This window comes from Streptomyces sp. NBC_00287 (assembly GCF_036173105.1).
Lineage (GTDB): Bacteria > Actinomycetota > Actinomycetes > Streptomycetales > Streptomycetaceae > Streptomyces.
Map to the genome: position 1 here is coordinate 5584009 of NZ_CP108053.1, position 55453 is coordinate 5639461.

The window sequence follows — 55453 nt, forward strand, 5'->3', positions numbered from 1 at the left end:
CACAGCACCGCGCGGTACGAGCCGAGGATGCGGTCGGCGAGCCAGCCGCCCGCGACCGAGACGAGGTAGACCAGGGTGCCGTAGGCGGCGGAGACGGAGGCTGCCGTTCCGGACGACATGCCCATGCCCCCGTGGGCCACCGTGTCGGCGAAGTACAGCACCAGGATGGCCTGCATGCCGAGGAACGAGAAGCGCTCCCAGACCTCCAGGCCGGAGAGCGTGAGCAGGCCCCTGGGCTGACCGAAGAACGCTGTGTCGTCCTTGGGCGGCGGCCCGCTGCCGGGCGGGACATCGACTTCGGTTCGAGACACGCTCCACTACTTCCACGTAAGTCGATAGATATCCGTTCTTATCAGGTGATCAAAAACATAACCGGCGTGATCCCATACCGCCCGTCGTGGACGGGCGGGCGGCAGCGGTGATCGAAACGTGACCGGATACGCTGACTTGAGTGAAGGCAGCGACCTATCGACAAACCGCGTAATCGCCAGTAGACACCAGCAGACAGGAGACCCCTCGTGACCGTCGTCGGGCCGTTCGGGCTGAGCGTGCGGGACCAGGCTCTGGAAGCCGATGTCCAGGCCGGATTGGCGGCTGTCGAGGAGGGATTGCTCGAGGCCACCAAGAGCGAGGTCCCCTTCATCACGGAGGCAGCCCAGCATCTCGTGCGCGCGGGCGGGAAGCGGTTCAGGCCGCTGCTCGTGATGCTCACCGCGCAGTTCGGGGACCCGTACACGCCGGGGGTCGTGCCGTCGGCCGTGGTGGTCGAGTTGACCCATCTGGCGACGCTGTACCACGACGACGTGATGGACGAGGCCGAGGTCCGGCGCGGGGTGCCCAGCGCGAACACCCGCTGGGGGAACTCGGTCGCGGTCCTCACGGGTGACTTCCTCTTCGCCCGCGCCTCGCACATCCTCGCCGACCTCGGTCCCGAGGCCGTCCGGGTGCAGGCCGAGGCGTTCGAGCGGCTCGTCACCGGGCAGATCCTGGAGACGGCGGGGCCGCAGGACGGGCGCGACCCGGTCGAGCACTACCTCGATGTGCTGGCCGGGAAGACGGGATCGCTGGTGGCGGTGTCGTGCCGCTTCGGAGCGATGATGTCCGGTGCCGACGAGACGGTCGTGGACGTGCTCACGCAGTACGGCGAGCGGCTCGGGGTCGCCTTCCAGCTCGCGGACGACGTGCTGGACATCGCGTCCGACTCCCACGAGTCGGGGAAGACGCCGGGTACGGATCTGCGCGAGGGGATTGCGACGCTGCCGGTGCTGCGGCTGCGGGAGCGGGCGGAGCGGCTGGGGCTTGCCGAGGACATTGCGCTCTGCGAGCTGCTCGATTCCGACCTGACTGATGATGTGCGGCACGCGGAGGCGTTGGCGGCGCTTCGGGCGCATCCGGCCCTCGAGCAGGCTCGGCGGGATACCGTGCGGTACGCGCAGGATGCGCGGGCTTCTTTGGCGCCGCTGCCCGAGTGTGATGCGAAGGCTTCGCTCATGGAGCTGTGCGACGCGGTGGTGCATCGGGCGGGATAGGTTCTGCCGCTTGCTGTCCGGTTTCCGTCTGCGGGTGCGTTGTGGCTGGTCGCGCAGTTCCCCGCGCCCCTTACCTGCGTCCCCGGTGGCGCGCGTCACATTGCTGAGCTGAGTCCAAGGTCGGATCAACCCCGTATTCACGCGCAGAAGCCTGCGCAGCTGACCAACGGGGAGACAACTTCATGCGTACGAGTCTGATCGTGGCCGCCGTTGCCGTGGCCGCCGCTGTTGTGCCCACCTCTGCCTCTGCCACCGCCCATGACAGTGGTGGCGTCGTCCTCGCCACCAGCCTCCGCGGCGCCAATGAGGTGTCTGTCGGTGACAAGGACGGTGTCGCACTCCAGTTCGTGAAGGTCCACGGCGACCAGGTCTCCGTCGCCGTCAAATGGCGCGGTGTCGACAAGCCGACCGCCCTTCACATCCATCAGGGCGCCAAGGGCACCAACGGCGGCGTCAAGGTCGACTTCACCGAGCTGCTCGCGAAAAGCAAGGGCAAGTCGGTCACCGGAACCATCAAGGTCACCGACCCGGCCCTGCTCAACTCGCTGACGTCCGACCCCGGTTCCTTCTACGCCAACCTGCACACCGCCCAGTTCCCCGGCGGCGCCGTCCGTGGCCGGCTCCACAAGGTGACCACCGACTTCGACTTCCGTGACGCGCTCGACAACTTCCAGGCGTCCGTCATCAAGGGCCAGCAGATCTACGAGTGCAAGCCGGCCGAGGGCGGCGGCCACGCCTTCGCCCAGCGGGACGTCAGCGCCGTACTCGCCGGACCGATCGCGCACTCCTTCGTCAAGCCCAACTCCGGTACCCCGCAGTGGATCGCGCCCGACCGCAGTGCGGTCACCGGGTCGGTCCTCAGCAGGACGCCCAATGGGGACGGCAACATCCCCGAGCTGGACCTGAAGGCCACTCAGTCCGGAAAGCACCGCGGGCTGCTCGCGGGCACCGCGGAGATCCTCCGGCTGAACACGGTCGGCGGTGTCGCCCCGGCCGGTTCCTGCACGCCGGGGACGATCGTCGGCGTGCCGTACCAGGCGGACTACGTGTTCATCCAGGGCTGATCGAGAAACGCACCGGAGCGACCGACCGAGCAGCAACCGGCGGCGTCTTCCCCACCCAACCCCTACGGGTCGGGGGAGGCGCCGCCCTCTCATGTCATACCGCAGGTGTACACGGAGTTGAGCCCGCGGTCTGACGCTTCCCGGCGGCCGATTTGGTCAGATGGTGACAACGGAAAACACCACTCCTCACCGATTCGGGTGAGAATGGCGGCTACGGGCTGGACGCACGGGAGTTGGCAGGCCGCCGCCGACGACGGAGGTAAGGCACACATGGCACCGTACGAATCCGACGACAGCACGACCCCGGACGAGATCGACGACCTGCGCTCGGGGCGGCGCAAGGCCGCGCGGTACGTCGTCCCGGTCGCGGTGGTGGGCGTGGCGGCGGCGACCATCGGTCTCGTCCCCGCCATCGCCGACTCCGGCGACCCCGATCTGCCGAAGATCAGCGCACAGCAACTCATCGAGAAGATCGCCGAGTCCGACGTACAGCAGCTGTCCGGGACGGTGAAGATCAGCACTGATCTGGGGCTGCCCGACCTCGGCGGTCTGGAGAGCTCGCTGGCGTCCGGGGCGATGGAGTCCGGGGACGGTTCGTCCGCCGACCCGTCGGCCAAGCTGACCGAGCTGGTGACCGGCACGCACACCCTGCGGGTCGCCACCGACGGCCCGGACCGGCAGAAGCTCTCGCTGCTGGAGAACGCCGCCGAGTACAGCCTCATCCACAACGGCAAGGACATCTGGGGCTACGACAGTGCCTCCAACGAGGTCTTCCACGGCACCGCCGCCGAGAGCGCCGAGCGGGAGAAGGAGGTCCCGGCCACGCCCAAGGACCTCACCGAGGAGGCCTTGAAGTCGGTCGACGACACCACGTCCGTCACCGTCGACGGCACCGCGCAGGTCGCGGGCCGGGACGCCTACCGGCTGCTCATCAAGCCCAAGCAGTCCGGCACCACGGTCGGCGCCATCACGGTCGCCGTGGACGCCAAGACCGGCATGCCGCTGAAGTTCACGCTGACCCCGTCGAGCGGCGGCGCCGCCGTGGTGGACGCGGGCTTCACGAAGATCAGCTTCGCCAAGCCGGACGCGTCGACCTTCGACTTCACCCCGCCGAAGGGCGCGAAGGTCACCGAAGAGGGCGAGGTCGAGGCTCCGGCCGAGGAGCACTCCAAGGTTCCGGAGGCAGCCGAAGACGGCGCCCCCGAGGTCATCGGCGAGGGCTGGAACTCCATCGCCGTCCTCGACACCGGCGGCGAGGGCATGCCCTCCGGCTCCGAGGTCGGCGGCGACATCGGCGGCTTCATGGACTCCCTCGGCGACAAGGTGAAGGGCGAGTTCGGCGAGGGGACGGTCTTCAAGACCCGCCTGGTCAACGCCCTGATGACGGACGACGGCAAGGTCTACGTCGGCGCGGTCACCAAGGAAGCCCTGGTGAAGGCGGCGAACGCCGGGTAAGAAGGCACCCATGACTGACACGTCCGCCGCGGAGCCGGAACCGGAGCAGGCTGACAGCGTGATCGTCACCCGCGCGCTCACCAAGCGCTACCGCGGCGGACAACTCGCCGTGGACGGTCTCGACCTGACCGTCCCGGCGGGCAGCGTCTTCGGCTTCCTCGGCCCCAACGGCTCCGGCAAGACCACCACCATCCGGATGCTGATGGGCCTCATCGAACCCACCTCCGGCACGGCCCGGGTGCTCGGCCGCCCCATGCCCCGCGCCACCCGGACCGTCCTCCCGCACGTCGGCGCCCTCATCGAGGGCCCCGCCCTGTACGGCTTCCTCTCCGGCCGGGACAACCTCCTGCGCTACGACGCCGCGGACCCGACCGCCGACCCGCGCACCCGGCGCGACCGCGTCGCCGCGGCACTGGACCGGGTGGGCCTGACGGCCGCCGCGGGCAAGAAGGCCAGGGCGTACTCGCTGGGTATGAAGCAGCGGCTGGGCCTCGCGGCCGCGCTGCTCCAGCCGCGCCGGCTCCTGGTGCTGGACGAGCCGACCAACGGCCTCGACCCGCAGGGCATGCGCGAAATCCGCTCCCTGATACGGGAGCTGGCCTCCGACGGCACGACCGTCTTCCTCTCCTCGCACCTCCTCGACGAGATCGAGCAGGTGTGCACGCATGCGGCCGTGATGGCCCAGGGCCGGCTCATCACCCAGGGCGCGGTCGACGACCTCGCGGCCGGGATGCGCGGGCGGCTCGTGGTCACCACGCCGGACACCGCGGACGCAGCGCGGGTGCTGAAGGAACAGGGCGCCGGGGATGTCGTAGTCGCCGAGGACAAGGTGACAGCGGAACCGCCCGATCGCGATCTCGCGGACCTCAACGCCGCTCTGGTGACCGCGGGCGTCCGGGTCCGCGGCTTCGGCGTCGAACGGGCCTCCCTTGAGGACGCGTTCGTGGCACTGACGGGGGAGGGCTTCGATGTCGCAGGCTGAACTTACGCGCCCGGCGAGTGTGTTGTGGACCTTCGGGCTCCTGCGCAACGAGCTGCGTACGACGCTCCGCCGCTGGCGCACCCTCGCCCTGCTCGGCGTACTGGCCGCCGTGCCGGTCCTGGTCGGGGTCGCCGTGAAGATCGAGACGGGCGGCGGCGGGTCGGTCGACGGCGGTGGTGGCGAGGGACCCGCGTTCATCTCGCAGATCACCAACAACGGCCTGTTCCTGGTGTTCACCGCGCTCGCCGCGACGCTGCCGTTCTTCCTGCCGATGGCCATCGGCGTCGTCGCGGGCGACGCCATCGCGGGCGAGGCGAACGCCGGCACCCTGCGCTACCTCTTGGTCGCCCCGGCAGGCCGCACCCGGCTGCTGCTCACCAAGTACGCGACCACGATGGCCTTCTGTCTGCTGGCCACGCTCGTCGTCGCGGTCTCCGCGCTGACGGTCGGCGCGCTGCTCTTCCCACTGGGGGACCTGACCACTATCTCCGGCACACAGATCAGCTTCACCGAGGGCCTCGGCCGAGCCCTGCTGATCGCGCTGGTCGTCGCCGCGTCCCTGACCGGGGTCGCGGCGCTCGGCCTGTTCGTCTCCACGCTGACCAACAGCGGCATCGCGGCCATGGCGACGACCGTGGGCCTGCTGATCACGATCCAGATCCTCGACCAGATCCCCCAACTGGACGTACTCCAGCCGTACTTCTTCTCGCACTACTGGCTGTCCTTCGCCGACCTGATGCGCGACCCGATCTACTGGGACGACCTGGTGAAGAACCTGGGGCTGCAAGCCCTGTACGCCGGGGTGTTCGGCACGGCGGCCTGGGCGCGGTTCGCGGCGAAGGACATCACGGCGTAGCTGTCGTAAGGGAATTACCTCTCGTGCGGGAATCAGCTCTCGTACGGGAACTTCGCGAGCGGTGCCTCGCGTTGGAAGAACGTCTTCGCGTTCTTCAGGGCCTCGCCGTCGTTCAGTACGTCACCGGGCTTGCTGCCGTTGCCCAGCAGCACGCCACCGAAGCGCATCCCCATGTACGCGGCCGAGTTGTTGAGGGCGCCGACCAGCGGATCGGCGACCACCTGCTCGTACTCGGAGAGCACGGTCACGCCCCACAGGGTGCGCCCGGCCATCGTCGCCTTGAAGTCGATGCCGGGGGTGCGCAGCCAGCCGGACCAGTAGTCGAGGTAGCGCTTGGCGTGCGCGGACACGGTGTACCAGTACAGCGGCGAGACGATGACGATGTCCGTCGCCGCGAGGGTGGCGTCGAGGAGCAGCGCGACATTGCCCTCGGTCGGGCGGGCGTGGTCGCTGTCGTGGCGCAGATCCTCGAAATCCGGCAGCGGATGCGCGGCAAGATCGATCCACTGCTGCTCGACGCCCTCGGGCAACTGCTCGGCGGCCCGGCGGGCGAGCGTCTCGGTGTTGCCGTCCTCGCGGCTGCTGCCGAGGACGAACAGGAAACGGCGGGTCATGGATCCCCCAGGATGCGAATGGTCGGCGTACGCGAACAAACTGCATCTGCATTATATGCGTACGCAAGAATCTGTCGAGGGGGATTATCCGGAGCCCGCGCGCTACCGTCGCCCGCTTCCTGTGAGGTGGGCCAGTGCCTCGGTCTCCCGAGGCGGGCGCCCGTCGGTCTCCCCGAGCCGCCAGGCCTGGACCCAGGGCACCCGGTATACGTCGATGACCTCCTCGATCGCCTTCACCCGCTGGGCGAGTGGACGCGGCAGCCGGCCCGGCGCATCGGCGACGAGCACGACCGCGTCGAGGTCGAGGCCGGGCGGCACCTGTCCGTATCGGAAGGCCTCCAAGGCCAGCAGCACGGCGTCGAGTCCGGCGGCGTGCGTACGGCCGACGAGCAGCACGGACTGCGGATCAGCGGGCCCCGGCCAGTCGCGCCCGCAGTCGTGGCCGCCGTAGACGGAGGCCAGGGTGGTGACGCCGGCGCCGCCGTGGGTGGCGACCCAGGAGTAGCGCCGGGGGGTGACACCGGCAGGCGGCGCGGGTGGCCGTGGCTCTTCCGGTACGGCCACCGGCCCGCGGATCCAGATCTCCGGTCCTTGCTGCACGTCAGTCCGCATGCCCGCGTTCCTCCCTTGTCACGCCCATGATCTTCGGGGCGGCCGGGGTGCCCGTGTGTCAGGGTGTGAGTTCCTGGAACGAGGCTGTGACGCCCCGGTGACGTGTGCACCGGGGACCTGCGGAGAGACTCGACGGTAGGTGCTGCCAGGGAGTGAGGAACCGATGTCTCGACTCAGCCGCGCGAAGAAGCGGGAACAGGGGGAGGAGCGGGCTGTGGATCCGGCAGCTTCTACGGCGGCGCCTATTGAGGTCCGTGTTCCGGGGACGTGCGCGGAAGGCGCGGTCGGCGCGTCGGTCGGCGGTGTCCCGGTCACGGCCGCCCCGGGCGAGGAGATCCAGCAGACCGTCCTGAACCACCTCCACCGCATCGCCCTCGCGACGGGACACCCCGTCCGGGCGACGATCCAGGACGACCGGATCGGGTACGCGGTGCCGCTTCAGGTGAACCTGGACGGGTCGAGCGCGCTGGCGGGGGAGCCGGTGGAGACGGCGCCGCGAGCGGAGACCGTCGTACCGCTTCCGGAGGAGCCGCCGCGGCCTGCCCGGGACAGGCCCACCCACCTTCTGCGTCCGGTCGCCGACCCCGCCCCGACGTTCCCCCTGCGCGCCGTACGGGACGCCGTACCCGGCACGGTCGCGCCGCCGACGGGGGAGTTCGGACCGCCGCCGGTGATGGATGCACCGGTGAAGGACGCGCCGGTGATGGACGCGCCGGTGAAGGACGCCCCGGTGGAGGACGTACCGGCCACGGACGAACCAGCCTTCGACCCGGCCCTGGACCTCACCCCCAAACCCCCGACCCCACCCCGAGGCTTCGACGCCGTGGCGGAAGCCGTGCTCGGCGACGAGCCGCCCACCGCCGCCCTCCTCGCGGAACCGGTGACCAGGATCAACGAGGCCGTAAGGGCCGGGCGGACGCAGGAGGCGGCGGAGCTGGCGCAGCGGACCGTCGCGCAGGCGTCGCAGTCGCTGGGCCCCGAGCACCCCGAGGTGCTGCAGCTCCGCGAACTCACCGCATACATCGCCTACTTGGCAGGCGCCCCGACGTACGCCTTCGCCCTCTCCCTCGACCTCGCCCGGATTCACCACCGCGCCCAGGACGCCGAGGCCGCCTACGGCAACGTCCTGAGCGCGGCGACCGCCTGGCGTGCCGTGCGCGATCCCGAGCAGGGCCTGCGCCTCGGCCACGAGCTGATCGCCCTGTGGGCCGCCCTCACGGCGGAGGACGGCCCGGCCGCCGAGGACGTCGAGAAGCTGGAGTCGGCCCGGGCCCGCATGGGCCGACTCACCGAGCGCGTCCGCCGGCAGTCCTAGGGGGCCATTCCTAGGACGACAGCGGTCCTAGGACGACAGCCGTCCTAGGAGGACAGCTCCCACACCGCGTACGCGATCGCGTCGCTGTTCCGGTTCAGCGCCGTGTCGTTGATGTTGGACGTCGTGTCGCAGGACGAGTGGTAGCAGCGGTCGAAGGCCTGCCCCGCCGTGCCGCCCCACTTGGCCGCCTGCGCCGAGGACTTGGCACGGCTGGCGCCGGTGAAGAGCCCGCCGACCGGTACGCCCGCGCTCTTGAAGGGCGCGTGGTCGGAACGTCCGTCGCCCTCGGTCTCGATCTCCGTCGGGACGCCGAGACCGGTGAAGTAGTCCTTGAAGGTCTTCTCGATCGCCGGATCGTCGTCGTAGACGAAGTACCCGGCGTTCGGCGAGCCGATCATGTCGAAGTTCAGATAGCCGCTGATCTTCGCGCGGTTCGCCGACGACAGGTTGTTGACGTAGTAGCGGGAGCCGACGAGCCCCAGCTCCTCGGCGCCCCACCAGGCGAACCGCAGATGCTTGGTGGGCTGGAGGTTCGCGCGGGACACGGCGAGCGCGGTCTCCAGTACGGCCGCCGAGCCGGAGCCGTTGTCGTTGATGCCGGCGCCGGAGCTCACGCTGTCGAGGTGCGAGCCGGCCATGAGGATCTGGTTGGGGTCGCCGCCGGGCCAGTCGGCGATCAGGTTGTAGCCGGTGCGGCCCGAGGCGGTGAACTGCTGGACGGTGGTGGTGAATCCGGCGGCGTCGAGCTTGGCCTTCACGAAGTCGAGGGAGGCCTTGTAACCGGCGCGGCCGTGCGCGCGGTTGCCGCCGTTGGCGGTGGCGATGGACTGCAGTTGGGTCAGATGGGCCTTGACGTTGGCCACGGGGATGTCGGGCGCGGCGGCCACCGCGGGCTGCGGGGCGGGGGCCGCCCCGGCTATGGATCCGCCGATCAGGAGAGTGACGGACGCGACGACGGCGGTGGCCGTGAGGCGCCCTGGAACCGAGAGCTTCATGGTGGGGGGCTCCGAATTCCTTGGGAATCACAGGGATTCCACAGCGAATGAGGTGCCCAGATGGTGAAGCTGTGACTAACTCTCCGTCAAGAGCGGTATCAGGACAGCGCTGTTCGCATAGCGGGCGGTCACTCGGCAGGTCACTGCACGCAGAACTCGTTCCCCTCCGGATCCTGCATCACGACCCACTGCCCGGAGGGCTCCTTCACCTCCCGCTGCACACTCGCCCCGAGCTTTCTGAGCCGCTCGACCTCCGCCTCCCGCTGCCCCTCGGGCGCATGCAGATCGAGATGGAGCCGGTTCTTGACGGTCTTCTCCTCCGGCACCCGCTGGAACAGCAGCCGCCGCCCAAGACCGGTCCCACTGTCCTGGTCGTACGGGTCCTCGGGATGCCGTACGGCGACCAGGTCCCGGAAGGCGAGCCGGGCGTGGAACTCGACGGTGGCCTCGCGCGGGAGCGCGCCGAGTTCCAGGAGCCGCTCGATGAGGGCGTTGTTGTCCTCGACCTCGTAGTGCAGCGCGGCGGCCCAGAAGTCGGCCTGCGACTGCGGGTGGGCGCAGTCGATGACGAGCTTCCAGTGCAGCGGCGCGGGTGCTGATGCGGATTCAGATGTCTGCGTCATGAGGTCACTTATAGCGGCTGCCACTGACAAAAGCCGCTGACCTGGATCAACGCGCCTGGACCGACTCCCGGTTGTCGTACGCCTCTCGCGCCTGAGCGATCTCCCGCTGGTGCTCCTCGGTCCAGGTCACCAGCGACTGGATCGTCGCGTGCAGGGTCCCGCCCAGCGGCGTCAGTTCGTACTCCACCCTCGGCGGCACCACCGGATGGACGGTCCGCTTCACCAGCCCGTCCCGCTCCAGCTGCCGCAGCGTCACGGTCAGCATGCGCTGGCTGACCCCGTCGATCTCGCGCCGCAGTTCGGTGAAGCGCAGCCGCCGGTGTTCCAGCAGGGCGATGACGAGGAGCGACCACTTGTCGGCGACGCGGTCCAGGATCTGCCGTACCTGGCAGTCCTCGCGGGTATCCCACTGGAAGGGGTCGGCGTCGCCGTAGTCCACGGTGCTCGCGCAGTTACTCGGTGACTTCGAAGTGCCTTCTTCCATGTCTGTCGATGCTGCCGCAGGCTGGGGGCGGTTACAAGAGGGAACCGACCCTCGATTTGGTAACCGCCCCCTACTCTTGGAGTGTGGTCATGGGCACCCGTGCCTGGGCGCTGCTGTTCGTCCTCTGCGGAACGATTTTCCTGGAGGGCATCGACGTCGCCATGATGGCTGTCGCGATCCCGTCGATCAGAGCCGATCTGGGCCTGACGACGGGCACCGCGGCCTGGGTCATGAGCGCCTACGTCCTCGGATACGCCGGATTCACCCTGCTCGGCGGCCGGGCCGCCGATCTGCTGGGCCGGCGCCGGATGTTCCTGCTCTGGCTGACCGTGTTCCTGTGCTTCTCCGGCCTCGGCGGTTTCGCCACCGAGGGCTGGATGCTGATCCTCGCCCGCTTTGTCACCGGCGTCGCCTCCGCCTTCATGACCCCGGCCGCCCTGTCGCTGATCACCACGTCGTACGAGGAGGGCCCGCGGCGCAACAAGGCCCTGCTGATCTTCGCCGGTACGGCCGCCGGCGGATTCTCCTTCGGTCTGGTGGCCGGCGGACTGCTCACCGAGATCGGCTGGCGCTGGGTCTTCTTCGCTCCGGTCCTGCTGACCGCCGCGCTGCTGCTGGCGGCCGTGCGTCTGGTGCCCCGGCAGGACGGTCCGCGCGAGCGCGGACGGGGCTTCGACCTGCCCGGCGCGATCATCGCGGCCGCCGCCATGCTGCTGGCCGCCTACACCGTCGTACGCCTGGAACACGGTCTGGACGACTGGCCGCTCACCGCTGCCGCGGCTCTTGCGGCGGTGCTGCTCGCCGTCGCGTTCGTGGCCGTCGAGCGCCGGGCCGCCGATCCGCTGGTCCGGCTGGGCATTCTGCGGGTGGGGCCGGTGGTCAGGGCCGACCTCGGGGCGCTGCTGTTCGTGGGCGCCTTCTTCGGCTTCCAGTTCGTCGTGACGCTCTATCTGCAGGAACTGCGCGGCTGGTCCTCGCTCCAGACCGCGCTCGCCCTCGTGATCATGGGCTGCGACACCATCCTGGCCCCGACGCTCACCCCGAGGCTGGTCGCCCGCTTCGGCAACACCCGCGTGATCGTCGCCGGCTTCGCGCTGGCCGTCGTCGCCTACGGGCTGTTCCTGCCGGTCGGCATGGACTGGCCGTATCTCGTCATGCTGCCGGCGCTGTTCGTCTCGGGCACCGCGTTCGCGCTGGCCTACGGGCCGCTGACGATCGCGGCGACGGACGGGGTCGCCGAGGAGGAGCAGGGTCTGGCGAGCGGGCTGCTGACCACCGCAACCCAGTTCGGCTCGGCGATCGGGATCTCCGCGGTCACGGCCGTCTACGGCCTGGCGTCCACCGGATCGGGACCCGAGGACACGCTGTCCGCGTTCCGTACGGCGCTGGTGGTGCCGGTCGTGATGGTGGTGCTGGGCCTGCTGGTCTCGGCCCTCAGCGCACGGGCCGACCGGCGCGCGGAGCGCCAGGCGTCGGCGGTCAGCAGCGTCAGTGCCAGCCAGACCAGCGCGAACCCGGCCCAGCGCTCGGCGGGCATCGCCTCGCGGAAGTAGAGGATGCCGAGCAGGAACTGGAAGACGGGCGCCAGGTACTGCAGCAGCCCCAGTGTGGACAGCGGCACCCGGATGGCCGCAGCCCCGAAGCAGACCAGCGGCAGCGCGGTGACGAGGCCGAGCGTGGCGAGGAGCACCGCGTGTCCCGGGCCCTCGGTGGTGAAGGTGGAGCCGCCGTCGGCCGACAGCCACAGCAGATAGGCCAGCGCCGGCAGGAACTGGATGGCGGTCTCGGCGGCCAGCGATTCGAGGCCGCCGAGGCCCACCTTCTTCTTCACCAGGCCGTAGGTGGCGAAGGAGAAGGCGAGGACGAGCGAGATCCACGGCGGCCGGCCGTAGCCGATGGCGAGGACCAGGACGGCGGCGAAGCCGACCCCGACCGCCGCCCACTGCACGGGCCGCAGCCGCTCCTTGAGCAGCAGCACGCCCATCGCGATGGTGACCAGCGGGTTGATGAAGTAGCCGAGCGAGGCCTCGACGACCCGGTCGTTGTTCACGGCCCAGATGTAGACGCCCCAGTTGACGGCGATGACGGCCGAGGCGACCGCGATCAGCGCGAGCCGGCGCGGCTGCCGCAGCAGCTCACCGGCCCACTTCCAGCGCCGTATGACCAGCAGGGCCGCGGCGACCACGACGAGGGACCACACCATCCGGTGGGCCAGCACCTCGAAGGGCTCGGCGGGCTTCAGCAGCGGGAAGAACAGGGGGAACAGCCCCCACATCCCGTAAGCCGCGAAGCCGTTCAGCAAACCTATGTGCCGCTCGCCCTTCGGCTTCCCGCTCACGGGCCCTCCTTCTGGTCGTACTCGCCTGGAAGAAGGTAGCGCCGATCAACCCGGCCTGTCATGCCCGTATCGCCATACGGTCATGACAGCGCCGGGGTGAGGGTTCAGCCCTTGAGCGCGGCGGCGATGGCCTCGGAGAACGGCGTGGTCGGACGGCCCGCGAGACGGGACAGATCGCCGGAGGAGACCGCCAGCTCGCCCTTGGCTATGGAGGCGTCGACGCCGACGAGGATGTCGACGAACGGCGCCGGCATCCCGGTGCCGCCGAGGATGCCCTTCATTGCCTCCGCGGAGACGGCGTTGTAGGCGATCTCCTTGCCGGTCTGCCGGCTCAGCTCGGCCGCGTACTCGGCGAAGCTCCACGCCTCGTCGCCACCCAGCTCGTACGTCTGGTTCTCGTGCCCCTCACCGGTCAGTACGGCGACGGCGGCAGCGGCGTAGTCGGCGCGCGAGGCGGAGGAGACCCGGCCCTCACCGGCGGCGGCCACGACGGCGCTGTGCTCCAGGGTGGGGGCGAGGTTCTCGGTGTAGTTCTCGTGGTACCAGCCGTTGCGCAGCAGGACGTAGGGCACGCCGGAGGTGGTGAGCGCAGCCTCGGTGCCGCGGTGGTCGTCGGCGAGCGCGGCGGTCAGGCTGCCGGGGGCGCTGGTGTAGGCGAGCAGGGCGACACCGGCGGCCTTCGCGGCCTCGATGACGACCGTGTGCTGGCCGACGCGGCCCTTGTCGAACTCGTTGCCGGAGACCAGCAGCACCTTGTCTCCGGCCGCGAACAGGCCGTCGAAGGTCTCGGGCGTGTTGTAGTCGGCGACCGCGATCTTCACGCCGCGTTCGGCGAAGTCGGCCGCCTTCTCCGGGGTGCGGACGACGGCGGTGATCCGGTCGGCGGGAACCTTCTCCAGCAGCTGCTCCACGACGTGGCGGCCGAGGTGTCCGGTGGCTCCGGTGACGACGATGCTCATGATTCGGGACTCCTTGTGGGGTGATCTGCCATAGACCCTAGAAGGAGCGCTAACTATTAGAAAGTACCCACTTTGAAGTAAGGTACTGGCATGACGGTAAGTACGGATGCCTTGGTGACAGAGAAGGAATGGCGGCCCGACGGCGAGACGATGTGCCCCTACCGCCTGGTGCTGGAGCATGTGACGAGCCGCTGGGGCGTTCTCGTCCTGATCCAGCTCCTGGAGTGCCCCCACCGCTTCAGCGAGCTGCGTCGCGCGATCAGCGGCGTCCGCCCGGTCAGCGAGAAGATGCTGACCCAGACCCTCCAGACCCTGGAGCGCGACGGCATGGTCCACCGTGATGCCAAGCCGGTGATCCCCCCGCGCGTCGACTACTCCCTGACCGACCTCGGCCGCGAGGCGGCGGAGCAGGTGCGGGGGCTCGCCGAGTGGACGGCGAAGCGGATGGGGCAGGTCAGCGAGGCTCGGGAGCGGTACGACGCGGAAAAGGCCCGGGCCTGAACCAAAGGCCCGGGCACCCTACTGTGCGGTCGACGGTCAGCCGACGACCGTCCAGGTGTCGCCGCCTGCCAGCAGCGCGGCCAGGTCGCCCTTGCCGTTCTGCTCGATGGCCGTGTCCAGTTGGTCGGCCATCTGCGTGTCGTAGACGGGCCGTTCGACGCTGCGGAAGACGCCGATCGGGGTGTGGTGGAGCGTGTCCGGGTCGGCGAGGCGGGAGAGGGCGAAGGCCGTGGTCGGCGATGCGCTGTGGGCGTCGTGCACCAGGACCTCGGCTTCGTTCTCCGGCGTCACCGTCACGACCTTCAGATCACCCGTCGCCCGGTCCCGGACCACGCCCCGCGCACCGTCGGTGCCGAAGCGGATCGGCTCGCCGTGTTCCAGGCGGATGACCGCCTCCTGGGCCTGCTGCTTGTCCTTCAGGACGTCGAAGGCGCCGTCGTTGAAGATGTTGCAGTTCTGGTAGATCTCCACCAGCGCGGTGCCGGGGTGGGCGGCCGCCTGGCGCAGTACCTCGGTGAGGTGCTTGCGGTCGGAGTCGACAGCCCGTGCGACGAAGGACGCCTCCGCGCCGATCGCCAGCGACACCGGGTTGAAGGGCGCGTCCAGCGAGCCCATCGGCGTCGACTTCGTGATCTTCCCGACCTCGCTCGTCGGGCTGTACTGGCCCTTGGTCAGGCCGTAGATCCGGTTGTTGAACAGCAGGATCTTGAGGTTCACATTGCGGCGCAGGGCGTGGATCAGGTGGTTGCCGCCGATGGAGAGCGCGTCGCCGTCGCCGGTCACCACCCACACGGACAGGTCGCGGCGGGATGCTGCCAGGCCGGTCGCAATCGCGGGCGCGCGGCCGTGGATGGAGTGCATCCCGTACGTGTTCATGTAGTACGGGAAGCGGGACGAGCAGCCGATACCGGAGACGAAGACGATGTTCTCCCGCGCCAGGCCGAGTTCGGGCATGAAGCCCTGCACCGCGGCCAGGATCGCGTAGTCACCGCACCCCGGGCACCAGCGCACCTCCTGATCGGACTTGAAGTCCTTCATGGATTGCCTGGCCTCGGCCTTGGGAACGAGCGAAAGTGCCTCGATCGTGCCCGTGCCTTCCCTGGACGTCTCAGCCATCGATGGCCTCCTTGAGAGCCGTTGCGAGCTGTTCGGCCTTGAACGGCATGCCGTTGACCTGGTTGTACGAGTGGGCGTCCACCAGGTACTTCGCCCGGATCAGCGTGGCGAGCTGACCGAGGTTCATCTCGGGGACGACGACGCGGTCGTACCGCCCCAGGACGTCACCGAGGTTCTTCGGGAAGGGGTTGAGGTGCCGCAGATGCGCCTGCGCGATCTCAAGTCCGGCGGTGCGCAGCCGACGCACAGCCGCGGTGATCGGGCCGTACGTCGAACCCCAGCCCAGGACCAGGGTCTTGGCATCGTGCGGATCGTCGACTTCCAGTTCCGGTACGTCGATGCCGTCGGTCTTCGCCTGCCGGGTGCGGACCATGAAGTCATGGTTGGCGGGGGCGTAGGAGATATTGCCCGTGCCGTCTTCCTTCTCGATCCCGCCGATGCGGTGCTCAAGACCCGGGGTGCCGGGCACGGCCCAGGGGCGGGCGAGGGTCTGCGGGTCCCTCTTGTACGGCCAGAAGACTTCCGAGCCGTCCTCCAGGGTGTGGTTCGGACCCTGGGCGAACTGCACCTGCAGATCCGGGAGTTCGTCCAGCTCCGGAATCCGCCACGGCTCGCTGCCGTTGGCCAGATAGCCGTCGGAGAGCAGGAACACCGGAGTCCGGTACGTCAGCGCGATCCGGGCCGCCTCCAGCGCCGCGTCGAAACAGTCGGCCGGCGTGCAGGGGGCGACGATCGGTACCGGCGCCTCGCCGTTGCGGCCGAACATCGCCTGCAACAGATCCGCCTGCTCGGTCTTGGTCGGCAGACCGGTCGACGGACCACCGCGCTGGATGTCCACCACCAGCAGCGGCAGCTCCAGCGAGACGGCAAGCCCGATGGTCTCGCTCTTCAGCGCCACCCCGGGCCCGGAGGTCGTGGTCACCGCGAGCGAACCGCCGAACGCCGCCCCCAGCGCCGCCCCGATCCCCGCGATCTCGTCCTCCGCCTGGAAGGTCCGCACACCGAAGTTCTTGTGCTTGCTGAGCTCATGCAGGATGTCGGAGGCCGGAGTGATCGGGTACGAGCCCAGGAACAGCGGCAGATCCGCCTGCCGGGAGGCCGCGACCAGGCCGTACGACAGGGCCAGGTTCCCGGAGATGTTCCGGTAGGTGCCGACGGGGAAGGCCTTGGCGGCCGGGGCGACCTCGTAGGAGACCGCGAAATCCTCGGTGGTCTCACCGAAGTTCCAACCCGCCCGGAACGCCGCGATGTTCGCCGCTGCGATCTGCGGCTTCTTCGCGAACTTCGACTTCAGGAACTTCTCCGTGCCCTCGGTGGGCCGGTGGTACATCCACGACAAGAGGCCGAGCGCGAACATGTTCTTGCTGCGCTCGGCCTCTTTGCGGCTGAGGTCGAATTCCTTGAGGGCTTCCACCGTCAGCGTCGTCAGCGGCACCGGATGCAGGTGGTAGCCGTCCAGCGAGCCGTCCTCCAGGGGAGAGCTGTCGTAGCCCACCTTCTGCATGGCCCGTTTGGTGAACTCGTCCGTGTTCACGATGATCTCCGCGCCGCGCGGCAGATCCTGCACGTTCGCCTTCAGCGCCGCCGGATTCATCGCGACCAGCACATTCGGCGCGTCGCCCGGCGTGAGGATGTCATGGTCGGCGAAGTGCAGCTGGAAGGAGGAGACGCCGGGCAGAGTGCCGGCGGGAGCGCGAATTTCGGCAGGGAAGTTCGGCAGCGTCGACAGGTCGTTGCCGAAGGACGCCGTTTCCGAGGTGAAGCGGTCACCGGTGAGCTGCATACCGTCACCCGAGTCCCCCGCGAACCGAATGATCACCCGGTCCAGCCGGCGGACGTCCTTCGCCGTCGCCGGTTTGCGCTGCTCTCCCAGTACTGCTTCGTCGGCCTGCTCCGCTGGGCTACTGACCTGGCTGGTCACTGAACTGGACCTCCTTCGAGGCGGCTGTCGGGGACAGGCCTTCCCGCAGGCCCTCCCACAGGATCAACCCTACGTCCGTAAAGGTCGCCTTCCCCGGGCCATTCGCATGATGGACACGGTTTTGAGACGCTTCGCCACCCTGACTTGTCATGATTTACACGCCCCCCGGCGCTTCCTGTGAAGACGCTCCCCGCTCGTTGTGTGGTTCTCCCGCCCGGCGACGGCCGCCGGGTTTGGCTGACACGGTGTCAGCTCGTCATGAGTTCAGATAGGTCAGGACCGCGAGAACACGCCGGTGATCCCCGTCACTCTGGGACAGCCCGAGCTTCAGGAAGATATTGCTGACGTGCTTCTCCACGGCCCCGTCGCTCACCACCAGCTGCCGGGCGACGGCGGAGTTGGTCCGCCCCTCGGCCATCAGCCCCAGGACCTCCCGCTCGCGCGGGGTGAGCCCCGCGAGCACGTCCTGTTTACGGCTGCGCCCGAGCAGCTGCGCCACCACCTCCGGATCGAGGGCCGTGCCCCCCTCGGCCACCCGCACCACCGCGTCCACGAACTCCCGCACCTCGGCCACCCGGTCCTTGAGCAGGTACCCGACCCCGCGACTGGAACCGGCCAGCAGTTCGGTGGCGTAGCGCTCCTCCACATACTGTGACAACACGAGCACACCGAGTCCCGGATGCGCCTTGCGCAGCTGTACGGCGGCCCGCACGCCCTCGTCGGTATGGGTCGGCGGCATCCGTACGTCCGCGACGACCACGTCCGGCAGCGCTCCCTGTGCGTCGAGCTCCGTAATGGTCTTGATCAGTGCTTCTCCGTCGCCGACGCCGGCGACGACCTCGTGCCCACGGTCGGTCAGCAACCGGGTCAGGCCCTCCCTGAGCAGCACTGAATCCTCGGCGATGACCACCCGCACCCTGTCCTCCACGACGTCCGGCCCCCGAGCCTGTTGCGTCCGGCCGGCTGTCTCCGGCCTGGTCCCACGGCTCCTCAGTATCCCGCGATCGGCCGGTCCTCACCGGGCCTGTGGATAACCCGGCCTGCTGTTTTCCGATCCCGCGGCCGGGAGGGGCTGGTTTCCGGCCGCGTGCACATGCAGACGCGTCCGCCTCCGGGGGCCGGAGGCGGACGTCGGGGCTTCTTTCTGTACGGCCCTAAGTGCGGCCCGCTCCTATACGGCCCGCCAGGGCAGCTCGGCCGTGATCCGGGTGGGCCCGCCCACCGGCGAGTCCACGACCAGGATCCCGTCCACCGCGTCCAGGCGTTCGGCGAGCCCCGCGAGACCCGACCCGGCGGAGGTGTCCGCACCGCCGATGCCGTTGTCGACGACCTGGAGCATCAGCCGGTTCTCCACCCGCCAGACGTCCACGCCCGCCCAGGTGGCCCGCGCGTGCTTGCTGATGTTCTGCAGCAGCTCCGAGACGGTGAAGTAGGCGATGCCCTCGATCGCGGGCACCGGCCGCTGAGTCAGATCGACCTGCACCTCGACCGGGACGGTGCAGCGGGAGGCGACCGAGGAGAGCGCGGCGTCCAGGCCCCGGTCGGTCAGTACGGCCGGGTGGATGCCGCGGGCCAGGTCGCGCAGCTCCTGCAGCGCCGTCTTCACCTCGCCGTGCGCCTCGTCCACCATGCGGGCCGCGGCCTGCGGGTCCTCCGTCAGCTTCTCCTTCGCCAGCCCCAGATCCATGGCCAGCGCCACCAGGCGGGCCTGCGCCCCGTCGTGCAGATCGCGCTCGATGCGCCGCAGATCGGCGGCGGCCGTGTCGACCACGACCCCGCGGTCCGACTCCAGCTCCACCACGCGCGTGGCTAGCCGCGACGGCCCGAGCAGCCCGTGCACCAGCAGCCGGTCCACCATCGTCAGCGCCCGCACGATCCAGGGCGTCGCCAGCGTGAAGAGCAGTCCCACCAGCGCCGTCACGGTGATCTCGAACGGGTTGTCGAGGTAGATACGGTGCGTCTCGTCGCCGTAGAGCTGGATGCCGCCCTGGCCGCCGTACAGCGGGAAGAGCCAGAACCACAGGGGGTACGTCAGCAGGGTCCAGCCGATGGCCCAGAAGTTCACCGCGACGACGAAGGAGAAGACCGCCCACGGCAGGTGCAGCACCGCGTACAGCAGGGAGCGCCAGGAGGTGCCGCTCTTCAGGACGGCGCCCATCCAAGCCAGGAAGCCCTGCTTGCGCATCCGCAGCGGCTCCGGGTCCGCGACCTCCAGATCCAGCAGACCACGCGCGCGTGCCCGCTCCAGCGCCCCGAACCCCCGGCAGCCGGCCAGGCCCGCCGCCAGCACCGGAATCCCCAGGAACGTCACCAGCAGTCCCGCCCCCAGCGACACCATGGTGACCGCGTACACGAAGAGCACAATGCTGATCGGCAGGCTCAGCAGCAGATAGCCGAGCTCGCGCCAGTGGCGTCCCTCGAACGGTGCCCGCAGCCCGGCGGGCAGTCGGTGTTCGCGCTCACTCTCGGGGAAACCGAGCCCGTAACCCTGTCCGTACTCCGTGGCCATCGGCGTCGTCCGTTTCTGCTCGTGCGGCTGCGTGTCTGCGATACCTCCACCCTCCTGGGCCGCAGGTCGGCGGGCCATGGAGTCCGTCGGCGTCTTGGACGGGGGGTTTTCCCTACCCCTTCTCCGGCACCCGGTCGCGCCACGGCAGCTCGGCCGTCACCGTGGTCGGGCCGCCCTGCGGGGAGTCGATGACGAACAGCCCGTCCACGGCCCCGAGCCGGTCCGCGAGCCCGCGCATCCCCGTACCGCCGTCCAGCCGCGCGCCCCCGCGCCCGTCGTCCCATACCTGGAGCAGCAGCCGGTCGTCCGACCGCCACACCTCGATCGAGGCGGTGCGGGCCGCGCTGTGCTTGCTGATGTTCTGCAGCAGCTCCGAGACGGTGAAGTAGGCGATGCCCTCGATGGCCGCGGCCGGCCGCGCGCCCAGATCGACGGTCACCTTCACCGGAACCGTGCACCGCGAGGCGACCGACGACAGCGCGGCATCCAGCCCCCGGTCGGTGAGCACCGCCGGATGGATCCCGCGCGCGAGATCCCGCAACTCCTGCAGCGCGAGCTTCACCTCACCGTGCGCCTCCGCGATCATCGAGGCGGCGTAGTCCGGGTCCTCCAGAAGCTTCTCCTTGGCCAGGCCGAGCCCCATGGCCAGCGCCACCAGGCGGGCCTGCGCCCCGTCGTGCAGATCGCGCTCGATGCGCCGCAGATCGGCGGCGGCCGTATCGACCACCACCCCCCGGTCGGACTCCAGCTCGGCGATACGACGCTCCAGCTCGTCCGAGGGCGACAGCAGCCCCCGTACCATCGCCCGGTCCGCGTTCGTCAGACCCCGCGCAATGAACGGCAGCACCGGCCACAGCACGAACAGCGAGGTCAGCGTGATGGTGAAGGTGAGAATCCCCCAGGGCAGCCGGATGAAGTCGTACAGCACCGTCCGCCAGCCCACCGGGTCCTTCAACATCAGCCAGAGCTGCGCGAAGAAGCCGTTCCGGCTGCCGCGCAGCCTGAGCGGGCTCGGCTCGTCCACCCGCACCCCGAGCAGCGCCCGGGCGCGCGCCCGCTCCAGCTTGCCCAGCTGCCGCGCGCCCATCAGCCCCGCCGCCAGCAGCGGGAAGCCGACCACCGTGACCGTCAGTCCGGCCCCGGTGAACAGCATCGTCGCGACATAGACGAAGCCGAACAGCGCCATCGGGAGGTTCGCCAGAAGGTGCGCGATCTCCTTCCAGGTGTGCCGGTCATAGGCGAAACGAGCCGGCGGCAGCCGGTCGCTGTCGGCTGCGTCGGCCCTGTGGGCGCGGTTCGGTGACGGGTGGCGTTCGGTCATATGGGCTAGCGTGCCGGTCGAGAGGCGCTCGCGCCATGAGGCGGACCGCCGCCCTCCCCTGGGGAAAACCCCACCTGCGCCCCACAAGCCATGACAGGCCGCTTACGCTCGCTTTAGCAGGGCCTAGACTCCCGTGCGTAGAGATCGTCGAATAGATCGTCGAACTTTGGATCGTCGAACGGCTGTGTTCACTGAGGTCAGGGAGCGAGGGACGGACGTGCCGGAAACGACCGTCGTCGTCGCGGCGGACAAGGGTGTCGTCGTCTCGGCGGAGTACTTCCAGTCCTACTCGGTCGTGGGACTGCTCGCCTTGGTCGGCGTGCTGTTCGTCGCGGTCGCCTTCGGGGCTGGGCGCCTGCTGCGGCCCGTGGTGCCGACGCCCGAGAAACTGCTGACGTACGAGTGCGGAGTCGACCCCGTCGGCGAGGGCTGGGCCCACACCCAGGTCCGCTATTACGTCTATGCCTTTCTGTACGTGATCTTCGCTGTCGACTCGATCTTCCTGTTCCCCTGGGCGACGGTCTTCGCCGCGCCCGGCTACGGCGCCACCACCCTCGTCGAGATGTTCATCTTCCTCGGCTTCCTGGCCGTGGGTCTGCTGTACGCATACAAGAAGGGCGTCCTGTCATGGACGTGACCCCCTCCTCTTCCGAGCCCGTGCTGCTGCCGGAGCCGAAGCGGCTGGGCGCGCTCGCTCGCCTTGCGCCCGAGCCGATGAAGGTCGTCCTGAACTGGGGCCGCCGCTACTCGCTCTGGGTCTTCAACTTCGGCCTCGCCTGCTGCGCGATCGAATTCATCGCGGCGTCGATGGCCCGCCACGACTTCATCCGCCTCGGCGTGATCCCCTTCGCGCCGGGCCCCCGCCAGGCCGACCTGATGATCGTCTCCGGCACGGTCACCGACAAGATGGCACCCGCGGTGAAGCGCCTGTACGAGCAGATGCCCGAGCCGAAATACGTCATTTCCTTCGGCGCTTGCAGCAACTGCGGCGGTCCGTACTGGGACTCGTACGCGGTGACCAAGGGCGTCGACCAGATCATCCCGGTGGACGTCTACGTACCCGGCTGCCCGCCACGCCCCGAGGCGCTGCTCCAGGGGATCCTGAAACTCCAGGAGAAGATCGCCCGGGAGTCGCTGGGGGAGCGGTACGGGGTGGCACGCCCTTCGGCGGCGGCTTTGCAGAGTGGGTTGGTGGAGGGGCCGCGGTCGGAGTCGGGGCCGGGGGCCGGGTCGGGCGCGGGTTCGACTGTGGCTTCGGCTTCGGGTTCCGCTACGGGTTCGGCTTCGAGTTCCGGTATGGCTTCGGCTGCGGCGAATGGGTCGGCGGCGGCTGGGTCTGAAGCGGCTCCTTCTGATTCGGTCAACGGATCGGCTGCGGGGTCTGGTTCCCGATCGGCGGCGGGTCCTGGATCGGGTTCGGAGTCCGGGTCGGGTTCGGGCTCCGGGTCTGCGGCTGGCTCTGATTCGGTCAACGGATCGGCTGGGGGCTCTGGTTCCCGGTCGGCGGCGGATTCTGGTTCGGGTGATGGATCGGCTTCCGGCTCCGGCTCGGCCAACGGATCGACTGACGACTCCGGTTCGGCTGTCGGCTCGACCAACGGGTCGGCTTCCGGCTCGGGTTCGACCAGCAGCTCCGGCTCGGGTTCGACTACCGGTTCCGGCTCCGGTTCGGCTGCCGGTTCAGGCTCCGGCTCCGGTTCGGGCGAGGCTTCCGACACGGGGGAGGAGAGATGAGCACGGTCGGCTGGCTGCCCGCCCCCGTCGAGGAACTCTTCGGCGCGGAGGCCACCGCCGAGGAGTCCTACGAGGTCCTGACCGTCGACGTCCCGCCGGCGTCCTGGACCGCGGCGCTCCGTACGGCACGTGACGAGCTGGGCTGCACGTACTTCGACTGGCTGAGCGCTGTCGACGAACCCGGCACGGGCTTCCGGGTCGCCGCCCACGTGGCCGCCCTGGCCCCGGTACGCCGACTGCTGCTGCGCACGACGGTGCCGCACGAGGCTCCGGTACTGGAGTCCGCGGTCACGGTCTACGCAGGCGCGGCCTGGCACGAACGCGAGACGCACGAGATGTTCGGCGTCACCTTCGAAGGCCACCCGGCCCTGGACCACCTCCTCCTCCCGGAGACTTTCGAGGGCCACCCCCTGCGCAAGGACTTCGTCCTGGCAGCCCGGGTCACCAAGGCCTGGCCCGGCGCGAAGGAACCGGGCGAGTCCGAACACGGCGGCCCCAAGCGCCGCCAGATGCTTCCCCCCGGCGTCCCCGACCCGAACGAGTGGGGCCCGCTGAAGGGCCAACTCCCGCCTGCCCCGGCCCGCCCGGCGCGGGGTGCGGGTCGCGCCGCGGGCGAACGTCCGACGCGAGCTGCGGGTGCGGCTGCCGGGGAGCGTCCGGTACGCCGTGCCCGGTCGGCTTCGGAAGGCTCCGCAAGCCAGGCCGCGGCGGCCGGTACGGCGGCACCTTCGGCGGAGGGCGCCCCCGCGGCGACTCCCCCGCGTCGAACGCGCAGCGCGAGCGAGGGCTCGGCGAGTCAGCAGGCGGGTACGGCGGCGGCCGGGACTACCGGTCCGGGGACCGGCGCCGCGGCCCCACGCCGGTCCCGCAGCGCGAGCGAGGGCTCCGCTTCCCAGCACACCCAGCCCTCGGCGGCCGAGGACACGCCCGCTGAGCCGCCCAGGACCCCCCGCAGCACGGACGCCCCCTGGCACGACGCCCGCCCGGCCTTCGAGGAACCGGCCGCGAAGGAGCCGACGCCGACGGATGAGCAGGCGCCTGAGGATGCCGGGGCGCCGACGGGCGAGCCGACACCGGCGGCCGAGAGCACGCCCGCCGAGCCGACGCCCCGCGAAGCCTCGACGCCCCCCGAAAGCTCGACGCCCACCAGCGCCCCGGCACCCTCCGAGGAACCGTCTCAGGCGGCGCCCCAGCCGGAACCGACGCCCGCCACCGAGGAGACCCCAGCGGCGCCCGAGCACGCCCGCGAGGACACCGCCGTACCCTCCGAGGCCCCCGAAGACTCCACCGAAGTCCACGACGCCCCGTCCGAAGCCCCCGAAGGCCCCTCCCAAGCCCCCGAAGACCCGAAGAACCCCGCTGGAGGCCCGCAGTGAACGACGCGCTTGACGTCACCCTGCGACTCCTCGTCGTGTTCGTCGTCTTCCTCACCTTCCCTCTGCTCATCGGCCAGACCGAGCACAAGGTGATGGCCCACATGCAGGGCCGCCTCGGCCCCATGTACGCCGGCGGCTTCCACGGCTGGGCCCAACTCGTCGCCGACGGTGTGAAGTTCGCGCAGAAGGAGGACGTGGTCCCGGCGGGCGCGGACCGCCGTATCTTCCAGCTCGCCCCCGCCGTAGCCCTGCTGCCGTACCTCCTCGTCCTCCTCGCCATCCCGATCGGCCCCGGTGAGGGTGCCGTCGGCGAGGTCATCGACGCGGGTGTCTTCTTCGTCCTGGCCGTGATGGGCGTGGGCGTCCTCGGCGCGCTGATGGCCGGCTGGGCCTCCGCCAACAAGTTCTCCCTCCTCGGCGGTCTGCGCACCGCCGCCCAGCTCCTCGCCTACGAACTCCCGATGCTCCTCGCCGCCGCCTCCGTCGCCATGGCGGCCGGCACGGTCTCCCTGCCCGGCATCCTCGACGCCTTCGAGTGGTGGTGGCTGCCCTGGCAGATCGTCGGCGCGATCGTCTTCTTCGTCGCGGGCCTCGCCGAACTCCAGCGCCCGCCTTTCGATATGCCGGTCGCCGACTCGGAGATCATCTTCGGCGCGTACACCGAGTACACGGGTCTGCGTTTCGCCCTGTTCCTCCTTGCCGAGTACGCCGGAATCGTCGTCCTGTGCGGCCTGACCACCGTCCTCTTCCTGGGCGGCTGGCACGGCCCCTGGGGTGCCGACGGTCTCGGCTGGGTCTGGACCTTGCTGAAGACCGCCCTCCTCGCCTTCGTCGTGATCTGGCTGCGCGTCACCTACCCCCGGCTGCGCGAGGACCAGCTCCAGAAGCTCTCCTGGACCCTCCTCGTCCCCCTCGCCCTCGCCCAGATCGCTCTCACCGGCATCGTCAAGGTGGTGATCGAGTAATGGCCCCCATCCCCGGCTCCGGCCTCGCCAAGGGCCTGGCCGTCACCCTTCGCACGATGACGAAGAAGTCCGTCACCGCGCAGTACCCGGACGCCCAGCCCCACCTCCCGCCCCGCACCCGCGGAGTGATCGGCCTGTTCGAGGAGAACTGCACGGTCTGCATGCTGTGCGCCCGTGAGTGCCCCGACTGGTGCATCTACATCGACTCCCACAAGGAGACGATCCCGGCCGCGGCCCCCGGCGGCCGCGAGCGCAGCCGCAATGTCCTCGACCGCTTCGCCATCGACTTCTCGCTCTGCATGTACTGCGGTATCTGCATCGAGGTCTGTCCTTTCGACGCGCTGTTCTGGTCCCCGGAGTTCGAGTACGCCGAGACCGACATCCTCGAGCTCACCCACGAGCGCGACAAGCTCCGCGAGTGGATGTGGACCGTGCCGGCCCCGCCCGCCCTCGACCCCGCCGCGGAGGAGCCCAAGGAGATCGTTGCGGCCCGCAAGACCGCGGAGAAACTCGCCGCCGCCCAGTCCGAGCCCGAGGAGGGACAGGCGTGATGCTCGCCGCGGACACCCACGGCTTCCTCTCCCCGACCGGCGTCGAGATCGCCTTCCTCCTCGTCGGCCTGGCCACTTTCGGCGCGGCCCTGGTCACCGTCACCACCCGGCAGTTGGTGCACGCCGCCCTGTGGCTCGTGGTCACCCTCGGCGGCCTTGCCGTCGAGTACCTCCTGCTCACCGCCGAGTTCATCGCCTGGGTGCAGGTCCTCATCTACGTCGGTTCCGTCGTCGTCCTCCTTCTGTTCGGTCTGATGCTCACCCGCGCCCCCATCGGCCGCTCCCCGGACGCCGACTCCGGCAACCGCTGGGCCGCCCTCACGGTGGCCGTCACCGCCGCGGCGGCCCTGATCTGGGTGGTCGTCGACGCCTTCCGCACCACCTGGATCGACCTCGACGGCGCCCCCGCCGGCTCCACCGAGGTCACCGGCAAGGCCCTCTTCCAGAACTGGGTCCTCCCCTTCGAGGCCCTCTCCGTCCTCCTCCTCGCCGCCCTGGTCGGCGCGATCGTCCTGTCCCGCAAGGCGAAGGCGGAGTCGAGCTCTCCCCCCGTGAACTCCCGGGCCTCCGCCGGTGGTTCCCCACCCGCCCCGGATCACCCGGTCGAGGGACATCCCCCCACCGAGCAGGAAGGCGGCCGCTGATGCACCTCGCCTACCCCGCCGTGCTCTCCGCCCTCCTCTTCTGCACGGGCCTCTACGGCGTCCTCGCCCGCCGCAACGCGATCCTGGTCCTGATGTCCGTCGAGCTCATGCTCAACGCCGTCAACCTCAACCTGGTCGCCTTCGACGTCTGGCTCAGCCGGACCGCCGAGGAGACCCTGCACTCCGGCCAGGCCCTGACCCTGTTCACCATCGCCATCGCCGCCGCCGAGATCGGCATCGGCCTGGCGATCGTCCTCGCCGTCTACCGCAACCGCGGCACCTCGGACATCGACAAGCTCCGCGACACCGCCGAGGGCCACGAGAGCGAGGCCCCCGCCGGCGAAGCGCCCGTCGACGAGCAGGCTGACGAGAAGGCTGAGGCCACCGCGTGACCACGACCACCCTCGCCGTCCTCGTCCCCCTCCTTCCGTTCCTCGGCGCCGCTGCCGGCCTGCTCCTGGGCCGCACGGCGCCCGGCTTCGTCCGCCCGCTCGCCGTCCTGCCGACGCTCACCTCCCTCGTCCTCGCCGTACTGGTCGCCGTCGACCAAGGCGGCGACCAGGCCGTGAACGCCGCCACCGAGCTCACGCCCACCGGCTCGGTCCCGATCGAACTCGCCCTGCACATCGACGGCTTCGCCGCCCTAGTGGCCGTCCTGGTCGGCCTCGTCGCCTCCTGCGTGCAGATCTACTCGACCGGCTACCTGCGCGACGACCCGCGCTATCCGTCGTACGCCGCTCTCGTCTCCCTGTTCACCTCCGCGATGCTGCTCGTCGTCTACTCCGGCGACCTGATGGTGCTGCTGGTCGGCTGGGAGATCATGGGCATCTGCTCGTACTTCCTGGTCGGCCACTACTGGGAGACCCCGGAGGCCCGCGCCGCCTCCCTCAAGGCCTTCCTGGTGACCAAGCTCGGTGACGTCCCCTTTCTCATCGGCCTGTTCGCGCTGGCCACCGACGCCGGGTCCTTCCGCATCACGAAGATCCTCGGCACCGTCGCGAGCGGCGGCCTCGACCACCCCACGCTGATCGCCCTGCTGCTCCTCGCGGGCGTGGCCGGCAAGTCCGCACAGTTCCCGCTGCACACCTGGCTCCCCGACGCGATGGCGGGCCCGACCCCCGTCTCCGCGCTGATCCACGCCGCGACGATGGTCGCCGCCGGTGTCTACTTCGTCGCCCGTCTCCTTCCGGTCTTCGAGGCCTCCCAGGCCGCGATGGTCGTCCTGGCCGTCATGGCCGCCGTCACGATGGCCGGCTCGGCACTCGCCGCGCTCGCCCAGGACGACATCAAGCGCGTCCTCGCCTACTCGACGATCGGCCAGCTCGGCTATATGACTGGCGCCCTCGCCGTCGCCGACCGCGGTGCCGCCGTCTTCCACCTCCTGTCCCACGGCGCCTTCAAGGCGCTGCTGTTCCTCGCGGCCGGCGTGATCATCCATGCCGCCGGCACCAACTCCCTGGCCGCCATGTCCCGCATGAAGGACCTGCGCGCCCGGGTCCCCGACGCCTACTGGACGATGACCGTGGCGCTCCTCGCGCTCGCCGCGATCCCGCCGTTCAGCGGTTTCTTCTCCAAGGAGTCCGTCCTCGGCGCCGCCGAGCACGTCTCCACCGGCCACACCGAGCACGCGCCCGGCGCCGCGGGCTGGGTGGTCCTGGTCGCCGCCCTGTTCACGGCCATGCTCACCGCGGCGTACGCGATGCGCCTGTGGCTGCTGGCCTTCCGGGGCCACGGAGCCGAGGCCCCGGACCACGGACGGCAGCCGCTGACCATGACAGTCGTGCTGTGGGTGCTGGCCGTGCCCTCGCTCGCCTTCGGCGGGTTCGCCTACGGAACGCTGCCCGACTGGTTCGACGGCCGTGACCTCGCCCCGACCCTGACCACCTCGGTCCTCGGCACCGGCCTGGCCCTGGTCGGCGGCATCGTCACCTACGCGGCCTGGCGGCACACCACCGCGCTCGCCGCCCGCGTCCCGCTGGGTGCGGTCGCGGCCCACCCCGCGGGCGACGCCGCACTGGTCGAGGCCGAGGCCATCGCCAGCCACGCGCCCGCGTACGGAGATGTGGCCTCGGCGCCCGATCCGGCGGACCCGGGCCGCCTCCTGCTCGGCCCGCTGCACCGCCACGCGGCCGTCGGCTTCCACCTGGATGCCGTGTACACGGCTCTCTTCGTCCGCCCGGTCCAGGCCGGCGCGAGTCTCGTCCGGTTCCTCGACCGCGAGGTCGTCGACACCTACGTACGCGGCGCGGGCGCTCTACCTCGCTGGCTCGGCATCGCCGTACGGCGTGCCCAGACCGGCAATGTGCAGACCTATGTGAGCGCGCTGCTCGCCGGAACCGTCGTCCTGGCGGTCGCCGCCGTCCTCGTCGCCACGGGAGCGTGAGCAGGCGTGATCGATATCAACGAGTCCGTGATGCAGTTCCTTCTGGCGTTCGTCGTCGTCGGCCCGCTCCTCGGCGCCGCCGCCGCTCTCCTGCCCGCCCCGCCCGGGCTGAAGGGGAAGTCGCCCGAGCAGGCGGTGCTGCGGCACGGGGTGACCGTCACCGGGGCGGTCCTCATCGCCGCGATCGTCCTCGCGCTCGGCTTCGACCATGACCAGCCGTCGAAGATGCAGGCCACGACCGACATCAGCTGGATCCCCGCACTCGACGTGCGCATCCACCTCGGCACTGACGGCATCTCCCTCCCCCTTCTGGTCCTGACCGCGCTGCTGACCTTCCTGTGCGCGCTCTACTCGTACTTCAAGATGCCCGCGGGCCCGACCCCGAAGGCGTTCGTCGCACTGCTGCTCGTCCTGGAGTCCGGCACCCTCGCCACCTTCGCCGTCCTCGACCTGCTGCTGTTCTTCCTCGCTTTCGAGATGGTCCTGATCCCGATGTACTTCCTCATCGCCCGCTGGGGCGGCGAGGGGCGGACCCAGGCCGCCTGGAAGTTCATCCTCTACACGCTGCTCGGTTCGGTCGTCATGCTGCTCGGCCTGCTCCTGATCGGGATCAAGGCGGGCACATTCGACATGGTGGCACTCGCCACTGACAACGGCCGGTCGCTGACCACATCCGTGCAGGTCATCGCCGTTTTGGCGATCGGTCTCGGGCTTGCGGTCAAGACGCCGATGTGGCCGCTGCACAGCTGGCTGCCGGACGCGCACACCGCCGCTCCGACGGTCGGCTCGGTCCTGCTGGCGGGTGTCCTGCTGAAGATGGGTACGTACGGGTTCGTCCGGATTCTCCTGCCGATCACGCCCGACGGCTTCGCCGACTTCGCTCCCTACCTCGCCGCCTTCGCCGTCGTCGGCATCATCTACGGATCCCTGGCCTGCCTGGCCCTCGCCAAGCAGGGCGCGAAGGGCGATCTCAAGCGCCTCATCGCCTACTCCTCCGTCGGCCACATGGGCTTCGTCCTGCTCGGCATCGCGACGATGACCCCGACCGGCGTGAACGGCGCCCTGTTCGCCAACATCGCCCACGGCCTCATCACCGGCCTGCTCTTCTTCCTGGTCGGCGCGCTGAAGGACCGCACCGGCAGCACCGACCTCGACACCCTCGCCCAGGAGACGGGAGCGGCGCTGTACGGCAAGGCCCCCCGTTTCGGCGGCCTGCTCGCCTTCGCCGCAGTCGCCTCCCTCGGACTGCCGGGCCTCGCCGGATTCTGGGGCGAGATGCTCGCCCTGTTCGGCGCCTTCGAACCCGCCGACGGCCTCAGCCGCCCGGCGTTCCTCACCTTCATGGCGATCGGCGCCTTCGGCACCCTGCTCACCGCCGCCTACCTGCTGGTCGTGGTCCGCCGGGTCTGCATGGGCGCCGTACCGCAACAGGCCCCGAAGCTCGCCGACGTACAGATGTACGAGTTCGCGGCCTGGACCCCGCTCGTCGCCCTCACCGTCGTCGCCGGCCTGTGGCCGAAGACCCTCCTCGGCCTGACCGACCCGGCCGTGCAGCAGCTTCTCGCAGGAGGCCCCCGATGAGCTCCCTGGCCCAGCCGCCGGCCGCGTCCCTCGTCCAGGACGTCGACTGGCTCGCCATCGCGCCGCCCACCATCGCGGCGGTCGTCGGACTCGTCGTCCTCGTCGCCGACCTCTTCGTCGGCAAGGACCGGAAGGCGCTGCTCGGCTGGGCGTCGGTCGCGGGCCTCGCCGCCTCGACACTGATGCTGCTGCCCCTCCTGGACGGCGACCGTTCCACCTTCTGCCTGACCGGCGCCCTCGACACCTGCAGCTACACCGCCGACCGCTTCACGCTCGTCCTGCAGCTCCTGGTCCTCGGCGGCGCCCTCCTGGCCGCCCTGCTGTCCGTCACCGCGCTCAAGGACGACGCCAAGCAACTCCCCGAAGGGGAGTTCTGGTTCCTGCTGCTCTCCTCCGCCGCGGGCGCCGCCCTCCTGCCCGCCTCCCGCGACCTCGCGACGCTCATCGTCGCCCTGGAAGTCGCCTCCCTGCCCGCGTTCGCCCTCGTCGGCCTCCGCCACGGCGACCGCAAGTCCTCCGAGGCGGCCCTGAAGTTCTTCCTGTCCTCGGTCACGGCGACCGCGGTCAGCCTGATGGGCATCAGCTTCGTGTACGCCTCGACGGGCACCCTGTACCTCACCCAGATCGCCGACCGGATCCAGAACGTCGACGGACAGCTCCACACCCTCACCCAGACCGGCGTCGTCCTCACCCTCGTCGGCTTCGCCTTCAAGACGGCCGCTGTCCCCTTCCACTTCTGGGTCCCCGACACCTACGTGGGAGCCCCCCTCCCCGTCGCCGCCTATCTCTCGGTCGTCGGCAAGGCCGTCGGCTTCTCCGGCCTGATCCTGATCACGGTCATCGCGCTTCCCTCGTACGCGGACGTCTGGGGCCCGGCCCTCGCCGCCCTGGCCGCCCTCACCATGACCGTCGGCAACGTCGGCGCCCTGCGCCAGCAGGCCACGCGCGCGTACAGCGCCGTACGCCTGCTCGCCTGGTCGTCCGTCGGCCAGGCCGGCTATCTCCTCGTACCGATCGCCGCCGCCGCGTACTCCGACGACGCCGAGCGCTCCATCGGCTCCACGCTCGCCTACGCCCTCATGTACGGCGCCGTGAACCTCGGCGCCTTCGCCGTGGCCGCCCTGGTGGGCCGTACGCGATCCCTCAACCGACTCACCGACTACCGCGGCCTGTACGCGCGCAACCCGATCTCCGCCCTCGTCCTGGCCTTCTTCCTGCTATGCCTCGCCGGACTGCCGCCGGGCATCATCGGCCTCTTCGCGAAGGTGACCGTCTTCTCGGCGGCCGTCGACGCGGGCCTGGGCTGGCTGGCCGTGGTCATGGCCGTCAACGTCGTGATCGCGCTGTTCTACTACCTCCAGTGGACGGCTCTGCTGTTCCGCGCCCCCGAGGGCGAGCCCGTCCGCCATGTCGGCCCCGTCCCCGTCACGGCGGCCATCTCCGTCACCGCCGTCCTGGCCGTCGCCCTGTCCGGCGCCCCGCAGCTGGTCCTGCGCTTCGCCGACACCGGCCTCTTCTAGGCAGCGGCGGCATCACCCGTACGGCCCATCGGCGGGGCCGTGCGGACCAGGGAACCCCAGACCCTCGCCTGGCGTTGACCAGTACGGGAGGGTCCACTGGACGTGTCACCACGGCACCAGTGGCATCGGAGATTCGACCAGCAAAGGGTTCCCCTGCCGCACCACTTGGAGGGCGTACCGTGCACCGCCGGCACAACGGGCTCAGGACCGCAGTACTCCTCGGGGGACTGTCCGCACTCATCATCGTCATCGGCGGCTTCTTCGGCCGTATGGGGCTCGTCATCGCTGTCGTCATCGCGCTGGGCACGAACGCGTACGCGTACTGGAACAGCGACAAACTCGCGCTACGCGCGATGCGCGCCCGCCCGGTGAGCGAGTTCGAGGCTCCGGCGCTGTACCGCATGGTCCGCGAGCTCTCCACCCAGGCCCGCCAGCCCATGCCACGCCTGTACATCTCCCCGACGGAGGCGCCGAACGCCTTCGCGACCGGCCGCAACCCGCGCAACGCCGCCGTGTGCTGCACCGAGGGCATCCTGCGCCTACTCGACGAACGCGAACTGCGCGGAGTCATCGGCCACGAGCTCAGCCATGTCTACAACCGCGACATATTGATCTCGTCGGTCGCCGGCGCCCTCGCCTCCGTGATCATGTTCCTGGTCAACTTCGCCTGGCTGATCCCGATCGGCCGCTCGGACGACGACGACGGCCCCGGCCTGTTCGGCATGCTGCTGATCATGATCCTGGGGCCGCTCGCCGCCGGCCTCATCCAACTCGCCATCAGCCGCTCCAGGGAGTACGAGGCGGACGCCTCCGGATCACAGCTCACCGGCGACCCGCTCGCCCTCGCGAGCGCCCTGCGCAAACTGGAAACGGGCACCAAGCAGCTTCCGCTGCCCCCGGAGCCGCGAATCGAGACGGCAAGCCACATGATGATTGCGAACCCCTTCCGGCCGGGACAGGGGCTGTCCAAGATGTTCTCCACCCACCCGCCGATGGCCGAGCGGATCGCGCGGCTCGAAAAGATGGCAGGACCCCGCCAGTGAAGACAATCCTGAACGTCATCTGGCTCGTCCTCAGCGGCTTCTGGCTCTTCCTCGCCTACCTGGTCGCGGGCGTGCTTCTCTGCATCACCATCATCGGCATCCCGTTCGGCATCGCCGCCTTCCGCATCGGCGTCTACGCCCTGTGGCCCTTCGGGTACACCACGGTCGAACGCCGTGACGCGGGCGCGCCGTCCTGCATCGGCAATGTCCTGTGGCTGATCCTGGCGGGCTGGTGGCTGGCGCTCGGCCATATCGTCACCGGCCTCCTCCTGTGCGTCACGATCATCGGCATCCCGCTCGGCATCGCCAACTTCAAGCTGCTCCCGGTGTCGTTGCTGCCGCTGGGACGCGAAATCGTGCGGACGGACCAGGCGTTCGCGTCGACGGGCTGGTAGCCGGCCGAGGTTTTCCACAGCCCGGCGGTTGTCCACAGGCCGACTGGATTGTCAGTGCCGGCTTGCATCATGAACGCATGACCGAGATCGAGCAGTTGCTGGCACGGGTGGCGGCCAAGGCGCGCAACACCCACCCGTGGGGCTGGACTTCCCTCCCCGAGCCCGTGGACGCAGCCGCCCCGGCCCGCGCCGAGGCCGCACTGGGCTTCCCCCTGCCGCCGCTGCTCGCCGAGCTCTACCTGCGCATAGGAGACGGCGGATTCGGCCCGGAGTACGGCCTGTTGCCCCTGCTCGACAGCCCTCCGTCCGGCGAGCCCGCGGCCGTCGTGCAGTACCTCGCCAACCGAGAAAGCGGCCGCAAGGACCCCGACTGGCCCTGGCCCGAGGGAGTCCTGCCGATATCCCACTGGGGCTGCGCGATGTACGCGTGCGTGGACTGCCACGCCCCCGAGGCCCCGGTCCTGCTCTTCGAGCCGAACGCCGACACCAGCGACCACGCCTGGTACGTGGACGCGCCCAGCCTCGAACAGTGGTTGCGCACCTGGGTCGAGGGAACCGGCTGGTACGAGGAGACGAACGACGACATGGACATGGCCCCGTGGACCGACTTCCGCATACGGACAGCGCGGGCTTCGTAAAACACCGGGAGCCGGAGCAGCGTGCCGCAGGGCCTACCGCGCCGCCGTCCACCGCCGTACGCCGTACGCGACGACCCCCACCACCAGCACCGCGGCACCGACGACCACCGAAACCCAGGGCAGCGCGAACGCCAGGACCACGCACCCGAGAAGACCCACCGCCGGCACCGCCCGCGCCGACACTCCCGACCCGAGCGTCCAGGCCGAGGCGTTGGCCACCGCGTAGTACGCCAGCACACCGAAGGAGGAGAACCCGATGGCGCCACGCACATCCACCGTGGCGGCCAGCACCGCGACCACCCCGCCCACCGCGAGCTCTGCCCGGTGCGGCACCTGGAAACGCGGGTGCACGGCCGCCAGAGCGCCGGGCAGATGCCGGTCACGCGCCATGGCAAGCGTCGTCCGGGAGACACCCAGGATCAGGGCGAGCAGCGAGCCCAGCGCGGCCACGGCGGCACCGACCCGTACGACCGGCACCAGCCCCGGCACCCCGGCGGCCCGTACCGCGTCGGCCAGCGGCGCGTCCGCGTTCCCGAGACCGCCGGCGCCCAGTACGGACAGGACGGCCACCGCCACGCACGCGTACACCGCGAGCGCGATACCGAGGGCGATCCAGATCGCCCGGGGGATGGTGCGGGCAGGGTCCCGCACCTCCTCGGCGAGGGTCGCGATGCGCGCGTACCCGGCGAACGCGAAGAACAGCAGACCGGCCGCCTGAAGCACCCCGCCCAGACCACCGGAGGTCCCGATGTCCAGCCGCCCGGCATCGGCCTGACCGGACGACAGGCACACGACCACGACGGAAGCGAGGACAGCCAGCACCACCGCCACGATCGCCCGCGTCAGCCAGGCGGACTTCTGGACGCCGCCGTAGTTCACCGCGGTCAGCGCCACCACGGCGGCGACCGCCACCGCGTGCGCCTGGTCCGGCCAGACGTACGCACCCACGGTGAGCGCCATCGCCGCACAGGAGGCCGTCTTCCCGACCACGAACGCCCAGCCCGCGAGATAGCCCCAGAACTCCCCGAGCCGCTCGCGGCCATACACATAGGTGCCGCCGGAGGCCGGGTACAGGGCGGCCAGCCGCGCCGAGGAGGTGGCGTTGCAGTAGGCGACCACGGCGGCGACCGCGAGCCCGAGCAGCAGCCCGGTGCCGGCCGCGCGTGCCGCGGGTGCCAGGGCGGCGAAGATTCCGGCCCCGATCATCGAGCCGAGCCCGATGACCACGGCGTCGCCCACACCGAGGGTGCGCCGAAGCCCGGCAGCGGACTGTGTCATGGGCCGAACCCTACTGATCAATGCAACCGCCGAGTGCGGCGATGACGTCCTCGTCAGCAACAGACGGCGAACAGAAGCGCGAACGCGGACACGAGCGTGAGCGCGCGCAGCACACGACCGACGAGCACAGCCTGTCCGGACGAAGATCACAGCATCCGGACAGTGCGGGCACAGCACGGAAGGGCAGGTTCACGGCATGGGCATCATCAGCTGGATCATCCTGGGGCTGTTGGCCGGAGCCATCGCCAAGTTCCTGCTGCCGGGCCGCGACCCGGGCGGTTTCATCGGGACGACCGTGATCGGCATAACGGGCGCGTTCATCGGCGGCTGGATCTCGGCCCGCTGGCTGGACCACCCCATCGCCAAGGACTTCTACGACGGTGCCACCTGGGCGGCCGCGATAGGCGGCTCGCTGGTTCTCCTGGTCGCCTACCGCATCCTGTTCGGTAACTCGCGCGCCTGAGCACATCCCCCGAACCGCAGCCAGCAGGCGGGAAGGGCGGGCACCCGCCAGGTGCCCGCCCTTTCTCGCGGAGGCTCACCGCCGCTCATGCCCCCGAGCCGGTCGCCACGGACGCGGCAGCGCCCCGGCTGATCACCGGTAGTTCACAAACTGCAGCGCGAAGTCGAAGTCCTTGCCCTTCAGCAGGGCGATGATGGCCTGAAGATCGTCGCGGCTCTTGGAGCTGACGCGGAGCTCTTCGCCCTGGACCTGGGCCTTCACGCCCTTCGGGCCCTCGTCACGGATGATCTTCGCGACCTTCTTGGCGTTCTCCTGGGAGATGCCCTCCTGGATCGACGCGAAGATCTTGTACTCCTTGCCGGAGAGCTGCGGCTCGCCCGCGTCCAGCGCCTTCAGCGAGATGCCGCGCTTGATCAGCTTGGACTGGAAGACGTCGAGGACGGCGTTCACCCGGTCCTCGGAGTTCGCCTCCATCAGGATCTTGTCACCGGACCACGAGATCGAGGCGCCCACGCCCTTGAAGTCGTAGCGCTGCGAGATCTCTTTGGCGGCCTGGTTGAGGGCGTTGTCGACCTCCTGCCGCTCGACCTTCGAGACGATGTCGAAACTGGAGTCGGCCATGTCCTGTGGCTCCTTGTATCGGGGTCCGTGTCGGGTGCGTATCGGCGTACGTGGGGGCGACCGCCGAGCCCGGCATAGGTCCCGGGCCGCATCCGGATAAGCCTAGCCATCCCCGGTCCTCGGGACGGAGATCAATCGGGTGGCGAACCACCCCTCGGCATCGGGTATTGTTTACGTCGTTGCCGGGGAACGCAGCCGAGAGGCCGTTCGAAGGACAACAAACCCGGCGGTGTGCCCGAGCGGCCAAAGGGAGCAGACTGTAAATCTGCCGGCTCAGCCTTCCCAGGTTCGAATCCTGGCGCCGCCACTTTGGGGAAGACCCCCTCAGGACTGTGGAAACACAGAGCTGAGGGGGTCTCTTCGTGTGCGGCCGTTCCCCGGGCACACTGACCCCATGACCACTCGTCGCAGAAGATGCCCCGAGTGTCGTCGGGAGATCGCCGTGGTTGCTGGGCGGTTCGCGCGGCACGATCCGCCCGGTGCTCGGGGGAGCGGGGAGCTCGTTTCGTGTGCTGGGTCTCGGCGGCCGGCGGAACTCGGTGCTGTGCAGCCGTCGTTGGACGGGTACGTCGTGCCCGAGTTTCCCGGTCAGTTGCCGCTGTTCTGAGGGTTTGACGACCTCAGTTGCCCGCCACCGACTTCACCGCCACCGGTGCAGAGCCGCTGATCAACTCCAGGGTCAGTCCGGACGTGGCCGGGGTGTCGATCAGTTCTGCGAGTACGGCGGCCACGTCGTCCCGTGGGATCGGGCCGCGGCCCGTGTGGGCCTCCAGGCGGACCAGGCCCGTGCCGGCGTCGTCCGTCAGCATGCCGGGGCGCAGCACCGTCCAGTCCAGGGCGGTCAGGCCGCGTACGTACTCGTCCGCCTCGCCCTTCGCCCGCAGGTACACGTCGAAGACCTCACTGCCCTCGTGCTTGGGGTTCGCGCCCATCGACGACACGACCACGTACCGGCGTACGCCCGCCCGCACCGCCGCGTCCGCGAACAGGATCGCCGCGTCCTTGTCCACCGTCTCCTTGCGGGTCGCCCCACTGCCCGGCCCGGCGCCCGCCGCGAAGACCGCCGCGTCCGCACCCTGCAAATGCGCCGCGACCTCCTCCACCGACGCCGACTCCAGGTCCAGCAGCACCGGTTCGGCACCCGCCTCCCGCAGATCGGCGCCCTGTTCGGCGCGGCGGATGATGCCCGCGACCTCGTCTCCGCGCGCGGAGAGCAGCCGCTCCAGCCGCAGCGCGATCTGACCATGACCTCCAGCGATGACAATGCGCATGTCTTCGACCGTACGCCCGGACGGCCGCATCCGCCGCACGACTTCCCACGGCCCGCGCCCTGACCGAGGGCGCCCCGACGGCGCGCCCAGCGACAGGCGCGCGCACCCCGCTCCGGCTACCCGACGGCTCTCAGCGCGACTTACTCAGCCCGACACGCCCCGCACGCCCGAGCGTTACCCTGCCCGCCCGCGCCGCGCCAACCCCACGCGCCTGGCGCATTTCGCATCCCGCACGCCCAGCGCGTCCCAAAGCTCGCGCGCTCCGCGCACGCCGAGTTCCGCACGCTCCGCGCACACCGCAGGCCCGCGCCCCGCGCACGCAACACACCACGCACCCGGCGCACACCGCACCCGCCAGCCACACCCGCACACCCCCCGCCCCCTCAAGAAACCTCCCCCCGCCCCTGCCGAGGCAGCCCCAACTCCACCGCCACCGCAGAGTTGCAGTACTCCCGCACCGCGCTCGTCCGTGCAACCACACGCCCCCGATGCACCACGATCCGGCTGTACGCCAACGACAACGCCCCCGCCAGCCGCTCCCCCCGCACCGCCAGCAGGTCCGCCGGAAACCCCGCCTCGACGCGTACCTCGGGCAGCCCCAGGACCGTCCGCGCCGCTGAACTCACCGTGTCGTAGGCGTCCTCGGGGCCCAGCCCGTAGCGGGAGGCCAGCAGATACGCCGCCTCCAGGGGGTCACCGCGCCCCACTGGGTTGGACACGTCCCGCAGCGCCCCGCTCCCCGCCGCCACCCGCACCCCGGCCGCGCGCAGCAGCCGTACCGGCGCGGTCCCTCGCCGTTCCACGCCCCCGCAGCCGCCCTGCGGCAGGCACACCACCGTCACACCGGCCGCGGCGAGTTGGTCCGCCGTCCGGGAGGCCGCGTCGGCCGGGAGCCGCCCCAGGCCGCCGCACGGGCCCAGTGTCACCCCGGGGCGCAATCCGCCCGCCATGGCCGCCAGCCGGGACAGCCGGGCCGGGTCCTCGGCGTCCGTGTGCAGGTCGACGGGGCAGCCGTGCTCGGAGGCCAGGTCCAGGACCGCCTCCACATATCCCGTCGGATCGGGGTCGAGATCCGGACAGCCACCCACCACCGAGGCGCCCATCTTCAGTGCGTCCCGCAGCATGGCGAGCCCGTCCGCCCCGGCCACGCCGGTCAGCAGCCGCGGCACCGCCACCGCGGTCAGCTCGGTGAGCCCGCGCAGGGAACGCCGTGCGCGCAGAACGGCGGCCAGCGCCCCGAGCCCCTGGACGTCGCCCACGCGCACGTGTGCCCGCAACGCGGTCGCTCCGTGGCCGAGCTGGAGCAAAGCCGCCTCCGTAGCCCGGCGCTGGACGTCCTGGGGGTCGTACGAGATCGGTCCTTCGGCGTCGGCCGAGAGGGCGGTGTCGCCGTGGGCGTGGGGTTCGGCGGGGGCCGGCAGGAGGAGATAGCCGGTGAGGTCCACACGCGCGCCGCACGCGCGCGTGCCGCTCGCCGCCAGGCTCCCGGCCGTGCCCACCGCCTCGATACGCCCGCCGCCCAGCCGGACGTCCACGGTGCGCCCGTCGGTCAGCCGTGCCCCGCACAGCAGCAGAGCGGCCGGATCGGGCGGCCCGGACGGCCCCGGAGAGGACGACGAGGACGACGAGTGGGGCGGCTGGGGCTGGCTGTCGGGCATCGCGCTCCAGGTGCTCGGGGACTGCGAGGGGGCTGCGAGGGGGCTGCGACGGGCTGCGAGGAAGTGCGAGGTGGTCTGAGGACGTGCGAGGAGGACTGCGCAGGGGACTGCGTACGAGGGCTGCGCGGGGACGCAAGATCACGCAGAGTGAGTCGAGCCTAGGGCGGTGATCCGCTCGTGGCCGGGAGGAGCGCAATAGTCGTACCGGTGTGGTCATCCGTGCGCGAGCAGCGTGGATGGCGTACCGCGGTGGCGTTTGAGGTGCCTGGGAAGCCCGCCGGTTCGGGGTGACGAGGGTGCCGCGAAACGGATTTGGGTGAACGGCGGCCGAGCGTGTAATGTCTTCATCGCTCGCCCCAATAGCTCAGTCGGCAGAGCGTCTCCATGGTAAGGAGAAGGTCAACGGTTCGATTCCGTTTTGGGGCTCTGGTGTGGGAGGTTCCCGTCGCAAGACGGGAACTGATCGCATCACAGCGGTGTAGCTCAGTCGGTAGAGCAAGCGGCTCATAATCGCTGTGTCACCGGTTCAAGTCCGGTCACCGCTACTGACAGTAGCCGATTGCGGGGTCGGTCCTTCGATCGGCTACTCTTGCTTGCGTTAATGTCCTATCCGTTCGTCAAGGAGCACTCACGTGGCTGCCACCGACGTCCGCCCGAAGATCACGCTGGCCTGCGTGGAGTGCAAGGAGCGGAACTACATCACCAAGAAGAACCGGCGTAACAACCCGGACCGTCTTGAGATGAAGAAGCACTGCCCGCGTTGCAAGGCGCACACCGCGCACCGCGAGACGCGATAAATCAGGCTCGTACGCGAGGCCGTCCCCGTAACAGGGGGCGGCCTCGCGTCGTTTCATCGGCCGGAACCGAGCGGTAACCCATCGGGCCGGCTCCGGGAAATCACAGCTGACACCAGGAGGTGCCGAGCCCATGGCGCTCGACCAGTCCTTCGTCGGGCGGAGCTATCCGCCCACCGACCCCTACGAGGTCGGCCGCGAGAAGATCCGTGAGTTCGCGGAGGCTGTGGGGGACGCCAACCCGGCGTACACGGACCCGGAGGCCGCCAAGGCGCTCGGCCACCCCGATGTGATCGCTCCGCCGACCTTTGTGTTCGCGATCACCTTCAAGGCGGCCGGAGAGGTCATCACCGACCCCCAGCTCGGCCTCGACTACAGCCGAGTGGTGCACGGCGACCAGAAGTTCGCGTACGTCCGCCCGGTGCGCGCAGGTGACCGGCTGACGGTCACCTCGACCATCGAGGCGATCAAGTCCCTCGCGGGCAACGACATCCTGGACATCCGCGGTGAGGTCCACGACGAGGCGGGGGAGCACGTCGTGACCGCCTGGACGAAGCTGGTCGCCCGCGCGGCCGAGGAGGCGTGAGCAACCCCATGACGGCGAAGATTACGTACGCCGACGTCGAGGTCGGCACCGAGCTGCCCGCGCAGACGTTCCCCGTGACCCGTGCCACGCTCGTCCAGTACGCGGGCGCCTCGGGCGACTTCAACCCGATCCACTGGAACGAGAAGTTCGCCAAGGAGGTCGGGCTGCCGGACGTCATCGCGCACGGCATGTTCACCATGGCCGAGGCGATTCGCGTGGTGACCGACTGGGCCGGTGACCCGGGCGCGGTCGTCGAGTACGGCGTCCGCTTCACCAAGCCCGTGGTCGTCCCGAACGACGACCAGGGCGCCACGATCGAGGTCAGCGGCAAGGTCGCGGCCAAGCTCGACGACAACACCGTCCGGGTGGACCTGACGGCGACCAGTGCCGGGCAGAAGGTGCTGGGGATGTCGCGGGCGGTCGTTCGGCTGGCCTGAGACGTAGGGGTGTAAGGGGCGTTCTCCATTGGGGGGCGCCCCTTACGGCGTTGAGGCCCCCTACCGGCCCAAACGGGCCACGGGTGGACGGAGTTCCACGGGGGACGGGGTTCCGCGGTGGATGGGTTCCACGGGGGACAGGGTTCCTCGGTGGATGGGTTCCACGTGGACGGGTTCCACGTGGACGGTAACTGGCGGCACAGACCAGGCACCCCCTTGACGTAGTTAGTGATTGAGTACTAACTTACTTGCATGGTCAGGATGAGCGCAGAAGAGAGGCGCGAGAGCGTCATCCGCGCGGCGATGACGGAGTTCGCCCGCGGTGGCTATCACGGCACGTCGACCGAGGTCATCGCCAGGCGGGTCGGGGTGTCGCAGCCGTATCTCTTCCGGCTCTTCCCGGGCAAGAAGGCGATCTTTCTGGCGGCGGCGCAGCGATGTGTCGAGGACACCATCCGCACCTTCGCTGAGGCCTCCAAGGGCCTCGAGGGCGAAGAGGCCCTGCATGCCATGGCGAACGCGTACACCGAGGTCATCGTGGAGCATCCCGAGCGGCTGCTGATGCAGATGCAGATGTACGTCGCCGTGGGGGCCGCCGAGAAGGAGGGCGACCACGAGTTCGGCGCCGCCGTGCGCGACGGCTGGATGCGGCTGTGGGACACCGTTCACCTGCCGCTGGGTGCCGACGTCAACGAGACGACGACCTTCATGGCGTACGGAATGCTCGTCAACTGCCTGGTCGCCATGGGATTCCCGCCCGAACACCGGGTGTGGGAAGGGCTCTACCCGTCCGCCCGTGCCAAGGGACGGCTCGAACACTGAAATCCGGAAAGGCGTGTCCGGCGCTTTTTCATGATCGTAAAAGTTAGTCATCAATAACTAACCAAAGACTCGTGATCACCCTCTGGGGGAGAGATGTCACAGCAGCAGACCGCACCTCGCGGAGGACCCGTCTGGGCCCTCGTCATCACCAGCGTCGCCGGATTCATGGCGGCCCTCGACAACCTCGTCGTCACCACCGCCCTGCCCTCCATCCGTGAGGACCTCGGCGGGGCGCTGCACGACCTGGAGTGGACGGTGAGCGCGTACACGCTCACCTTCGCCGTCCTGCTGATGTTCGGCGCGGCGCTCGGCGACCGTTTCGGCCGCCGTCGGCTCTTCCTCGTCGGGATCACGATCTTCACCGGGGCCTCCGCCGCCGCGGCCATGGCCCCCGGTATCGACTCCCTGATCGCCGCCCGCGCGGTGCAGGGCGTCGGCGCGGCGATCATGATGCCCTTGACGCTGACCCTGCTGACCGCTGCCGTGCCCGCCGCCAAGCGCGGTATGGCGTTCGGGATATGGGGCGCCGTCAACGGGCTCGCCGTGGCCTCCGGGCCGCTCATCGGCGGCACCCTCACCGAGCACATCTCCTGGCAGTGGATCTTCTGGCTGAACGTTCCGCTCGGCCTGATCCTGCTGCCGCTCGCCCGCCTCCGCCTCGCCGAGTCCCACGGCACCGGCTCCCGGCTCGATGTCCCCGGCACCCTTCTCGCCAGCGGTGGCCTCTTCGGCATCGTCTTCGGCCTGGTCCGCGGCCCCGCCGACGGCTGGACCGCCCCCCTGGTCCTGACCGGCCTGTTCGCCGGAGGTGCGCTCCTCGTCGGGTTCGTCCTCTACAGCACCCGCGCCAAGAACCCCATGCTCCCGATGCGGCTCTTCCGCTCCCGCGCCTTCTCCGGGATCAACGCCGCCAGCATGCTGATGTTCCTCGGCATGTTCGGCTCGATCTTCCTGCTCAGCCAGTACATGCAGGGCGTGCTCGGCTACTCGCCCACCGAGGCGGGCCTGCGGATGCTGCCCTGGACCGGTATGCCGATGCTCGTCGCGCCGATCGCCGGCATCCTCTCCGACCGGATCGGCGGCCGCCCCGTCGTCGCCACCGGCCTCTTCCTGCAGGCCGCCGGCCTCGGCTACCTCGCCAACGTCATCACCGCGGACGCCTCCTACGGCGTCCAGCTGCCCGGCCTGGTCATCAGCGGTATCGGCATGGCCCTGTTCTTCGCACCGGCCTCCGCCCTCGTGATGTCCAGCGTCCGGGCCACCGAGCAGGGCATCGCCTCCGGCGCCAACAACGCCCTGCGCGAAGTCGGCGGCGCGCTCGGCATCGCCATCATGTCGTCGATCTTCGCGGCCCAGGGCGGCTACGAGACCGGACAGACCTTCGTCGACGGACTGAAGCCCGCCCTGGTGACCGGCGCCGCCCTGGTGGCCCTCGCCGGAGTCGCGGCCCTGTGCATCCCGGGTCGCCGGCGCACCGAGCCCACCGACACCCCACAGACCCCCGCCCCCGTACTTGAGACCGTCGGCCGCTGAGGAGGACGTCATGCCCACCCTTCCCTGGACCGTCCCGAACACCCCTCCGAACGGCACCGAAGTGCATGTCTTCGCCTCCCGCTTCGAGACTCGCACCCGCTGGGGCGCGCTGAAGTTCTTCCTGAAGACCCCGGGCGTGTGGCGGCAGGTCAGCCACGCCCCGGGCGCCTACGGGGCCACCCTCAAGGCGCAGCCGCTGCGGCGGACCTTCTGGACCCTGTCGGCCTGGGAATCGCCCCAGGCGCTCAAGGCCTTCGCCCGCTCCGGCACGCACGCACCGACCTCCCGAGGCCTCGCCCCCCTGATGCGGGACGCGAAGTTCGTCACCTGGACGGCTAAGAGCGACGAGCTCCCGCTCGACTGGACCGAGGCCGCCCGCCGACTGACCTGAGCCCTGGACGCCGTACGAGAAGAGCGGCCCCGCCCGGACCGGTGGGGCCGTTCTCGTACTCTTGAGCGCGTGCAGGAACTCCACGACGCGCCCCTCGCCCCGCTGACCACCTTCCGGCTGGGCGGACCGGCCACCCGGCTGGTCACCGCCACCACCGACGCCGAGGTGATCGCCGCCGTCCGCGAGGCCGACGCCGCCGGCACGCCCCTGCTGCTCATCGGCGGCGGCTCCAACCTGGTCATCGGCGACAAGGGCTTCGCCGGCACCGCACTCGTCATCGCCACCAAGGGCGTCGAGCTCGACGGCACCCGCCTGGAACTGGCCGCAGGGGAGGTGTGGACCGATGCCGTCGCCCGCACCGTCGAGGCCGGACTCGCCGGCGTCGAATGCCTCGCCGGAATCCCCGGCTCCGCGGGTGCCACGCCGATCCAGAACGTCGGCGCGTACGGCCAGGAGGTCTCCTCCACGATCACCGAGGTGATCGCGTACGACCGCCGGACGGGCGAGACCGTCGTCATCCCGAACGCCGACTGCGCCTTCACCTACCGCCACAGCCGCTTCAAGGCCGACCCCGAGCGGTATGTCGTGCTGCGCGTCCGTTTCGAGCTGGAGGACGCCGACGGGCTGTCCGGGCCGATCAAGTACGCCGAGACCGCCCGCGCCCTCGGCGTCGAACCCGGCGACCGCGTGCCGCTGGCCGAGGCCCGCGAGACCGTCCTGAAGCTGCGCGCGGGCAAGGGCATGGTCCTCGACCCCGAGGACCACGACACCTGGTCCGCCGGATCCTTCTTCACCAACCCGATCCTCACCGACGCACAGTTCGCGGCCTTCCACGCGCGCGTGCGCGACCGGCTCGGCGACGGCGTGCAGCCCCCGGCCTACCCGGCGGGGGACGGGCACACCAAGACCTCCGCCGCCTGGCTGATCGACAAGGCGGGCTTCACCAAGGGCTACGGCAGCGGCCCCGCGCGCATCTCCACCAAGCACACCCTCGCCCTCACCAACCGGGGCGAGGCGACCACCGAGGACCTGCTGGCGCTCGCCCGCGAGGTCGTGGCCGGAGTTCGCGAGGCCTTCGGGATCACGCTGGTCAACGAGCCGGTGACGGTCGGCGTCAGCCTGTAGGCGTCAGCACCCCGTCAAACCGAGTCAGCGTCAGTACCCCGTCAAACCGAGTCAGTAGGCCACGCCCACGCCCTGCTTCACCGTGCCCGGATCGTCCGCCAACGCCAGCATCGCGTGGGCCACGTCCGCGCGGCCGATGAAGCGGCCCCTGGCCGGGGTGCCGCCGACGACCGTGCGGTACGCACCGGTCAGCGGCTTGTCCTGGAGCCGGGGCGGCCGTACCGACGTCCAGTCGACCGCGCTGCGGGCGAGCTCCGCCTCCATTGCCCTGAGGTCGTCGTAGACGTCCTTGAGGACCGCGGAGACCAGGCCGCGTGCGGCACGGTCGAAGGGGCCGTCCTGCGCCGGGGCCGGCCCGAGCGGAGCCGCGCTCACCACCAGCAGCCGCCGTGTGCCCTCCGCCTCCATGGCCCGCAGCACCGTGCGGGTGAGGCGGGCGGCGACCCCGGCATCCTTGCGGCTGCGGGCGCCGAGGCCCGACAGGACCGCGTCCCGGCCGGTCACCGCGGGGCGCAGCGCCTCCGGGTCGGTCACATCAGCGCGGAACACCTCCAGGCCCGCGCCCGTCACCGGGAGCCGCGCGGGATCCCGTACGACCGCCGTCACCCGATGCCCGGCGGTCAGCGCCTGCCGGACGATTTCCTGGCCGATGCCTCCGGTGGCACCGAAAACCGTGATGTTCATGGCCACTCCCCGCGTTCGGGTGGGTGAGTGTTCACTCACCCCTCTGTGTTCTAGAGTGGGTGAGTATTCACTCACCCGTCAAGCCCGATAAGGTCCCCGCGTGGAATCCGTGCAGAAGCCCGCCCGCGTCCGCATCCTCGACGCCGCCCATGAACTGATGCTCACCGTCGGGCTCGCCCGGGCCACCACCAAGGAGATCGCCAAGGCGGCCGGGTGTTCCGAGGCCGCGCTCTACAAGTACTTCGACAGCAAGGAAGAGCTGTTCGTCCGGGTCCTCACCGAGCGGCTGCCCCGGCTCACCCCGCTGCTCAGCAGTCTCACGGCCGAACCGGGTGCGGGCACCCTGCAGGACAACCTGACCCGGATCGCCCGCGAGGCGGCCCTCTTCTACGAACAGAGCTTCCCGATCGCCGCCTCCCTGCACGCCGAGGCGCAGCTCAAGCGGCGGCACGACGACGCGCTGCGGAAGATCGGTGCCGGACCGCACCTGCCGATCGAGGCCCTCGACGCCTACCTGCGCGCCGAGCAGACCACGGGACGCGTCCGGGCCGGCGCCGACACCTTCGCGGCCGCCTCCCTCCTCCTCGGCGCCTGCGCCCACCGCGCCTTCGCCTACGAGGCCACCCTGAGCGGCGACCGCCCGCCTGCCGACGCCTTCGCCGCCCGGCTCGCCCGGACCCTGCTGGACGGGATCACCGCGGAAATCTCCGTTGCGGAGGACGACGGCCGACCCCGACCCTGATGCCATGAGGCAACGCACATGCGGCTGAGGCTGACCGAATTCCGGACCCGCACAGGGCCGCACGAACACCGAGTGGTCCAGCCCCGCACCCCCCTGCGCCACACCTCACTGACGGCGCCCGACCCGATCGGGCAGCTGCTCGGTGACCACGACGGCCTGAACCGGCTGGCGGGCCTGTTCTCCTTCGCCGCCTACTCCCGGCACACGATCGTCCACGTCCCGCTGCGCGACGGCGTCCCGCCGGACGAGGGCTGGGGCGAGCGGGTCGACCTCGTCCTCGCCCACCACACGCTCGGCCTGCGCCCCAGCCAGTGGCCCGAACTGCGCCGCAAACTACGCGCGGGCACCCCACTGACCGTCGGCACCGACGAAGCGCGCACCGCGCGGGACGCGAAGACCTGGCAGGCGCGATGGGACCGGGACGACCTACGGCACACCACCCACGCGCGTACGTTCTTTCTCTTCGGCAGCCGGGACGTGTTCGCCGAGGCCGCCACCGGCTTCGCCCGCGCGGCAGGCTTCGGGCCGCGCCAGAAGAGCGTCGTCAAAGGGCACTCGGCGCTGATGACAGGGCTGCCCCTGGTCCAGCCGCCGGGCGGCGGGCACCCCGTCGAGGTACTGGTCTGCTTCAAGCCCTATCCGCCCTACGCCCACTTCAGGCGACCGGGCGAGTCAGCCACTCGTCCACACCGGCCAGCAGCCGCGCCCTGACCTCCGCCGGCGCCGCGGACGCCCGCACCGACTGCCGGGCCAGTTCCGCCAGTTCCGCGTCCGTGAAGGCATGGTGCTGGCGGGCGATGTCGTACTGGGCCGCCAGACGGGAGCCGAACAGCAGCGGGTCGTCCGCGCCCAGGGCCATCGGGACCCCGGCCTCGAACAGCTTGCGCAGCGGCACGTCCGCCGGCTTCTCGTAGACGCCCAGAGCCACGTTCGACGCCGGGCACACCTCGCACGTCACGCCCCGGTCGGCCAGGCGCTTCAGCAGACGTGGGTCCTCCGCCGCGCGCACCCCGTGGCCGATCCGGTTCGCGTCCAGGTCGTCCAGGCAGTCGCGGACCGAGGCCGGGCCCGTCAGCTCACCGCCGTGCGGAGCGGAGAGCAGACCGCCCTCGCGGGCGATCGAGAACGCCCGGTCGAAGTCCCTCGCCATGCCCCGGCGCTCGTCGTTCGACAGACCGAAGCCGACCACACCCCGGTCCGCGTATCGCACCGCCAGCCGCGCCAGCGTCCGCGCGTCCAAGGGGTGCTTCATACGGTTCGCCGCCACCAGGACCCGCATCCCGAGGCCCGTCTCCCGCGACGTCGTCTCCACCGCGTCCAGGATGATCTCCAGCGCCGGGATCAGACCGCCCAGCCGAGGCGCGTACGAGGTCGGGTCCACCTGGATCTCCAGCCAGCCCGAGCCGTCCTTCAGGTCCTCCTCCGCGGCCTCGCGCACCAGCCGCTGGATGTCCTCCGGCTCTCTCAGGCACGAGCGCGCCGCGTCGTACAGCCGCTGGAAGCGGAACCAGCCCCGCTCGTCCGTGGCCCGCAGCCGCGGCGGCTCCCCGCTCGTCAGGGCTTCCGTCAGCGCCTCGGGTAGGCGCACGCCGTGCTTGTCGGCCAGTTCCAGAACCGTGGCCGGGCGCATCGACCCGGTGAAGTGCAGGTGCAGATGGGCCTTCGGCAGCTCAGAGACATCACGTACACGCTCCATCCCAGGATCCTGCCGTACGGTCCCGCCCTCCCGGTAGCGGTTTCCCCCTTAGTGGTCTTGCTCGCACAAACGAACAGGGCACCTAGGAACGTTCCTAGGTGCCCTGCTCACAGCCTCTTGGCTACTTCGCCTCCGCCAGCAGCTTCTGGATCCGCGAGACACCCTCGACGAGGTCCTCGTCACCCAGCGCGTAGGAGAGCCGCAGATAGCCCGGCGTGCCGAAGGCCTCGCCCGGGACGACCGCGACCTCGGCCTCCTCCAGGATCAGTTCGGCCAGCTCCACGCTGCTCTGCGGGCGCTTGCCGCGGATCTCCTTGCCGAGTACGGCCTTCACCGACGGGTACGCGTAGAAGGCGCCCTCGGGTTCCGGGCAGACCACGCCGTCGATCTCGTTGAGCATCCGCACGATCGTCTTGCGGCGGCGGTCGAAGGCCTCACGCATCTTCGCGACCGCGTCCAGGTTGCCCGAGACGGCGGCGAGCGCGGCCACCTGGGCCACGTTCGAGACGTTCGACGTGGCGTGCGACTGGAGGTTCGTCGCGGCCTTCACCACGTCCTTCGGGCCGATGATCCAGCCGACCCGCCAGCCCGTCATCGCGTACGTCTTGGCGACGCCGTTGACGACGACGCACTTGTCGCGCAGCTCGGGCAGGAGCGCGGGCAGCGACACGGACACCGCGTCGCCGTAGACCAGGTGCTCGTAGATCTCGTCCGTCATCACCCACAGGCCGTGCTCGACGGCCCAGCGGCCGATCGCCTCGGTGTCGGCCTCGCTGTAGACCGCGCCGGTCGGGTTCGACGGGGAGACGAACAGGACGACCTTCGTCTTCTCCGTACGGGCCGCCTCCAGCTGCTCGACGGAGACCCGGTAGCCGGTCGTCTCGTCGGCGACGACCTCGACCGGGACACCGCCGGCGAGCCGGATCGACTCCGGGTAGGTCGTCCAGTACGGGGCCGGGACGATGACCTCGTCGCCCGGGTCGAGGATCGCGGCGAAGGCCTCGTAGATGGCCTGCTTGCCGCCGTTGGTGACCAGGATCTGCGAGACGTCGGGCTCATAGCCGGAGTCGCGCAGCGTCTTCGCGGCGATCGCGGCCTTCAGCTCGGGCAGGCCACCGGCCGGCGTATAGCGGTGGTACTTCGGGTTCTTGCACGCCTCAATGGCGGCCTCGACGATGTAGTCCGGGGTCGGGAAGTCAGGCTCACCGGCGCCGAAGCCGATCACCGGACGCCCGGCGGCCTTGAGGGCCTTGGCCTTGGCGTCCACGGCGAGGGTGGCGGACTCGGAGATCGCGCCGACTCGGGCGGAGACCCGGCGCGCGGTGGGAGGGGTTGCAGCGCTCATGCCGCCCATCGTTTCAGACCGGAAACTCCCCCGGCACGCGGGTTTCACAGACTGAACAACGGTTGAACAACCGTCCGGATCTCCCCCTCACGCTGGGCGATCTTCCATCTCCCAAGCTCCCACGGGCACTTTCTGTTCGACGAGGGGCCTGAGAACACGTACACTCTCACCTCGTTGGCCTTCAGCAGGCCGCACTCGCACGGTGCACATTGAGCACCCGTCCGGATGCGGTACGTTGGGGAACACACAAAGGGTCGTAGCTCAATTGGTAGAGCACTGGTCTCCAAAACCAGCGGTTGGGGGTTCAAGTCCCTCCGGCCCTGCTACACACACCTTCGCCAGGATGTGTGCGCATGTACGTACAGCAATGCACCGCCGTGCGGCTCAGACCGGGCGCGGCACGGCCACGACCCGGAATCAGGTGAGGACGAGTGACGGACGCCGTGGGCTCCATCGACATGCCTGATGCCGAGGACGAGGCGCCGGATTCCAAGAAGAAGACCCGCAAGGGCGGAAAGCGCGCCAAGAAGGGTCCGCTGAAGCGTCTTGCCCTCTTCTACCGCCAGATCGTCGCTGAGCTCCGCAAGGTCGTCTGGCCGTCGCGCAGCCAGCTGACGACCTACACGACCGTGGTGATCGTCTTCGTCGTCATCATGATCGGCCTGGTGACCGTGATTGACTATGGGCTCGACCACGCCGCCAAGTACGTCTTCGGCTGAGCCAAGAGCGAAGGGCGCCGCGGTTACCGGCGCCCCTTTTCGCATGTTCTACCCCTATGTATCCAGGAAGAAGCAGCCACCGTGTCTGACCAGAACCTGAACGACGCCGTCGAGCCGGACGAGACCGTGTCCGTGGAAGACGAGCTCGACATCGTCGAGGGCGCGGACGAGGACCTGGACGAGGTCGAGGCTGCCGACGCCGAGGCGGGCGAGCCCGCCGAGGAAGCGGCCGTACACGTCGAGGACGAGGCCGAAGAGGCCGAGGAAGAGCCGGCCGAGCCGGTCGACCCCGTCGCCGCCCTGCGCGAAGAGCTGCGGACCCTGCCCGGCGAGTGGTACGTCATCCACACCTACGCCGGTTACGAGAACCGCGTGAAGACCAACCTGGAGCAGCGCGCCGTCTCGCTGAACGTCGAGGACTACATCTTCGCGGCAGAGGTGCCGCAGGAAGAGGTCGTCCAGATCAAGAACGGCGACCGCAAGACGATCAAGCAGAACAAGCTCCCGGGCTACGTCCTCGTCCGCATGGACCTGACGAACGAGTCCTGGGGCGTCGTCCGCAACACCCCCGGCGTCACCGGCTTCGTGGGCAACGCCTACGACCCGTACCCGCTGACCCTGGACGAGATCGTCAAGATGCTCGCCCCGGAGGCGGAGGAGAAGGCCGCCCGCGAGGCCGCCGAGGCCGAGGGCAAGCCGGCGCCGCAGCGCAAGGTCGAGGTCCAGGTGCTGGACTTCGAGGTCGGCGACTCGGTCACCGTCACCGACGGTCCCTTCGCCACCCTCCAGGCCACGATCAACGAGATCAACCCCGACTCCAAGAAGGTCAAGGGTCTCGTCGAGATCTTCGGCCGGGAGACGCCGGTCGAGCTGTCGTTCGACCAGATCCAGAAGAACTAGATCTCACTGCTTCCGACCAGGTCAGGCGGGCTTTCAAAGCCTGTCTGACCTGCTCGGTTTTCAGCCGCGCAGCCATACCCGTTATCGTTGTGCGGTATGCCTGCATCCGGGACGCGACCTGGATGGGGGCAAACCCGATTCGAAAGGACCCGGAGAGCTATGCCTCCCAAGAAGAAGAAGGTCACGGGGCTCATCAAGCTCCAGATCCAGGCCGGTGCCGCCAACCCGGCTCCGCCGGTCGGCCCCGCGCTGGGTCAGCACGGCGTCAACATCATGGAGTTCTGCAAGGCCTACAACGCCGCGACCGAGTCGCAGCGCGGTTGGGTCATCCCGGTGGAGATCACGGTCTACGAGGACCGCTCCTTCACCTTCGTGACCAAGACTCCGCCGGCCGCCAAGATGATCCTCAAGGCCGCGGGCGTGGAGAAGGGCTCCGGCGAGCCGCACAAGACCAAGGTCGCCAAGATCACCGAGGCGCAGGTCCGCGAGATCGCCACCACCAAGATGCCCGACCTCAACGCCAACGACCTGGACGCCGCGTCGAAGATCATCGCCGGCACCGCCCGTTCCATGGGCATCACGGTCGAGGGCTGAAGCCCAACCCCCAGCAGTAGTGGCAGGGCCTGCTCGGCCCGCACCACGACTCCTCAGAAAACCCAGGAGCAGTAGTGAGCAAGCGCAGCAAGTCTCTCCGCGCTGCGGACGCCAAGATCGACCGGGAGAAGCTCTACGCCCCGCTCGAGGCCGTCCGTCTCGCCAAGGAGACCTCCACGACCAAGTTCGACGGCACCGTCGAGGTCGCCTTCCGTCTGGGTGTCGACCCGCGCAAGGCCGACCAGATGGTCCGTGGCACCGTGAACCTCCCGCACGGCACCGGTAAGACCGCCCGGGTCCTGGTCTTCGCGACCGGTGACCGTGCCGAGGCCGCTCGTGCCGCGGGCGCCGACATCGTCGGCGCCGACGAGCTCATCGACGAGGTGTCGAAGGGCCGTCTGGACTTCGACGCCGTTGTCGCCACCCCGGACCTCATGGGCAAGGTCGGCCGCCTCGGCCGCGTGCTCGGTCCGCGTGGTCTGATGCCGAACCCGAAGACCGGCACCGTCACGCCGGACGTCGCCAAGGCTGTCAACGACATCAAGGGCGGCAAGATCGAGTTCCGCGTCGACAAGCACTCGAACCTGCACTTCATCATCGGCAAGACGTCGTTCGACGACACCAAGCTGGTGGAGAACTACGGCGCGGCCCTGGAGGAGATCCTCCGTCTGAAGCCATCCGCCGCCAAGGGTCGCTACATCAAGAAGGCCGCCATCAGCACCACGATGGGCCCCGGCATTCCGGTCGACTCCAACCGCACCCGCAACCTCCTCGTCGAGGAGGACCCGGCCGCGGTCTGATCCCCGAGGCTGACTGACGGGCCCCGCACCTTTCGAGGTGCGGGGCCCGTTCCCTTTTCCGTTTCCGGACGATTGTCAGTGCCCTCGGTTAGCGTTCTGGGGCAGGGGACGACTGCGGGGGTGGGACGGATGAGGAGCACGGCGATCATTGTGATGGCGCTGCTGGCAGCCCTCACGGCCTGCACGGAGGAACAGCCCGCCGTCCGACCGCACCTGGCCGCCCTGCGCGCCGCCGAGCGGTCCACAGCCGCCGCGCACTCCGTCCGGGTGGAGTCCACCACGGCCATGGGCGAGGAACTGTCCATCGAGGCCGAGGGCGCCCTCGACTGGCAGGACGAACTCGTCGGCACCCTGACCATCACCTACACCGGCGGCACGACCGCGCAGACGATGCGCCGCCTCGGCGTCACCTCCATGGAAGCCCGCTACCTCCCCGACGCCTACTACGCGCACATGGGCGAGAAGTTCGCGAAGCAGTCGGGCGGCAGGCACTGGATCAGATACGCCTACGACGACCTGGCGGACCTCGGCGACGGCACCGGCGCCACCTTCGCCGAGCAGATACGCACCAGCACCCCGAACCAGTCGGTGAAGCTCCTGCTGGACTGCGCGGACGTACGCAGGATCGGCGAGGAGACGGTACGGGGCCGCCGTGCCGTGCACTACTCCGGCACCGTGGCGGTGGACGACGTCGCCGACGCGGGCCTCAGACGGCAGCTGGAGCAGGCCGGCGTGACCGCCCAGACCGTCGACCTGTGGGTCGACGACCGGGGCCTGCTGATCAAGAAGGCCGAGAAGGGTGAGCTGGCTACCGGGGAGCTGACCCAGACCGCCCACTACAGCGACTACGGCGTGCGGGTCTCCACCGAGGCGCCCCCGGCCGAGGACACCCAGGACTTCAAGGAACTCCTGAAGAAGCAAGGCTCCTGAGCCAGCCGGAATTCAAGAGACCGCTTCCACCCCGATCGGCTAGGCTCGCGGCTCATCTGTGTATCGCTCATGTGTTCCTTGGGGGGAATCAATGGGGCTTTCTGTACGACGTTCCGCGCGCACTCGCACGATCGGGGCCGGGCTCGCCGCCGTGGCTCTCACCGCCGGCGCGGTCAGCTGTTCCAAGGGGGAGGCCGAACAGTCGCCGAAGATGACGCCCGCGGCGGCCGTGGCCAAGGCGGCGAAGAACGCGGACGACATCACCTCCCTGCAGTACCGCATGACGGGCGAGGTGCCGGAGCAGGGGCGGGTCAAGGCGGAGGCCGCCATGCGGATGAAGCCCGATGTCGCCATGAGCATGAAAATGACGGCGCTCGACGAAGGGGCGGACGGCTCCTTCGAGATCCGGCTCGTCGACAAGGCCATGTACATCGGTGGGAACGCCGAGATGGCCAAGGAGATGGACGGCAAGAGCTGGATGAAGTTCGACATGTCCGCGCTCGGGGAGAACTCGGTCGGCGGAGGAGGTACTCCCGGCGCCGGCCAGGCCGAGCAGAACCCGGCGGCCGAGTCTACGTTCCTCACCGGCGCCAAGGACGTGAAGAAGATCGGCACCGAGAAGGTCGACGGCGTCGAGACGACCCACTACCAGGGCACCGTCACCCTCGACACGCTCCGGGACTCCTTCAAGGACGAGGACAAGGACACGCGCGAGAAGCGCGAGAAGAGCATCGAGCAGTACGAGGAGATGGGCGTCGACGAGCTCACGATGGACATGTGGGTCGACGGCGAGGACCACACCAAGCAGTTCCGGATGAAGGGCGACGCCGACAAGGGCCGACTCGATCTGACGGTGACCTTCCTCGACTACAACAAGCCGGTGACCGTGAAGGCCCCGCCCGCCAAGGACACCTTCGACCTGGCCGAGATGATGAAGGAACTCGAGAGCAGCTGAGCCTCGTAGGGCCGGATTTGCTTGACGGCGAATCCTTCACGTACTCTCCTACAGAAGCCAAAGACCGCTGGTCGTTGCCGTGCACTCGTTCGAGGGTGCGGTGGCCGAAGGATCCGCTGAACTGCGGACGACCCGCGCAGGTGTCTGTGGAAGTGCTCCCGAAGCCCCTTTCAAGGGATTGCGGTCGAGCTACGCCCCGTGCGCCTGCGCCGGGGCGTTTCGTTTTCCCCAGTCCTCCTTCGGGTCCGCGCGGTCCGAATCACCCGGAAGGAGGCCGAGGCTCTATGGCGAGGCCCGACAAGGCTGCCGCGGTTGCCGAGCTGACGGACAAGTTCCGCAGCTCCAACGCCGCCGTGCTGACCGAGTACCGCGGTCTCACCGTGGCGCAGCTCAAGACGCTGCGTCGTTCGCTCGGTGAGAACGCCCAGTACGCCGTGGTGAAGAACACGCTGACCAAGATTGCGGCCAACGAGGCCGGGATCACGCTGGACGACCAGCTCTTCGCTGGTCCGACTGCCGTCGCCTTCGTCACCGGTGACCCGGTGGAGTCGGCGAAGGGTCTTCGTGACTTCGCCAAGGACAACCCGAACCTCATCATCAAGGGCGGTGTCCTTGACGGCAAGGCGCTGTCCGCCGATGAGATCAAGAAGCTTGCGGACCTCGAGTCCCGCGAGGTTCTGCTCGCCAAGCTGGCGGGCGCCATGAAGGGCAAGCAGACGCAGGCTGCTCAGCTCTTCCAGGCGCTCCCGTCGAAGCTCGTCCGCACCGTGGACGCGCTTCGCGCCAAGCAGGACGAGCAGGGCGGTGCCGAGTAATTCGGCTCGCATCATGACCGCCGCCTGAGGCCTCCCGCCGCAGGTGACGGTCGTAGCGGGCCAACGTACGCCCGCCAGTCATGTACATCCGGCACCAGCCGAATTAGTGGAAGGAAAGCCATCGTGGCTCTCACCCAGGAAGAACTGCTCGCCGAGTTCGAGACCATGACCCTGATCCAGCTCTCCGAGTTCGTGAAGGCGTTCGAGGAGAAGTTCGACGTCACCGCCGCCGCCGCGGTTGCCGTCGCGGGCCCGGCCGGTCCGGCCGCC

Annotated in this window: 59 protein-coding genes, 4 tRNA genes and 2 pseudogenes (2 of these 65 running past the window's edge); 44 read left to right on the forward strand and 21 right to left on the reverse strand. The window is 69.7% G+C overall.

What is annotated here, in order from left to right:
• A protein-coding gene (locus OHT76_RS25510; RefSeq protein WP_328873194.1) for a peptide MFS transporter crosses the window boundary here: on the reverse strand, positions 1-311 show its 5' portion. The gene continues 922 nt to the left of window position 1, outside the view; only the first 311 of its 1233 coding nucleotides appear in the window; its start codon is at positions 309-311; the stop codon falls past the left edge of the window.
• 207 nt (positions 312-518) lie between these two features.
• Here OHT76_RS25510 and OHT76_RS25515 point away from each other — a divergent pair, with 207 nt between their 5' ends.
• The 5 genes from OHT76_RS25515 to OHT76_RS25535 all read left to right on the forward strand — a co-directional run bounded on the left by OHT76_RS25515 (position 519) and on the right by OHT76_RS25535 (position 5886).
• Positions 519-1529, forward strand: a complete 1011-nt coding sequence (locus tag OHT76_RS25515; RefSeq protein ID WP_328873195.1) for a polyprenyl synthetase family protein — start codon at positions 519-521, stop codon at positions 1527-1529.
• A gap of 182 nt (positions 1530-1711) precedes the next feature.
• On the forward strand, positions 1712-2593 hold the full coding sequence (locus tag OHT76_RS25520) for a CHRD domain-containing protein (protein ID WP_328873196.1): 882 nt from the start codon (positions 1712-1714) through the stop codon (positions 2591-2593).
• A gap of 270 nt (positions 2594-2863) precedes the next feature.
• Positions 2864-4048 carry a LolA family protein gene (locus OHT76_RS25525; protein WP_328873197.1) on the forward strand — a complete coding sequence of 395 codons (1185 nt, stop codon included), beginning with the start codon at positions 2864-2866 and terminating at the stop codon, positions 4046-4048.
• A gap of 10 nt (positions 4049-4058) precedes the next feature.
• Positions 4059-5030 (forward strand): ABC transporter ATP-binding protein, encoded by a 972-nt coding sequence (locus tag OHT76_RS25530; protein WP_328873198.1) that lies wholly within the window; start codon positions 4059-4061, stop codon positions 5028-5030.
• A complete protein-coding gene (locus tag OHT76_RS25535) occupies positions 5017-5886 on the forward strand; it encodes an ABC transporter permease (protein WP_328873199.1) in 870 nt (289 codons plus the stop codon). Before OHT76_RS25530 ends, OHT76_RS25535 begins: the two co-directional genes overlap by 14 nt.
• Positions 5887-5918: 32 nt before the next feature.
• On the opposite strand, the gene OHT76_RS25540 is transcribed toward OHT76_RS25535, so the two are convergent.
• The 3 genes from OHT76_RS25540 to OHT76_RS44175 form a co-directional block, all read right to left on the reverse strand.
• On the reverse strand, positions 5919-6500 hold the full coding sequence (locus OHT76_RS25540) for a flavodoxin family protein (RefSeq protein ID WP_328873200.1): 582 nt from the start codon (positions 6498-6500) through the stop codon (positions 5919-5921).
• Positions 6501-6602: 102 nt separating this feature from the next.
• A complete protein-coding gene (locus tag OHT76_RS25545; RefSeq protein WP_328873201.1) occupies positions 6603-7112 on the reverse strand; it encodes a DUF6668 family protein in 510 nt (169 codons plus the stop codon).
• A gap of 438 nt (positions 7113-7550) precedes the next feature.
• On the reverse strand, positions 7551-8135 hold the full coding sequence (locus OHT76_RS44175) for a pentapeptide repeat-containing protein (protein WP_443049833.1): 585 nt from the start codon (positions 8133-8135) through the stop codon (positions 7551-7553).
• Here OHT76_RS44175 and OHT76_RS44180 point away from each other — a divergent pair.
• The gene (locus OHT76_RS44180) at positions 8104-8427 is read left to right on the forward strand and encodes a hypothetical protein (protein WP_443049834.1); all 324 of its coding nucleotides are present in this window, start codon (positions 8104-8106) and stop codon (positions 8425-8427) included. The two genes, OHT76_RS44175 and OHT76_RS44180, sit on opposite strands and share 32 nt — an antisense overlap.
• Positions 8428-8471: 44 nt before the next feature.
• On the opposite strand, the gene OHT76_RS25555 is transcribed toward OHT76_RS44180, so the two are convergent.
• The 3 genes from OHT76_RS25555 to OHT76_RS25565 all read right to left on the reverse strand — a co-directional run bounded on the left by OHT76_RS25555 (position 8472) and on the right by OHT76_RS25565 (position 10529).
• A complete protein-coding gene (locus OHT76_RS25555; protein ID WP_328873203.1) occupies positions 8472-9422 on the reverse strand; it encodes a M28 family metallopeptidase in 951 nt (316 codons plus the stop codon).
• Between the two features lie 140 nt (positions 9423-9562).
• Positions 9563-10045: a VOC family protein gene (locus OHT76_RS25560; protein WP_328873204.1), complete on the reverse strand. Its 483-nt coding sequence runs from the start codon at positions 10043-10045 to the stop codon at positions 9563-9565.
• Between the two features lie 46 nt (positions 10046-10091).
• On the reverse strand, positions 10092-10529 hold the full coding sequence (locus OHT76_RS25565) for a winged helix-turn-helix transcriptional regulator (protein ID WP_328873205.1): 438 nt from the start codon (positions 10527-10529) through the stop codon (positions 10092-10094).
• Between the two features lie 164 nt (positions 10530-10693).
• Here OHT76_RS25565 and OHT76_RS25570 point away from each other — a divergent pair.
• Positions 10694-11773, forward strand: a pseudogene (locus OHT76_RS25570) (MFS transporter); the annotation flags it as partial.
• An 80-nt stretch (positions 11774-11853) separates the two neighbouring features.
• Here the strand turns inward: OHT76_RS25570 and rarD are convergent.
• Positions 11854-12804 carry an EamA family transporter RarD gene (gene rarD, locus OHT76_RS25575; protein ID WP_443049931.1) on the reverse strand — a complete coding sequence of 317 codons (951 nt, stop codon included), beginning with the start codon at positions 12802-12804 and terminating at the stop codon, positions 11854-11856.
• A 167-nt stretch (positions 12805-12971) separates the two neighbouring features.
• Positions 12972-13826: an SDR family oxidoreductase gene (locus OHT76_RS25580; RefSeq protein WP_328873207.1), complete on the reverse strand. Its 855-nt coding sequence runs from the start codon at positions 13824-13826 to the stop codon at positions 12972-12974.
• 90 nt (positions 13827-13916) lie between these two features.
• On the opposite strand from OHT76_RS25580, the gene OHT76_RS25585 reads away from it, so the two are divergent.
• Positions 13917-14327, forward strand: coding sequence for a winged helix-turn-helix transcriptional regulator (locus OHT76_RS25585; RefSeq protein WP_328873208.1), 411 nt, complete (start codon positions 13917-13919; stop codon positions 14325-14327).
• A gap of 36 nt (positions 14328-14363) precedes the next feature.
• On the opposite strand, the gene OHT76_RS25590 is transcribed toward OHT76_RS25585, so the two are convergent.
• The 5 genes from OHT76_RS25590 to OHT76_RS25610 all read right to left on the reverse strand — a co-directional run bounded on the left by OHT76_RS25590 (position 14364) and on the right by OHT76_RS25610 (position 21194).
• Positions 14364-15443, reverse strand: coding sequence for a 2-oxoacid:ferredoxin oxidoreductase subunit beta (locus OHT76_RS25590; RefSeq protein ID WP_328873209.1), 1080 nt, complete (start codon positions 15441-15443; stop codon positions 14364-14366).
• Complete coding sequence (locus tag OHT76_RS25595; protein WP_328873210.1) at positions 15436-17364, reverse strand: 2-oxoacid:acceptor oxidoreductase subunit alpha; 1929 nt, start codon at positions 17362-17364, stop codon at positions 15436-15438. The genes OHT76_RS25590 and OHT76_RS25595 overlap by 8 nt, the downstream gene beginning before the upstream one ends.
• A 256-nt stretch (positions 17365-17620) precedes the next feature.
• Entirely contained in the window at positions 17621-18280 is a 660-nt protein-coding gene (locus OHT76_RS25600) for a response regulator transcription factor (RefSeq protein ID WP_328876618.1), read from the reverse strand.
• Positions 18281-18535: 255 nt separating this feature from the next.
• Positions 18536-19873, reverse strand: coding sequence for a sensor histidine kinase (locus OHT76_RS25605; RefSeq protein ID WP_328873211.1), 1338 nt, complete (start codon positions 19871-19873; stop codon positions 18536-18538).
• A gap of 112 nt (positions 19874-19985) precedes the next feature.
• On the reverse strand, positions 19986-21194 hold the full coding sequence (locus tag OHT76_RS25610; protein ID WP_328873212.1) for a sensor histidine kinase: 1209 nt from the start codon (positions 21192-21194) through the stop codon (positions 19986-19988).
• 217 nt (positions 21195-21411) lie between these two features.
• Here OHT76_RS25610 and OHT76_RS25615 point away from each other — a divergent pair, with 217 nt between their 5' ends.
• The 13 genes and pseudogenes from OHT76_RS25615 (at position 21412) to OHT76_RS25675 (ending at position 34024) form a co-directional block, all read left to right on the forward strand.
• Positions 21412-21831 carry an NADH-quinone oxidoreductase subunit A gene (locus OHT76_RS25615; protein WP_328873213.1) on the forward strand — a complete coding sequence of 140 codons (420 nt, stop codon included), beginning with the start codon at positions 21412-21414 and terminating at the stop codon, positions 21829-21831.
• A pseudogene (locus OHT76_RS25620) lies at positions 21822-22499 on the forward strand (NADH-quinone oxidoreductase subunit B); the annotation flags it as partial. The gene OHT76_RS25615 and the pseudogene OHT76_RS25620, both read left to right, overlap by 10 nt.
• Positions 22500-22924: 425 nt before the next feature.
• Positions 22925-24304 (forward strand): NADH-quinone oxidoreductase subunit C, encoded by a 1380-nt coding sequence (locus OHT76_RS25625; protein ID WP_328873214.1) that lies wholly within the window; start codon positions 22925-22927, stop codon positions 24302-24304.
• Entirely contained in the window at positions 24301-25269 is a 969-nt protein-coding gene (locus OHT76_RS25630; protein WP_315886121.1) for a complex I subunit 1/NuoH family protein, read from the forward strand. Before OHT76_RS25625 ends, OHT76_RS25630 begins: the two co-directional genes overlap by 4 nt.
• On the forward strand, positions 25269-25820 hold the full coding sequence (locus tag OHT76_RS25635; RefSeq protein WP_328873215.1) for a NuoI/complex I 23 kDa subunit family protein: 552 nt from the start codon (positions 25269-25271) through the stop codon (positions 25818-25820). Before OHT76_RS25630 ends, OHT76_RS25635 begins: the two co-directional genes overlap by 1 nt.
• Complete coding sequence (locus OHT76_RS25640; protein ID WP_328876619.1) at positions 25820-26464, forward strand: NADH-quinone oxidoreductase subunit J family protein; 645 nt, start codon at positions 25820-25822, stop codon at positions 26462-26464. Before OHT76_RS25635 ends, OHT76_RS25640 begins: the two co-directional genes overlap by 1 nt.
• Positions 26464-26856 carry an NADH-quinone oxidoreductase subunit NuoK gene (gene nuoK, locus OHT76_RS25645; protein WP_328873216.1) on the forward strand — a complete coding sequence of 131 codons (393 nt, stop codon included), beginning with the start codon at positions 26464-26466 and terminating at the stop codon, positions 26854-26856. Before OHT76_RS25640 ends, nuoK begins: the two co-directional genes overlap by 1 nt.
• Positions 26853-28847: an NADH-quinone oxidoreductase subunit 5 family protein gene (locus tag OHT76_RS25650; protein ID WP_328873217.1), complete on the forward strand. Its 1995-nt coding sequence runs from the start codon at positions 26853-26855 to the stop codon at positions 28845-28847. The genes nuoK and OHT76_RS25650 overlap by 4 nt, the downstream gene beginning before the upstream one ends.
• A 6-nt stretch (positions 28848-28853) precedes the next feature.
• The gene (locus OHT76_RS25655; protein ID WP_328873218.1) at positions 28854-30428 is read left to right on the forward strand and encodes a complex I subunit 4 family protein; all 1575 of its coding nucleotides are present in this window, start codon (positions 28854-28856) and stop codon (positions 30426-30428) included.
• Positions 30425-31948 carry an NADH-quinone oxidoreductase subunit N gene (locus OHT76_RS25660; RefSeq protein ID WP_328873219.1) on the forward strand — a complete coding sequence of 508 codons (1524 nt, stop codon included), beginning with the start codon at positions 30425-30427 and terminating at the stop codon, positions 31946-31948. The genes OHT76_RS25655 and OHT76_RS25660 overlap by 4 nt, the downstream gene beginning before the upstream one ends.
• A 179-nt stretch (positions 31949-32127) precedes the next feature.
• A complete protein-coding gene (gene htpX / locus OHT76_RS25665) occupies positions 32128-32991 on the forward strand; it encodes a zinc metalloprotease HtpX (protein WP_328873220.1) in 864 nt (287 codons plus the stop codon).
• On the forward strand, positions 32988-33386 hold the full coding sequence (locus OHT76_RS25670; RefSeq protein ID WP_328873221.1) for a YccF domain-containing protein: 399 nt from the start codon (positions 32988-32990) through the stop codon (positions 33384-33386). The genes htpX and OHT76_RS25670 overlap by 4 nt, the downstream gene beginning before the upstream one ends.
• 77 nt (positions 33387-33463) lie before the next feature.
• Positions 33464-34024 carry an SMI1/KNR4 family protein gene (locus tag OHT76_RS25675; protein WP_328873222.1) on the forward strand — a complete coding sequence of 187 codons (561 nt, stop codon included), beginning with the start codon at positions 33464-33466 and terminating at the stop codon, positions 34022-34024.
• 33 nt (positions 34025-34057) lie between these two features.
• Here OHT76_RS25675 and OHT76_RS25680 read toward each other — a convergent pair whose 3' ends face one another.
• Complete coding sequence (locus tag OHT76_RS25680) at positions 34058-35302, reverse strand: APC family permease (RefSeq protein ID WP_328873223.1); 1245 nt, start codon at positions 35300-35302, stop codon at positions 34058-34060.
• Positions 35303-35498: 196 nt separating this feature from the next.
• Between OHT76_RS25680 and OHT76_RS25685 the strand changes: the two genes are divergently transcribed.
• Positions 35499-35765, forward strand: coding sequence for a GlsB/YeaQ/YmgE family stress response membrane protein (locus OHT76_RS25685; protein ID WP_328873224.1), 267 nt, complete (start codon positions 35499-35501; stop codon positions 35763-35765).
• 132 nt (positions 35766-35897) lie between these two features.
• On the opposite strand, the gene OHT76_RS25690 is transcribed toward OHT76_RS25685, so the two are convergent.
• The gene (locus tag OHT76_RS25690; protein ID WP_328873225.1) at positions 35898-36386 is read right to left on the reverse strand and encodes a YajQ family cyclic di-GMP-binding protein; all 489 of its coding nucleotides are present in this window, start codon (positions 36384-36386) and stop codon (positions 35898-35900) included.
• Between the two features lie 225 nt (positions 36387-36611).
• Here OHT76_RS25690 and OHT76_RS25695 point away from each other — a divergent pair.
• Together OHT76_RS25695 and OHT76_RS25700 are read left to right on the forward strand one after the other, a co-directional pair.
• A tRNA-Tyr gene (locus tag OHT76_RS25695) sits at positions 36612-36693 on the forward strand.
• Positions 36694-36780: 87 nt separating this feature from the next.
• Positions 36781-36993: a hypothetical protein gene (locus OHT76_RS25700; RefSeq protein WP_328873226.1), complete on the forward strand. Its 213-nt coding sequence runs from the start codon at positions 36781-36783 to the stop codon at positions 36991-36993.
• A gap of 13 nt (positions 36994-37006) precedes the next feature.
• Here OHT76_RS25700 and OHT76_RS25705 read toward each other — a convergent pair whose 3' ends face one another.
• Positions 37007-37657 (reverse strand): SDR family oxidoreductase, encoded by a 651-nt coding sequence (locus tag OHT76_RS25705; protein ID WP_328873227.1) that lies wholly within the window; start codon positions 37655-37657, stop codon positions 37007-37009.
• A gap of 383 nt (positions 37658-38040) precedes the next feature.
• Positions 38041-39315 carry an amidohydrolase family protein gene (locus OHT76_RS25710; RefSeq protein WP_328873228.1) on the reverse strand — a complete coding sequence of 425 codons (1275 nt, stop codon included), beginning with the start codon at positions 39313-39315 and terminating at the stop codon, positions 38041-38043.
• 353 nt (positions 39316-39668) lie between these two features.
• Between OHT76_RS25710 and OHT76_RS25715 the strand changes: the two genes are divergently transcribed.
• From OHT76_RS25715 to OHT76_RS25755, 9 genes are all read left to right on the forward strand, one after another.
• Positions 39669-39741, forward strand: a tRNA-Thr gene (locus OHT76_RS25715).
• Between the two features lie 46 nt (positions 39742-39787).
• A tRNA-Met gene (locus OHT76_RS25720) sits at positions 39788-39860 on the forward strand.
• A gap of 87 nt (positions 39861-39947) precedes the next feature.
• Positions 39948-40112 (forward strand): 50S ribosomal protein L33, encoded by a 165-nt coding sequence (gene rpmG, locus OHT76_RS25725; RefSeq protein WP_006347275.1) that lies wholly within the window; start codon positions 39948-39950, stop codon positions 40110-40112.
• A 130-nt stretch (positions 40113-40242) separates the two neighbouring features.
• Positions 40243-40695: a MaoC family dehydratase N-terminal domain-containing protein gene (locus OHT76_RS25730; RefSeq protein ID WP_328873229.1), complete on the forward strand. Its 453-nt coding sequence runs from the start codon at positions 40243-40245 to the stop codon at positions 40693-40695.
• Positions 40696-40703: 8 nt separating this feature from the next.
• On the forward strand, positions 40704-41132 hold the full coding sequence (locus tag OHT76_RS25735; RefSeq protein WP_328873230.1) for a MaoC family dehydratase: 429 nt from the start codon (positions 40704-40706) through the stop codon (positions 41130-41132).
• 252 nt (positions 41133-41384) lie between these two features.
• The gene (locus tag OHT76_RS25740; protein WP_328873231.1) at positions 41385-41954 is read left to right on the forward strand and encodes a TetR/AcrR family transcriptional regulator; all 570 of its coding nucleotides are present in this window, start codon (positions 41385-41387) and stop codon (positions 41952-41954) included.
• 93 nt (positions 41955-42047) lie between these two features.
• Positions 42048-43487 (forward strand): MFS transporter, encoded by a 1440-nt coding sequence (locus tag OHT76_RS25745; protein WP_328873232.1) that lies wholly within the window; start codon positions 42048-42050, stop codon positions 43485-43487.
• A gap of 10 nt (positions 43488-43497) precedes the next feature.
• Positions 43498-43878, forward strand: a complete 381-nt coding sequence (locus tag OHT76_RS25750) for a DUF3291 domain-containing protein (RefSeq protein ID WP_328873233.1) — start codon at positions 43498-43500, stop codon at positions 43876-43878.
• A 69-nt stretch (positions 43879-43947) separates the two neighbouring features.
• A complete protein-coding gene (locus OHT76_RS25755; protein WP_328873234.1) occupies positions 43948-45003 on the forward strand; it encodes a UDP-N-acetylmuramate dehydrogenase in 1056 nt (351 codons plus the stop codon).
• Between the two features lie 51 nt (positions 45004-45054).
• Here OHT76_RS25755 and OHT76_RS25760 read toward each other — a convergent pair whose 3' ends face one another.
• Complete coding sequence (locus OHT76_RS25760; protein ID WP_328873235.1) at positions 45055-45687, reverse strand: NAD(P)-dependent oxidoreductase; 633 nt, start codon at positions 45685-45687, stop codon at positions 45055-45057.
• 100 nt (positions 45688-45787) lie between these two features.
• Between OHT76_RS25760 and OHT76_RS25765 the strand changes: the two genes are divergently transcribed.
• Together OHT76_RS25765 and OHT76_RS25770 are read left to right on the forward strand one after the other, a co-directional pair.
• The gene (locus tag OHT76_RS25765; RefSeq protein WP_328873236.1) at positions 45788-46429 is read left to right on the forward strand and encodes a TetR/AcrR family transcriptional regulator; all 642 of its coding nucleotides are present in this window, start codon (positions 45788-45790) and stop codon (positions 46427-46429) included.
• A gap of 18 nt (positions 46430-46447) precedes the next feature.
• Positions 46448-47140, forward strand: a complete 693-nt coding sequence (locus tag OHT76_RS25770; protein WP_328873237.1) for a hypothetical protein — start codon at positions 46448-46450, stop codon at positions 47138-47140.
• On the opposite strand, the gene OHT76_RS25775 is transcribed toward OHT76_RS25770, so the two are convergent.
• The gene (locus tag OHT76_RS25775; protein WP_328873238.1) at positions 47085-48125 is read right to left on the reverse strand and encodes an adenosine deaminase; all 1041 of its coding nucleotides are present in this window, start codon (positions 48123-48125) and stop codon (positions 47085-47087) included. The genes OHT76_RS25770 and OHT76_RS25775 overlap by 56 nt on opposite strands.
• A gap of 121 nt (positions 48126-48246) precedes the next feature.
• A complete protein-coding gene (locus OHT76_RS25780) occupies positions 48247-49470 on the reverse strand; it encodes a pyridoxal phosphate-dependent aminotransferase (protein ID WP_328873239.1) in 1224 nt (407 codons plus the stop codon).
• A 250-nt stretch (positions 49471-49720) separates the two neighbouring features.
• Here OHT76_RS25780 and OHT76_RS25785 point away from each other — a divergent pair.
• From OHT76_RS25785 to rplL, 9 genes are all read left to right on the forward strand, one after another.
• Positions 49721-49793, forward strand: a tRNA-Trp gene (locus OHT76_RS25785).
• 108 nt (positions 49794-49901) lie between these two features.
• A complete protein-coding gene (gene secE / locus OHT76_RS25790) occupies positions 49902-50189 on the forward strand; it encodes a preprotein translocase subunit SecE (RefSeq protein ID WP_269661052.1) in 288 nt (95 codons plus the stop codon).
• An 81-nt stretch (positions 50190-50270) separates the two neighbouring features.
• Positions 50271-51089: a transcription termination/antitermination protein NusG gene (nusG, locus tag OHT76_RS25795; RefSeq protein WP_328873240.1), complete on the forward strand. Its 819-nt coding sequence runs from the start codon at positions 50271-50273 to the stop codon at positions 51087-51089.
• Positions 51090-51248: 159 nt separating this feature from the next.
• On the forward strand, positions 51249-51683 hold the full coding sequence (rplK, locus tag OHT76_RS25800) for a 50S ribosomal protein L11 (protein WP_015658483.1): 435 nt from the start codon (positions 51249-51251) through the stop codon (positions 51681-51683).
• Between the two features lie 74 nt (positions 51684-51757).
• Complete coding sequence (gene rplA / locus OHT76_RS25805; protein WP_062664059.1) at positions 51758-52483, forward strand: 50S ribosomal protein L1; 726 nt, start codon at positions 51758-51760, stop codon at positions 52481-52483.
• 129 nt (positions 52484-52612) lie between these two features.
• Complete coding sequence (locus tag OHT76_RS25810; protein WP_328873241.1) at positions 52613-53413, forward strand: hypothetical protein; 801 nt, start codon at positions 52613-52615, stop codon at positions 53411-53413.
• A 91-nt stretch (positions 53414-53504) separates the two neighbouring features.
• Positions 53505-54368, forward strand: a complete 864-nt coding sequence (locus OHT76_RS25815) for a DUF1396 domain-containing protein (protein ID WP_328873242.1) — start codon at positions 53505-53507, stop codon at positions 54366-54368.
• Between the two features lie 284 nt (positions 54369-54652).
• The gene (gene rplJ, locus OHT76_RS25820) at positions 54653-55183 is read left to right on the forward strand and encodes a 50S ribosomal protein L10 (protein ID WP_328873243.1); all 531 of its coding nucleotides are present in this window, start codon (positions 54653-54655) and stop codon (positions 55181-55183) included.
• Positions 55184-55348: 165 nt separating this feature from the next.
• On the forward strand, positions 55349-55453 hold the 5' portion of the coding sequence (gene rplL / locus OHT76_RS25825; RefSeq protein WP_443049932.1) for a 50S ribosomal protein L7/L12. Its footprint extends 234 nt past the window's final position; only the first 105 of its 339 coding nucleotides appear in the window; it begins with the start codon at positions 55349-55351; its stop codon lies beyond the right edge, outside the window.

Coding starts and splice junctions, on each gene's coding strand:
- OHT76_RS25520 (WP_328873196.1), top strand. CDS start 1,712: ATGCGTACGAGTCTGATCGTGGCCGCCGTTGCCGTGGCCGCCGCTGTT.
- OHT76_RS25525 (WP_328873197.1), top strand. CDS start 2,864: ATGGCACCGTACGAATCCGACGACAGCACGACCCCGGACGAGATCGAC.
- OHT76_RS25530 (WP_328873198.1), top strand. CDS start 4,059: ATGACTGACACGTCCGCCGCGGAGCCGGAACCGGAGCAGGCTGACAGC.
- OHT76_RS25535 (WP_328873199.1), top strand. CDS start 5,017: ATGTCGCAGGCTGAACTTACGCGCCCGGCGAGTGTGTTGTGGACCTTC.
- OHT76_RS25540 (WP_328873200.1), bottom strand. CDS start 6,500: ATGACCCGCCGTTTCCTGTTCGTCCTCGGCAGCAGCCGCGAGGACGGC.
- OHT76_RS25545 (WP_328873201.1), bottom strand. CDS start 7,112: ATGCGGACTGACGTGCAGCAAGGACCGGAGATCTGGATCCGCGGGCCG.
- OHT76_RS44175 (WP_443049833.1), bottom strand. CDS start 8,135: ATGTATGCGGTGAGTTCGCGGAGCTGCAGCACCTCGGGGTGCTCGGGG.
- OHT76_RS25555 (WP_328873203.1), bottom strand. CDS start 9,422: ATGAAGCTCTCGGTTCCAGGGCGCCTCACGGCCACCGCCGTCGTCGCG.
- OHT76_RS25560 (WP_328873204.1), bottom strand. CDS start 10,045: ATGACGCAGACATCTGAATCCGCATCAGCACCCGCGCCGCTGCACTGG.
- OHT76_RS25565 (WP_328873205.1), bottom strand. CDS start 10,529: ATGGAAGAAGGCACTTCGAAGTCACCGAGTAACTGCGCGAGCACCGTG.
- rarD (WP_443049931.1), bottom strand. CDS start 12,804: ATGTGGGGGCTGTTCCCCCTGTTCTTCCCGCTGCTGAAGCCCGCCGAG.
- OHT76_RS25580 (WP_328873207.1), bottom strand. CDS start 13,826: ATGAGCATCGTCGTCACCGGAGCCACCGGACACCTCGGCCGCCACGTC.
- OHT76_RS25585 (WP_328873208.1), top strand. CDS start 13,917: ATGACGGTAAGTACGGATGCCTTGGTGACAGAGAAGGAATGGCGGCCC.
- OHT76_RS25590 (WP_328873209.1), bottom strand. CDS start 15,443: ATGGCTGAGACGTCCAGGGAAGGCACGGGCACGATCGAGGCACTTTCG.
- OHT76_RS25605 (WP_328873211.1), bottom strand. CDS start 19,873: ATGGCCACGGAGTACGGACAGGGTTACGGGCTCGGTTTCCCCGAGAGT.
- OHT76_RS25610 (WP_328873212.1), bottom strand. CDS start 21,194: ATGACCGAACGCCACCCGTCACCGAACCGCGCCCACAGGGCCGACGCA.
- OHT76_RS25625 (WP_328873214.1), top strand. CDS start 22,925: ATGAGCACGGTCGGCTGGCTGCCCGCCCCCGTCGAGGAACTCTTCGGC.
- OHT76_RS25635 (WP_328873215.1), top strand. CDS start 25,269: ATGGCCCCCATCCCCGGCTCCGGCCTCGCCAAGGGCCTGGCCGTCACC.
- OHT76_RS25640 (WP_328876619.1), top strand. CDS start 25,820: ATGCTCGCCGCGGACACCCACGGCTTCCTCTCCCCGACCGGCGTCGAG.
- nuoK (WP_328873216.1), top strand. CDS start 26,464: ATGCACCTCGCCTACCCCGCCGTGCTCTCCGCCCTCCTCTTCTGCACG.
- OHT76_RS25660 (WP_328873219.1), top strand. CDS start 30,425: ATGAGCTCCCTGGCCCAGCCGCCGGCCGCGTCCCTCGTCCAGGACGTC.
- OHT76_RS25675 (WP_328873222.1), top strand. CDS start 33,464: ATGACCGAGATCGAGCAGTTGCTGGCACGGGTGGCGGCCAAGGCGCGC.
- OHT76_RS25680 (WP_328873223.1), bottom strand. CDS start 35,302: ATGACACAGTCCGCTGCCGGGCTTCGGCGCACCCTCGGTGTGGGCGAC.
- OHT76_RS25685 (WP_328873224.1), top strand. CDS start 35,499: ATGGGCATCATCAGCTGGATCATCCTGGGGCTGTTGGCCGGAGCCATC.
- OHT76_RS25690 (WP_328873225.1), bottom strand. CDS start 36,386: ATGGCCGACTCCAGTTTCGACATCGTCTCGAAGGTCGAGCGGCAGGAG.
- OHT76_RS25700 (WP_328873226.1), top strand. CDS start 36,781: ATGACCACTCGTCGCAGAAGATGCCCCGAGTGTCGTCGGGAGATCGCC.
- OHT76_RS25705 (WP_328873227.1), bottom strand. CDS start 37,657: ATGCGCATTGTCATCGCTGGAGGTCATGGTCAGATCGCGCTGCGGCTG.
- OHT76_RS25710 (WP_328873228.1), bottom strand. CDS start 39,315: ATGCCCGACAGCCAGCCCCAGCCGCCCCACTCGTCGTCCTCGTCGTCC.
- OHT76_RS25730 (WP_328873229.1), top strand. CDS start 40,243: ATGGCGCTCGACCAGTCCTTCGTCGGGCGGAGCTATCCGCCCACCGAC.
- OHT76_RS25735 (WP_328873230.1), top strand. CDS start 40,704: ATGACGGCGAAGATTACGTACGCCGACGTCGAGGTCGGCACCGAGCTG.
- OHT76_RS25740 (WP_328873231.1), top strand. CDS start 41,385: ATGGTCAGGATGAGCGCAGAAGAGAGGCGCGAGAGCGTCATCCGCGCG.
- OHT76_RS25745 (WP_328873232.1), top strand. CDS start 42,048: ATGTCACAGCAGCAGACCGCACCTCGCGGAGGACCCGTCTGGGCCCTC.
- OHT76_RS25750 (WP_328873233.1), top strand. CDS start 43,498: ATGCCCACCCTTCCCTGGACCGTCCCGAACACCCCTCCGAACGGCACC.
- OHT76_RS25760 (WP_328873235.1), bottom strand. CDS start 45,687: ATGAACATCACGGTTTTCGGTGCCACCGGAGGCATCGGCCAGGAAATC.
- OHT76_RS25770 (WP_328873237.1), top strand. CDS start 46,448: ATGCGGCTGAGGCTGACCGAATTCCGGACCCGCACAGGGCCGCACGAA.
- OHT76_RS25775 (WP_328873238.1), bottom strand. CDS start 48,125: ATGGAGCGTGTACGTGATGTCTCTGAGCTGCCGAAGGCCCATCTGCAC.
- OHT76_RS25780 (WP_328873239.1), bottom strand. CDS start 49,470: ATGAGCGCTGCAACCCCTCCCACCGCGCGCCGGGTCTCCGCCCGAGTC.
- rplK (WP_015658483.1), top strand. CDS start 51,249: ATGCCTCCCAAGAAGAAGAAGGTCACGGGGCTCATCAAGCTCCAGATC.
- OHT76_RS25810 (WP_328873241.1), top strand. CDS start 52,613: ATGAGGAGCACGGCGATCATTGTGATGGCGCTGCTGGCAGCCCTCACG.
- OHT76_RS25815 (WP_328873242.1), top strand. CDS start 53,505: ATGGGGCTTTCTGTACGACGTTCCGCGCGCACTCGCACGATCGGGGCC.
- rplJ (WP_328873243.1), top strand. CDS start 54,653: ATGGCGAGGCCCGACAAGGCTGCCGCGGTTGCCGAGCTGACGGACAAG.